54 protein-coding genes and 1 pseudogene (2 of these 55 running past the window's edge) are annotated in these 56,456 nt (G+C 62.4%); 16 read left to right on the top strand and 39 right to left on the bottom strand.

The features are described 5' to 3' along the window. On the top strand, positions 1-329 hold the end of the coding sequence (locus tag CO676_RS23510) for an Ldh family oxidoreductase (protein WP_097522844.1). Its footprint begins 676 nt before the window's first position; only the last 329 of its 1,005 coding nucleotides appear in the window; its start codon lies off the left edge, out of view; it ends in the stop codon at positions 327-329. A gap of 106 nt (positions 330-435) precedes the next feature. On the opposite strand, the gene CO676_RS23505 is transcribed toward CO676_RS23510, so the two are convergent. The 3 genes and pseudogenes from CO676_RS23505 to pqqA form a co-directional block, all read right to left on the bottom strand. Further along, positions 436-1,467 (bottom strand): helix-turn-helix domain-containing protein, encoded by a 1,032-nt coding sequence (locus tag CO676_RS23505; protein ID WP_097522843.1) that lies wholly within the window; start codon positions 1,465-1,467, stop codon positions 436-438. Positions 1,468-1,839: 372 nt separating this feature from the next. Next, positions 1,840-2,272, bottom strand: a pseudogene (locus tag CO676_RS36225) (SPASM domain-containing protein); the annotation flags it as partial. A gap of 140 nt (positions 2,273-2,412) precedes the next feature. Further along, on the bottom strand, positions 2,413-2,508 hold the full coding sequence (pqqA, locus tag CO676_RS23495) for a pyrroloquinoline quinone precursor peptide PqqA (protein WP_037399381.1): 96 nt from the start codon (positions 2,506-2,508) through the stop codon (positions 2,413-2,415). Positions 2,509-2,947: 439 nt separating this feature from the next. On the opposite strand from pqqA, the gene CO676_RS23490 reads away from it, so the two are divergent. The 5 genes from CO676_RS23490 to CO676_RS23470 all read left to right on the top strand — a co-directional run bounded on the left by CO676_RS23490 (position 2,948) and on the right by CO676_RS23470 (position 9,553). Beyond that, positions 2,948-4,714, top strand: coding sequence for a PQQ-dependent methanol/ethanol family dehydrogenase (locus CO676_RS23490; RefSeq protein ID WP_097522842.1), 1,767 nt, complete (start codon positions 2,948-2,950; stop codon positions 4,712-4,714). 74 nt (positions 4,715-4,788) lie between these two features. Beyond that, positions 4,789-5,511, top strand: coding sequence for a response regulator transcription factor (locus tag CO676_RS23485; protein ID WP_097522841.1), 723 nt, complete (start codon positions 4,789-4,791; stop codon positions 5,509-5,511). A 62-nt stretch (positions 5,512-5,573) separates the two neighbouring features. Then, a complete protein-coding gene (locus tag CO676_RS23480) occupies positions 5,574-6,755 on the top strand; it encodes an FIST N-terminal domain-containing protein (protein WP_097522840.1) in 1,182 nt (393 codons plus the stop codon). Then, entirely contained in the window at positions 6,752-8,956 is a 2,205-nt protein-coding gene (locus CO676_RS23475; RefSeq protein WP_097522839.1) for a PAS-domain containing protein, read from the top strand. Before CO676_RS23480 ends, CO676_RS23475 begins: the two co-directional genes overlap by 4 nt. A 162-nt stretch (positions 8,957-9,118) precedes the next feature. Continuing rightward, positions 9,119-9,553: a pseudoazurin gene (locus tag CO676_RS23470; protein ID WP_097522838.1), complete on the top strand. Its 435-nt coding sequence runs from the start codon at positions 9,119-9,121 to the stop codon at positions 9,551-9,553. A gap of 122 nt (positions 9,554-9,675) precedes the next feature. Here CO676_RS23470 and CO676_RS23465 read toward each other — a convergent pair whose 3' ends face one another. The 3 genes from CO676_RS23465 to CO676_RS23455 all read right to left on the bottom strand — a co-directional run bounded on the left by CO676_RS23465 (position 9,676) and on the right by CO676_RS23455 (position 12,644). Next, positions 9,676-10,179, bottom strand: a complete 504-nt coding sequence (locus tag CO676_RS23465; RefSeq protein ID WP_097522837.1) for a BA14K family protein — start codon at positions 10,177-10,179, stop codon at positions 9,676-9,678. A 298-nt stretch (positions 10,180-10,477) separates the two neighbouring features. After that, positions 10,478-11,446, bottom strand: a complete 969-nt coding sequence (locus CO676_RS23460) for a YVTN family beta-propeller repeat protein (RefSeq protein ID WP_097522836.1) — start codon at positions 11,444-11,446, stop codon at positions 10,478-10,480. Between the two features lies 1 nt (position 11,447). Next, positions 11,448-12,644: an ABC transporter substrate-binding protein gene (locus tag CO676_RS23455; protein ID WP_097522835.1), complete on the bottom strand. Its 1,197-nt coding sequence runs from the start codon at positions 12,642-12,644 to the stop codon at positions 11,448-11,450. Between the two features lie 158 nt (positions 12,645-12,802). Between CO676_RS23455 and pedF the strand changes: the two genes are divergently transcribed. Together pedF and CO676_RS23445 are read left to right on the top strand one after the other, a co-directional pair. Further along, entirely contained in the window at positions 12,803-13,489 is a 687-nt protein-coding gene (pedF, locus tag CO676_RS23450) for a cytochrome c-550 PedF (protein WP_097522834.1), read from the top strand. Positions 13,490-13,492: 3 nt separating this feature from the next. Beyond that, the gene (locus CO676_RS23445; protein WP_097522833.1) at positions 13,493-14,395 is read left to right on the top strand and encodes a transporter substrate-binding domain-containing protein; all 903 of its coding nucleotides are present in this window, start codon (positions 13,493-13,495) and stop codon (positions 14,393-14,395) included. A gap of 2 nt (positions 14,396-14,397) precedes the next feature. Here CO676_RS23445 and CO676_RS23440 read toward each other — a convergent pair whose 3' ends face one another. The 11 genes from CO676_RS23440 to CO676_RS23390 form a co-directional block, all read right to left on the bottom strand. Further along, entirely contained in the window at positions 14,398-15,153 is a 756-nt protein-coding gene (locus CO676_RS23440) for an SDR family NAD(P)-dependent oxidoreductase (protein WP_097522832.1), read from the bottom strand. Between the two features lie 15 nt (positions 15,154-15,168). Then, positions 15,169-15,930 (bottom strand): SDR family oxidoreductase, encoded by a 762-nt coding sequence (locus tag CO676_RS23435; protein WP_097522831.1) that lies wholly within the window; start codon positions 15,928-15,930, stop codon positions 15,169-15,171. Between the two features lie 12 nt (positions 15,931-15,942). Then, on the bottom strand, positions 15,943-16,977 hold the full coding sequence (locus CO676_RS23430) for a proline racemase family protein (RefSeq protein WP_179875614.1): 1,035 nt from the start codon (positions 16,975-16,977) through the stop codon (positions 15,943-15,945). An 11-nt stretch (positions 16,978-16,988) separates the two neighbouring features. Next, positions 16,989-18,464, bottom strand: a complete 1,476-nt coding sequence (locus tag CO676_RS23425) for an aldehyde dehydrogenase family protein (protein ID WP_179875613.1) — start codon at positions 18,462-18,464, stop codon at positions 16,989-16,991. A gap of 40 nt (positions 18,465-18,504) precedes the next feature. After that, complete coding sequence (locus CO676_RS23420; protein WP_179875612.1) at positions 18,505-19,752, bottom strand: FAD-binding oxidoreductase; 1,248 nt, start codon at positions 19,750-19,752, stop codon at positions 18,505-18,507. 36 nt (positions 19,753-19,788) lie between these two features. Continuing rightward, entirely contained in the window at positions 19,789-20,823 is a 1,035-nt protein-coding gene (locus tag CO676_RS23415) for a proline racemase family protein (protein ID WP_097522827.1), read from the bottom strand. A gap of 84 nt (positions 20,824-20,907) precedes the next feature. Then, positions 20,908-21,786, bottom strand: a complete 879-nt coding sequence (locus CO676_RS23410; protein ID WP_097522826.1) for a dihydrodipicolinate synthase family protein — start codon at positions 21,784-21,786, stop codon at positions 20,908-20,910. 30 nt (positions 21,787-21,816) lie between these two features. Continuing rightward, a complete protein-coding gene (locus tag CO676_RS23405; protein ID WP_097522855.1) occupies positions 21,817-22,482 on the bottom strand; it encodes an amino acid ABC transporter permease in 666 nt (221 codons plus the stop codon). Between the two features lie 10 nt (positions 22,483-22,492). Beyond that, positions 22,493-23,155, bottom strand: coding sequence for an amino acid ABC transporter permease (locus tag CO676_RS23400; protein WP_097522825.1), 663 nt, complete (start codon positions 23,153-23,155; stop codon positions 22,493-22,495). A gap of 9 nt (positions 23,156-23,164) precedes the next feature. Then, entirely contained in the window at positions 23,165-23,944 is a 780-nt protein-coding gene (locus tag CO676_RS23395; protein ID WP_097522824.1) for an amino acid ABC transporter ATP-binding protein, read from the bottom strand. Between the two features lie 74 nt (positions 23,945-24,018). Then, a complete protein-coding gene (locus CO676_RS23390; RefSeq protein WP_097522823.1) occupies positions 24,019-24,852 on the bottom strand; it encodes a transporter substrate-binding domain-containing protein in 834 nt (277 codons plus the stop codon). A 200-nt stretch (positions 24,853-25,052) separates the two neighbouring features. Between CO676_RS23390 and CO676_RS23385 the strand changes: the two genes are divergently transcribed. Continuing rightward, positions 25,053-25,772, top strand: coding sequence for a GntR family transcriptional regulator (locus CO676_RS23385; RefSeq protein WP_179875611.1), 720 nt, complete (start codon positions 25,053-25,055; stop codon positions 25,770-25,772). Beyond that, positions 25,772-26,539 (top strand): pyrroline-5-carboxylate reductase, encoded by a 768-nt coding sequence (locus CO676_RS23380; protein WP_097522821.1) that lies wholly within the window; start codon positions 25,772-25,774, stop codon positions 26,537-26,539. Before CO676_RS23385 ends, CO676_RS23380 begins: the two co-directional genes overlap by 1 nt. A 353-nt stretch (positions 26,540-26,892) precedes the next feature. Here the strand turns inward: CO676_RS23380 and CO676_RS23370 are convergent, their stop codons facing one another. The 8 genes from CO676_RS23370 to CO676_RS23335 all read right to left on the bottom strand — a co-directional run bounded on the left by CO676_RS23370 (position 26,893) and on the right by CO676_RS23335 (position 35,122). After that, on the bottom strand, positions 26,893-27,834 hold the full coding sequence (locus CO676_RS23370) for a sugar phosphate isomerase/epimerase (RefSeq protein ID WP_014763311.1): 942 nt from the start codon (positions 27,832-27,834) through the stop codon (positions 26,893-26,895). A gap of 57 nt (positions 27,835-27,891) precedes the next feature. Further along, complete coding sequence (locus CO676_RS23365) at positions 27,892-29,064, bottom strand: Gfo/Idh/MocA family oxidoreductase (protein ID WP_097522820.1); 1,173 nt, start codon at positions 29,062-29,064, stop codon at positions 27,892-27,894. Continuing rightward, positions 29,064-30,137 carry a Gfo/Idh/MocA family oxidoreductase gene (locus CO676_RS23360; protein ID WP_245424400.1) on the bottom strand — a complete coding sequence of 358 codons (1,074 nt, stop codon included), beginning with the start codon at positions 30,135-30,137 and terminating at the stop codon, positions 29,064-29,066. The genes CO676_RS23365 and CO676_RS23360 overlap by 1 nt, the downstream gene beginning before the upstream one ends. Continuing rightward, positions 30,134-31,039: a sugar phosphate isomerase/epimerase gene (locus CO676_RS23355; RefSeq protein ID WP_097522819.1), complete on the bottom strand. Its 906-nt coding sequence runs from the start codon at positions 31,037-31,039 to the stop codon at positions 30,134-30,136. The genes CO676_RS23360 and CO676_RS23355 overlap by 4 nt, the downstream gene beginning before the upstream one ends. Before the next feature lie 107 nt (positions 31,040-31,146). Beyond that, positions 31,147-31,971 (bottom strand): ATP-binding cassette domain-containing protein, encoded by an 825-nt coding sequence (locus tag CO676_RS23350; RefSeq protein WP_014763307.1) that lies wholly within the window; start codon positions 31,969-31,971, stop codon positions 31,147-31,149. Positions 31,972-31,980: 9 nt separating this feature from the next. Beyond that, a complete protein-coding gene (locus CO676_RS23345) occupies positions 31,981-32,979 on the bottom strand; it encodes an ABC transporter permease (protein ID WP_014763306.1) in 999 nt (332 codons plus the stop codon). Positions 32,980-32,989: 10 nt separating this feature from the next. Then, a complete protein-coding gene (locus CO676_RS23340; RefSeq protein WP_097522818.1) occupies positions 32,990-34,036 on the bottom strand; it encodes an ABC transporter permease in 1,047 nt (348 codons plus the stop codon). A gap of 105 nt (positions 34,037-34,141) precedes the next feature. Then, complete coding sequence (locus CO676_RS23335) at positions 34,142-35,122, bottom strand: sugar ABC transporter substrate-binding protein (protein WP_014763304.1); 981 nt, start codon at positions 35,120-35,122, stop codon at positions 34,142-34,144. Positions 35,123-35,283: 161 nt separating this feature from the next. Here CO676_RS23335 and CO676_RS23330 point away from each other — a divergent pair, with 161 nt between their 5' ends. Further along, complete coding sequence (locus tag CO676_RS23330; RefSeq protein WP_097522817.1) at positions 35,284-36,321, top strand: LacI family DNA-binding transcriptional regulator; 1,038 nt, start codon at positions 35,284-35,286, stop codon at positions 36,319-36,321. Between the two features lie 334 nt (positions 36,322-36,655). Here CO676_RS23330 and CO676_RS23325 read toward each other — a convergent pair whose 3' ends face one another. From CO676_RS23325 to CO676_RS23295, 7 genes are all read right to left on the bottom strand, one after another. Beyond that, a complete protein-coding gene (locus CO676_RS23325) occupies positions 36,656-37,456 on the bottom strand; it encodes an aldose 1-epimerase (RefSeq protein ID WP_179875610.1) in 801 nt (266 codons plus the stop codon). A 61-nt stretch (positions 37,457-37,517) separates the two neighbouring features. Further along, complete coding sequence (locus tag CO676_RS23320; RefSeq protein WP_014763301.1) at positions 37,518-38,705, bottom strand: galactarate dehydratase; 1,188 nt, start codon at positions 38,703-38,705, stop codon at positions 37,518-37,520. 9 nt (positions 38,706-38,714) lie between these two features. Next, positions 38,715-39,932, bottom strand: coding sequence for a mandelate racemase/muconate lactonizing enzyme family protein (locus CO676_RS23315; protein ID WP_097522815.1), 1,218 nt, complete (start codon positions 39,930-39,932; stop codon positions 38,715-38,717). Further along, the gene (locus tag CO676_RS23310) at positions 39,929-41,650 is read right to left on the bottom strand and encodes an ABC transporter ATP-binding protein (RefSeq protein WP_179875609.1); all 1,722 of its coding nucleotides are present in this window, start codon (positions 41,648-41,650) and stop codon (positions 39,929-39,931) included. Before CO676_RS23310 ends, CO676_RS23315 begins: the two co-directional genes overlap by 4 nt. An 8-nt stretch (positions 41,651-41,658) precedes the next feature. After that, positions 41,659-42,780, bottom strand: a complete 1,122-nt coding sequence (locus CO676_RS23305; protein WP_097522814.1) for an ABC transporter permease — start codon at positions 42,778-42,780, stop codon at positions 41,659-41,661. A gap of 9 nt (positions 42,781-42,789) precedes the next feature. Next, positions 42,790-43,776 (bottom strand): ABC transporter permease, encoded by a 987-nt coding sequence (locus CO676_RS23300; RefSeq protein WP_097522813.1) that lies wholly within the window; start codon positions 43,774-43,776, stop codon positions 42,790-42,792. A 101-nt stretch (positions 43,777-43,877) separates the two neighbouring features. Beyond that, a complete protein-coding gene (locus CO676_RS23295) occupies positions 43,878-45,827 on the bottom strand; it encodes an ABC transporter substrate-binding protein (protein WP_097522812.1) in 1,950 nt (649 codons plus the stop codon). A 186-nt stretch (positions 45,828-46,013) separates the two neighbouring features. Here CO676_RS23295 and CO676_RS23290 point away from each other — a divergent pair, with 186 nt between their 5' ends. The 5 genes from CO676_RS23290 to CO676_RS23270 all read left to right on the top strand — a co-directional run bounded on the left by CO676_RS23290 (position 46,014) and on the right by CO676_RS23270 (position 50,234). Then, positions 46,014-46,727, top strand: coding sequence for a ribonuclease activity regulator RraA (locus CO676_RS23290; protein WP_097522811.1), 714 nt, complete (start codon positions 46,014-46,016; stop codon positions 46,725-46,727). Next, on the top strand, positions 46,727-47,476 hold the full coding sequence (locus tag CO676_RS23285; RefSeq protein WP_097522810.1) for a FadR/GntR family transcriptional regulator: 750 nt from the start codon (positions 46,727-46,729) through the stop codon (positions 47,474-47,476). Before CO676_RS23290 ends, CO676_RS23285 begins: the two co-directional genes overlap by 1 nt. A 72-nt stretch (positions 47,477-47,548) precedes the next feature. Next, positions 47,549-48,379, top strand: a complete 831-nt coding sequence (locus tag CO676_RS23280) for an NAD(P)-dependent oxidoreductase (protein WP_097522809.1) — start codon at positions 47,549-47,551, stop codon at positions 48,377-48,379. Further along, entirely contained in the window at positions 48,376-49,254 is an 879-nt protein-coding gene (locus CO676_RS23275) for an SMP-30/gluconolactonase/LRE family protein (RefSeq protein ID WP_097522808.1), read from the top strand. The genes CO676_RS23280 and CO676_RS23275 overlap by 4 nt, the downstream gene beginning before the upstream one ends. Positions 49,255-49,286: 32 nt before the next feature. Then, positions 49,287-50,234 carry a dihydrodipicolinate synthase family protein gene (locus CO676_RS23270; protein ID WP_097522807.1) on the top strand — a complete coding sequence of 316 codons (948 nt, stop codon included), beginning with the start codon at positions 49,287-49,289 and terminating at the stop codon, positions 50,232-50,234. A 73-nt stretch (positions 50,235-50,307) separates the two neighbouring features. Here CO676_RS23270 and CO676_RS23265 read toward each other — a convergent pair whose 3' ends face one another. From CO676_RS23265 to CO676_RS23235, 7 genes are all read right to left on the bottom strand, one after another. Continuing rightward, entirely contained in the window at positions 50,308-51,348 is a 1,041-nt protein-coding gene (locus tag CO676_RS23265) for a helix-turn-helix domain-containing protein (RefSeq protein WP_097522806.1), read from the bottom strand. Between the two features lie 113 nt (positions 51,349-51,461). Further along, entirely contained in the window at positions 51,462-52,460 is a 999-nt protein-coding gene (locus tag CO676_RS23260; protein WP_097522805.1) for a 4-hydroxyproline epimerase, read from the bottom strand. Positions 52,461-52,472: 12 nt separating this feature from the next. Then, on the bottom strand, positions 52,473-53,324 hold the full coding sequence (locus tag CO676_RS23255) for an ABC transporter permease subunit (protein ID WP_097522804.1): 852 nt from the start codon (positions 53,322-53,324) through the stop codon (positions 52,473-52,475). Continuing rightward, complete coding sequence (locus tag CO676_RS23250; protein ID WP_097522803.1) at positions 53,321-54,169, bottom strand: ABC transporter permease subunit; 849 nt, start codon at positions 54,167-54,169, stop codon at positions 53,321-53,323. The genes CO676_RS23255 and CO676_RS23250 overlap by 4 nt, the downstream gene beginning before the upstream one ends. Before the next feature lie 14 nt (positions 54,170-54,183). Then, complete coding sequence (locus CO676_RS23245) at positions 54,184-55,272, bottom strand: glycine betaine/L-proline ABC transporter ATP-binding protein (protein WP_097522802.1); 1,089 nt, start codon at positions 55,270-55,272, stop codon at positions 54,184-54,186. 108 nt (positions 55,273-55,380) lie between these two features. Next, positions 55,381-56,232: a glycine betaine ABC transporter substrate-binding protein gene (locus tag CO676_RS23240; protein WP_097522801.1), complete on the bottom strand. Its 852-nt coding sequence runs from the start codon at positions 56,230-56,232 to the stop codon at positions 55,381-55,383. 75 nt (positions 56,233-56,307) lie between these two features. Further along, positions 56,308-56,456, bottom strand: partial view of an FAD-binding oxidoreductase gene (locus CO676_RS23235; protein WP_097522800.1) — the 3' portion only. 1,198 nt of this gene lie beyond the right edge of the window; 149 of the gene's 1,347 nt are visible here — the last part of the coding sequence; the start codon falls outside the window, past its right edge; it ends in the stop codon at positions 56,308-56,310.

The raw sequence follows: 56,456 nt of genomic DNA, 5'->3' as shown, positions 1-56,456 counted from the left end.
TGCCGTTTGGAGGTTACAAGGGCGCCAATATCGCGCTGCTTGTCGAAGTCCTGTCAGCCGGACTTTCCGGAGCAGCATGGTCCCTCGATGCGGGAAACTTTCGCTCCGGCAATGAGCCTCCGAATGTGGGCTTGACGGTCATCGCGATCGCCCCCGCCGCCATCGATCCATCCTTTGCGCTTCGCAGCGCTGACCATTTCGGCCGTCTGCAGGAACTCGGGGTTCACATTCCCGGCAGCGGATGGGCTGTGGAGGCGCCCAATGACGCGGATGAGATCGAGATCGATGCCCGTCTTCTCGAAGAAATTCGGGGCTTTCGTTCCGGCTAAGCAGGCGGGTTTGTAACGGCTGTCGCGCCCACGGTCGAGAAGGGATTGATAGCCGCCAGGTGAATCCAAGCCATCTCGCTCGGGTACATCCGAAGCGCTGCTCTTCTCAAAGTTGCTTCACAACCTCGGAGCGCACCCAACTGGAGCTGCCCACGCGCCGTCTTGTGTCGGAAGGGTTTTCGCCATACGTCGCCTTGTAAACAGCGGAGAACCGCCCGAAATGAAAGAAGCCCCATTTCAGACAGATCTCCCTCATCGCCTGATTGTTCTCGGGGTCGAGCAGGTCCTGTCGTGCGGCGCGCAGACGAAGCCTGAGGAGATAGGCGGCAGGCGTGGTGTCCCTGAACGCACGAAAGCCGGTTTCGAGGGCCCGGACGGATACGCCCGCCGCTTCGGCGACCCTTGGCATCGTGATCGGCTGATTGATATTGGCCTGCATGAACTCGATCGCCCGGCGGACGTGGCGAGGGGCGATCAGGCACGGCTTCTTCTCCAGCAAATGCGACAGCCGGTGGGGGACCAGACGCACCACCACGTCTGCCAACGCCTGCGTGACATGCGCCATGGCGATCGGCGACTGCAGCAGGGGGCCATTGTTGCGTATGCCGCCCATTATCGTTTCCGTGAGATTGCCGATCAACTGGCCGGCCGGCGTAGACAAGCTCACCTCGGGCAACAGGTCGAGAGAGCCGTCGAAAGGCGCCTCGAAAGTCTGACCCAATGTCTGCAGGACGACAGACCAATTGATCAGCAGCTCGTCTACAACGTTTTCTTCGCCGCGCATGATAACGCTGTTCGGTTCGAAATTGTTGTAGAGAAGCAATCCTCCTTGTCCCGTCTCGGCCGTACGGGGTCCATAGGTCACTCCCATGCCGCCGCTTCGAGGCACGACAATCGACAAATACTCTGCCGTATCGGCGGTTGGCTCAATATGGAACTGGAAATCGGTCTGGTGATAACCGGTGATCAACACGGCGCTGTCAGACACCGAAAGATCAATCCCCCAACGGAAATCCCGGGCCTGGCTGATAGGCTCGGCATCAAATGTGCCAAAGGCGCCGCCAAGCGTTTCAATCATGCTGTCGAACGACGAACCGCGAAACTGAAACGAGGTTGGTGCAGTGCTGCTATCCGACATGCGACTCCCGGTTTTCACCCTCCAAGCGGCCACAACACACGAGAACGGATGGTGTCAGCGACTTCCTCGCAGGCGTTCCTTGCACGAGTTCCTGCGCGCTAATCCGTCTGGAGTTGCACGGCCCCCTCACGTTTTCGCACCAAAGCGCCGCGATGGACACATGAACCTTACAGGCCGCGGGCGCGGGTCGGGCATATGCCTCTGCTTCCGCGATGCCGACAATGTAGGCGAAGTCTTTTTCGATGAGCCCGATCGGAAACTGTGGCGCAGAATGGGAGCATAGAGGCGGCAAGATCGTTGCGCAATCGCGCTCCACGCCGACACCGTCGGTCGCCCGTGCCGCCTGCATGGCCAAATCTGGCCCACGCTCCCTCAGCGGCGGCGGAAAACCAAATCGGCCCACGACGGCGACAGCAGTCGATCCGTATCCCCTGACAAGCTTTCTTGCAGCGGCGATCGGACATAGACCGGATTCAATGGCGCTGGCGCCACCGGCCAGCGCCATCGCCTGGCAGCGGCAGACGCCGAAATCGACATTCTTGCGCTGGCAGCTCCGGCAGAGCTCTGTCATCCATTTCTCGCCGCGATAGGCATTGAAGGCGTAGCTCTCGTACCAGATCCGAGCGAGCGAACGATCGCGCACATTCTCAAAGGAGAGGCTCGGGATGGTCTCCGCCGCATGACAGGGGCAGCACCCGGCCCGATGGCGTGACGTTCATGCCGATACGGCCCCAACCGCCCATGCAGGCCTTGGATAGCTGGAGTGATAGTCGGCCGGCACATAGTCGATCTCAACTATGCCTTCATTTGCGGCGGGGCCGCAACCGTAATTCTATTATGGAAGCCGCCGCCAGCGGCGGCCTCCAGGACGACGACACGAAGATCGGACGTTTTCTTCACTGGCTGACCTAACGAATTGCCCGCCGACCAACGCTTGGCGGAGCGTCAAAAAAGGACCGGCTCGCTCCCGTCCGCGGGGGCGTAGCGGGTGATTTCCATAGCGCAGCTGACGTCGATGAATTTTGGTGCGTGCCAGGACATGTTTTCTCCATTCGCTTCAGGCAGTTGGTGTGCTCGCTCCGGCATGCAGGCGCCGTTACGGCCGGGTCGAACACGTAGCCAAGCGCCGTTCGTCGGAGCGACGCTTGGGTGAAAATCCGGAACGGCTTTCTGCCGCACCGGCAAGGCCCGGCAATGGCGCCGCCGCCGGGCTTTTCGGGATCGGCTGCCGCAGCTTAGATCGAATGGATCAGCGTGACAGAACCTCCCTTTCCGTGCCGAGGGTAGCAACCAGGCGGGGCCTCGCAATACGACCTAGGGACAATCGATATCGGGTTTGATCTCGGGGTAAGCCCACTATTGGCCGGCCCCTCCTGCCATTACGACCAAGGTGCAATATCCCCGACTTTGTCGCGGGAGGATGATCGGTGCTGCCAGGCGGTTGCGGCTCACGCAACGATTGCGAGGGAAGGAGAAGGATATGAACAGATTGATGCTGACTGCCGTGACTGTGCTGTCACTGGCGGGACTGGCCAAGGCAGAGGTGACGGAGGAAGACCTCGCCAAGGACGCCACTACGGTCGGCGACGTGCTCACCAACGGTATGGGCAGGGGGCTGCAGCGCTACTCCCCGCTCGAAACACTGAACAAGACCAACGTCAAGAACCTGCTACCTACCTGGGGTTTCAGCCTCGGCGGCGAGAAGCAGCGCGGACAGGAAAGCCAGCCGATCGTCCATGACGGCGTGATGTATATCACCGCCTCCTACAGCCGGCTTTTCGCCATCGATATCAAGTCCGGCAAGGAGCTTTGGCAGTTCGACGCGCGCTTGCCCGAGGGCATCCTGCCCTGTTGCGACGTGATCAACCGCGGTGCCGCCATCTATGGCGACAATCTCTATTTCGGCACGCTCGATGCCCGTCTCGTCGCGCTCAACCGCAAGACGGGCGATGTGGTCTGGAACAAGAAGATCGCCAATTACAAGGAAGGCTACAGCTATACGGCCGCGCCCTTGATCGTGAATGGTCTGGTCATCACCGGCAATTCCGGCGGCGAGTTCGGCATCGTCGGCGAGGTGCAGGCCCGCGACGCCAAGACCGGCGAACTGGTATGGACCCGTCCGGTCATCGAAGGGCATATCGGGACCTACAAGGGCAAGGAAAGCTCCATGACGGGGACGCTGAACGCGACTTGGCCGGGGGATCTTTGGAAGACCGGCGGCGGCGCCACCTGGCTCGGCGGCTCCTACGACGCCGATACGGGTACGCTGGTCTTCGGCACCGGCAACCCCGCTCCGTGGAACAGCCATCTGCGCAACGCCGGCAAGCCGGTCGAGGGCAACAAGGGCGACAACCTCTACGCGGCGAGCCGCCTTGGCATCAACCCGGAAAACGGCGAGATCAAATGGCACTTCCAGACGACGCCGAGGGAAGGCTGGGACTTCGACGGCGTCAATGAAGTCGTCCCCTTCCTCTCCAAGGACGGCACGAAACGTTTCGCGACCGCCGACCGGAACGGCTTCTTCTATGTCCTCAACCGCGAGGACGGAAAATTCGTTGCCGCCTATCCTTTCGTCAAGAACATCACCTGGGCGAAGGGCATCGATGAGAACGGCCGCCCGATCTATGCCGAGGAGAACCGCCCCGGCGATCCGACGTCCGCCGCCGATGGCGGCAAGGGGCAGCAGGTCTTTTCGGTTCCCTCCTTCCTCGGCGGCAAGAACTGGATGCCGATGGCCTACAGCCAGAAGACCGAGCTCTTCTATGTGCCCTCGAACGAATGGGGCATGGACATCTGGAATGAGCCGATCTCCTATAAGAAGGGCGCCGCTTATCTCGGGGCCGGTTTCACCATCAAGCCGCTGTTCGACGATCACATCGGCTCGCTCAAGGCGATCGACCCCAACAGCGGAGAGATCAAGTGGGAATACAAGAACGCGGCGCCCCTATGGGGCGGTGTCATGGCCACTGCCGGCGGCCTGGTTTTCGTCGGAACGCCCGAGGGCGAATTCAAGGCGCTAGATGACGAGACGGGCAAAGAGCTCTGGTCCTTCCAGACCGGCTCGGGCGTGGTCGGCCAGCCCATCACCTGGGAGCAGGACGGCGAGCAGTATGTATCGGTGATCTCCGGTTGGGGCGGTGCGGTTCCGCTCTGGGGCGGCGAGGTAGCCAAGAAGGTCAATTACCTCAACCAAGGTGGCATGGTTTGGACCTTCCGCTTGCCGAAACAGCTGGCTTTGGCAAAATAGGGAAAAAGGGCCGGGTTTGGTCGCCCGGCCCTTGACCGTTGCGACAATGGCAGAACGGTGCGGGGCGCTCTCAGATGATCATCATCCGCAATACATTCCAGGCACCGCGACCGAGTTCGCCGGTGCTGCCCATATTCAAACCTGTCGAATTGCGATCGGCACTGATCGTCGACGATCATCCCCTGTTCTGCGATGCGCTTGCGATGACTTTGAACGGGCTCGTCGGGATTGAAACGATCGAGTCCGTCGGCACGCTGGAAGCCGCTCTCACCCGTCTGGATCAGGATACGCGGCCGGATGTCGTTGTGCTCGACCTCAATCTGCCTGACGTCAACGGGCTGGATGGCGTCGTGCGGCTCCGGCAGGCGGTCCCCGATGTACCGATAGTCGTCGTCTCGTCACTGGACGAGTTGCGGGTAATCCGCGCCTTACTGAAAGCGGGCATCAACGGCTTCGTACCGAAGCATGCCGCACGAGACGAATTTCGTGCCGCCTTCGCGGCGATCGCGCGAGGCGAAATCCATGCCCCGCAAATGGCCTTGGAGTCGGGCAGCTCGTCGCTATCGGACGAGGCCGTCGCCCGGTTGGGGCTGCTGACGCGGCAACAGGCGAAGATCCTGCAACTCGTCTGCGCCGGTCTTATGAACAAGCAAATTGCCTACGAACTTTCCATCGCCGAGACCACGGTGAAGGCGCACGTTACCGCGATCATGCGCAAACTTGGCGTCCAGACGCGCATGCAGGCCGTCTTGTTCGCGCAGGAAGCACGATTTACGGCACTGACGCCGGAGGATTGACGCTCCGGCCCCTGCCCTCGAGAGTTGCCTTGGCGCTGAATGCAGTTGGGGAGGAGGAGGGAATGCGGATATCCGGTGGAAGCGGCGCGGTGCGCGACGCGATCGTCCGACGTGCCAGTACGACGGCAGGTGATCCGAATGCCGTCGAGACCCTGTCGCGTCAATTGGGATCGGGACCGTTCTCGCTGATCATGCTTTTCATGTCGCCGGCAGCCGACCTGGTGCGCCTGCCGATCGAAGCAGCGCGGGTCTTCGATGGCGTCCCGATCGTTGGCTGCACCACCGCGGGCGAGATTTCCGACGCCGGCTATGACGAGGGCACCATCGTCGCGCTCGCCCTGCCCACGGAATATTTCCGCGTCGACACCGTCACGATCCCCGACCTGATGCGGCTCGATCCGCCCGCGCTTGCCGCCGCCCTCGTTCGCACGCGCACGGCCATGGCCCAGCAGTATCCCGAGCTGGCGCATGAATTCGCCATGTTGCTCGTCGACGGGCTGTCGCAGAAGGAGGACGAACTGACCTCGGCGCTTGCCGCCGGCCTCGGAGCGACACCCATGCTCGGAGGCTCGGCCGGCGATGGAACGCGTTTCGAACGGACCTTCGTGCTCGATGGTCATCGACTGTCGCGCAACGCGGCCGTTCTAGCGCTGGTGCGTACGGAATGCTCGGTCCGCGTCTTCAATTTCGACCACCTTATCCCCACCGAAAAACGCATGGTGGTCACCGAGGCCGATCCGCACCGCCGCATCGTCCGCCAGATCAATGCCGAACCCGCTGCGCGTGAATATGCCCGCCTCGTCGGCAAGGACCCGCAGCAGCTCACCCCCTTCACCTTCGCGGCCAATCCCGTCGCGGTCCGCATGGGAACGCGCCACCACGTGCGGGCCATCCGTCAGGTGATGGAAAACGGCGATCTTGTCTTCTTCTCGGCCATCGACGAGGGCGTGGTGCTGACGATCACCGAGCCGGCGGACATGCACGGCCAGCTCAAACGCGAACTCGCCGGCCTGTGCATGCCGGAGCGGCCAACGGCGATCCTTGCCTTCGACTGCATCCTGCGCCGGCTGGAGGCTGAAGAGAAGCAGGTCATCGGTCGGGTTTCCGGGCTCTTGCGCCGCTATGGCGTCATCGGCTTTTCCACCTATGGCGAACAGTTCGGCCCGATGCATGTCAACCAGACGATGACCGGCCTCGCCATTTACCCGCCGGGCACCGCCCTACCCGAGAAGGTCTCGGAATGACCCGCATCTCCGACTGGCTCATCGATCCTGCCGACAACCCCGAACGCAATACCGCCAAGCTTCTGACCATCGCCGAGGTGCTGATGCGCCAGGTCGAGCAGGCATCCGGCGAACGCGGGATCGCCTACGAGCAGTTCCAGCGCGCCGCCCAGTTGGAAGAGCGGGTGCGGCAGCGCACGTCCGACCTTGAATCGACGCTGCGGATCCTGAACGAGACGAATGCGCGCCTCGCCGAGGCCAACCGCGCGACCGAGCGGGCGCGCCGCGACCTTGCCGATGCCATCGAGGCAGTGGAAGAGGGATTTGCCCTCTTCGACGCCAGCGAAACCCTGGTGATGTACAATTCGCGCTTTTGCTGTGATCTCCAGGACGTCCGCGCCATCCTTCATCCGGGCCTGTCCTTTGCGGACTATATCGGGGCCTGTAGCCGTTCGCGCTCCCTCGCCTTGCCAAAGGACGAGGGGCCTGCTGAATGGATGGCAACACGAATAGAGCGCCACCGCACGCGCAGCGTCTTTCAGGTAGCGCTTGCCGGCGACCGCTGGCTGCAGGTGAGCGAACAGCCGACTTCCGACGGCGGCACGGTCGTTCTCCAGACGGACGTTACGGAAATCATCCGTATGGAGCGAACCGAACGGGGCAGGATGCTGGATGATCAAGCCCGCCTGATCCACGCGACGTTGGAACATATCAACCAGGGCATATGCATCTTCGACGCGGCCGGTCGACTGGTCGGCTGGAACGAACGGCTTCGCCTGTTGCTCGACATCCCGGTGACCGTGCTGCGTACGGGGACAGGCTTCGACACGCTGCAACGCTGGATTCACCGCGACGGCGAACTGGTCAGTTCCATCGCACCCTCGGAGCTTTTCTCCTGGGCCGTTCAACAGACGCAACGGCCGCCGCTTTTCCTGGAGATCCGCCGCGCATCGGGCGTGATGCTCGTGGTCTTTGCCGAGGAGACGCCGGATCGAGGCTTCGTCATGTCATTCAGCGACGTGACGCGCGAACGCCAGGCGATCCAGGCAATGCAGCGCGCCAACGCCTCGCTCGAGGCGCGGGTGGCTGCCCGTACCGAAGATCTGCGCACCGCTCTCGCCGATGCAGAGCGCGCCAATTCCACCCGCGCGCGGTTTGTCGCGGCCGCCAGCCACGACCTCCTGCAACCGCTTTCCGCCGCCAAGCTTTTTGTTGCCTCGGCCCGTGACGAAGCGGAAAACGAGCACGCCGGCGGCACTCTCGACAAGGCGCATAAGGCGCTGGCGAGCGTCGAGGCGATCCTCGGCGCCCTGCTTGACATTTCGCGCCTGGACGAGGCGGTTGTCGAGATATCACCCGTCCGTCTTGCGCCGCTGTTTGCGCAGCTCACCGACGAATTCGCACCCGTGGCGGAACGCAAGGGGTTGAGGCTTGCCATCCTGCCCTGCGCGCAGACGGTCTTCAGTGATCCGAGCTATCTCAGGCGCATCCTGCAAAACCTCATCAGCAATGCGATCCGATATACACGCACCGGCCGCGTGCTCGTCGGTCCGCGGCGCGTGCCGGGTGGCGTGCGGATCGAGGTGCACGACACTGGCCCCGGCATCGCTCTCGAGGACCAGGTGGCGATCTTTCGCGAGTTCCACCGTCTGAACGCCTCTGCATCCGCCTCCGAGGGTCTGGGACTCGGCCTGGCCATCGTCGAGCGCGCCTGCGCACTGCTCAATCATCGACTGACGCTCAAATCGACGCCAGGACGCGGCACCTGCTTTGGCGTCGAACTGGAGCAGGCACCTGCACGCGCCGCTGCGAGCTACCCTTGCGGCGATGCTAGCGAGGATGGCACGACGGCCGACGTTGGCGACCGCATCGCCCTTCTCGTCGAGAACGACGAGGAACTGCGCCATGCGATCAGCCTCGTTCTGGAGCGACGCGGAATTACCGTTCTGGAGGTGGCAAGCGGCGAGGAAGCACTGGAACTGGTCGACGAGATGGGCATCGTTCCCGATCTTTACCTGGTCGACCAGCAGCTCGGGGACGGACTGACGGGCATCGAGACCTTGACGGCTCTCAAGACACGTCACGGCGACCGACCGGCAAGGATCATCACCGCCGACCGCACACCGGGTGTGCGCGAGGCCTGCGCCAAAGCCGACGTCGAGATCATCTACAAGCCCCTTGACTCGGAGGTGCTCGAAGCGTTCGTCACCAGAGGGGGGTGAGGAAAGTGTGACGACCTTTTGTTCCTCGTCGCTCGCCTCAACCTATTGCAACAATTAGCTTTTACTATCCTGCAGACGCCGACCGGCACCAAGGTCGCATTGCCTGCCCGCGGTCTTTCGATGTTTCCTTGCGGACAGTCGAAAACCCCTAGGGAGAAGCAAATGCTGAGAATAATGGGAATTGTTGCCGCGTTCGTGCTGATGGCAGGCGGGGCTCATGCCGCGGAGCACGAAGTGAAGATGCTGAACAAGGGAGAGAGCGGGGCCATGGTCTTCGAGCCGGCCTTCGTGAAGGCCGCTCCCGGCGACACGATCCGCTTCGTGCCCGTGGATAAGGGTCACAATGTCGAGTCGATCAAGGGCATGCTGCCCGACGGCGTCGACAAATTCAAAAGCAAGGTCAACGAGGAATATGTGATGACGCTGACCGTGCCAGGACTCTACGGGGTTAAGTGCTCGCCGCATTTTGCGATGGGCATGGTGGCGCTGATCCAGGTGGGTGACGTACCGGCCAATGTGGAGGCCGTGAATGCCGTGAAACTGCCGAAGAAGGCTGACGAAAGGCTGAAGGCGGCGCTTCCCGCCCCTTCCAATTGATCTCAAGGGAAGCTTGCGGCGCCGCGGGATTGATCGGCCCGCGGCGCTGGTGCTTTGTCGATCGGTGCTACAGCGCCGTGTTGCGCCCAAAATCGGACAAGACGGCTATCGCCGGTCCGCCATCAATAGTAGGGCGAGACGCACGCCTGGCGCGGACCGTAATAGGGCTGGAACGTGTTGTCGTAAGCCCTGTAGGACCGATAGCGCGCGTAGCACCAGCGCGTATGCGCATTGCCGCCATTATAATAGGTCTGGCGGTAATAGCGTGGCGCGTAGTAGCGCGGGCGGTAATAGGTCGGGCCGTAGTAGCCTTGATCGTAGTAGCCCTGATCGTAGTAACCCTGATCGTAGTAGCTGGGGCCATAATACCTCGGCTGCGCCAGCAGGCCACCGAGGATCGCGCCGGTCGCGAGCCCGCCGAGCGCCCAAGCCCAATCATCATCGCCACCGTTGTGGTGATGCCCGCGGTATCCGCCACGATAGCCACCACGGTAGCGCCTGTACTGGACTGTCTGCGCCTCCGCTACCTCGATCTTTGGCGCGACAACGGTGGGAAACGCCATGGCCGGCGGAACGCTCGTCAGCGCCGTCGCCAGCGACAGGGCAACGATTGCTAACCTCGTCATTGGCTTCACCTTTCCTCTACAGCGCCGCACTTGGAACATGACGCACAAAGGACGCTGCAGCATTTGGACTTGCTGGATTATTTTGTGCTCAAACCGGCGTCGGTTCAACGAATTTCCAGTAGCAGCATAGCATTCCCTTCAAATAATGCCCTCGCACGGCACCGCACCCCTCGATTTGGACCTCAGCGTGGCGTGCAATGTCCAAATGCGGCCAAACGGGATTTCCCTTCCTTTCCCCGGCGACCGCCAGGACCGAAACCCGGTATACCGGCTCCACTCCCCATATTCTCCCGGTCTCTCACGGGCGGCTCGCGGCTCCCCAGGGATATCGGCCGACCTTGATCGATTTGACGGCCTCGCGCGAGGCCACATCGATCACCGTCACGTCGCCCGAGATGCCGTTCGTGGTGAAGAGCTGGGTGTGATCCGGCGAAAAAGCCATGTGCCAGACGCGCCGGCCGACCAGGGTGTACTCATCGACCTCGAATGTCTTCATGTCGATCGCGGCGACGTGGTTTGCCGGACCGAGCGCGACGAAAGCTGTCTTGCCGTCGGGCGTGAATTCGAAGCCGACGGGCTGGATCAGGTCGTCCTTGACGCCGGTGATGGCGAAGCGGATCTTGGCCTTCTCCGACCGGGTCGCGACATCGAACACTGTCACGCTGCCTCCGACTTCGGAGGACACCCAGAGCTCCTTGCCGTCCCCGGTGAACTCCGCATGGCGAGGACGACTGTCGACGAGTGTGTTGGCGAAGATCTTCATCGTCGCCGTGTCGATCCAGTGCGCCATATTGGTCGTCTCTGAGGTCGTCACGACGATCTTGCCGTCGGAGGAAACGGCCATGCCTTCCGGCTCTATGCCGACATTGATCTGCGCCACGACCTCCCGCGCGTCGACGTCGACCACCGTCGTCACCGCATCGTCCTCGTTGGCGATCCACAGATGCTTGTCGTCGGGGGCGAGCACGAACTGCTCCGGATCTTCTCCGGAGGGCAGCTCGTAGAGGATTTCGCCGGTCGCCGGATCCATCACTTCCACGGCGTCGCTGTCGGACGCGCAGACATAGGCGCGCGAATGGTCGGAGTTGAAGGTGATCCCGCGGGGCCGCTCGCCGGTCGGAATAGTGCGGATGACTTCGAGAGTCGCGGTGTCGATTACCGTGATATCATCGTCCTTCTCGTTGGTTACCCAGATTTCGCCGGCTGCAGCAGTAAAGGGAAACGCTGCGACAGGGAGCGCAAGGAGGAAAAGGCAAATCCGTCTCATTTCAGCCTCCGAATGCCTTGCACGTGCTTTCCGCGCGGTCGAGACCAAGCGTGTCCATTTCGTTTTCCTGATGCAGGTAGCCGTCGAGGGGCGTGAGCTCCACGAGTGCACGGCCGTTGACGACCGGCATTGGCTGGCGCAACTGGCCATTCCAGCGCCGATAGGTGAGCGAGCGGCCCTTAAAACCGTCGAGTGCAAAGCCATCCGACAAGATATAAGCCCTGAGCTTCGTCGGGTCGGCGGAATTGATGCGCGTTACCGCCTCACCGACGCTGCGCAGAGCCGCCCAGGCGGCGTAATCGCGCGGCCGCATTTCGCGCTTCGCCGCGCTCTCGAAGCGGTTCTGCAACTGGACGGCTCCCCATTGTTCCAAAACGGGCGCCCAGCCCTCGCCGCGCAAGCCCTCGGAGCCGGCGACCGGACGCGCCAGCCAGGTGTTGTCGGCCACATAGCGGGCAAAATCGTCTGCCTCGTCGGCGACCAGCAGCACATCGTGATCCGGCAGGTCCTGGGTGAACAGAGGCACCTCTTTCGCTGCCGTCCGCCGCAAGTCGGTGTCAAAGGTCCACAGTTTGTCGGCAAGGATCTCGACACCGAATTTCGCCGCCGCCGCGCGCAATGTGGCGGCATAGGCTTTGTCCTGTGGTCTCGGCCCGACAATCATGGCCGTGCGTGTCCAGCGCCGCGCCCTTAACATCTGCATCAGCGCATCGGCACGCATCGCGTCCTCGGGGATGGTGTGAAAGAGGTTGGCGCGACAGTCGGCGTCACGCAAGCGGCGCTCGCCGGATGCAACGTTGAAAAGCAGCGCGCCGCCGGCCTCAGGCAGATCGGCGACGTTTAACAGGCCTTCGGCGGGAGCATCGATAAAGAGCACGGACGAGGTGGCGAGCGCCGCTTTCGCGCTCGCAGCAAGATCCTCTCCCGGGGCAACGGAAATCACCTTCAGCGTGTAGTAGTGCCCGAGGAATCCTCCGGTCGTCTCGATATCGGCAAGGGCGACCTTCGCCCCGGCGATGCCGAGGTCCTCGGGAATCGGGTCGAGGTTCGACAGCACCGGCGGCGCCTGCACCTCCTGTCGCAGATAGGTCATGGCGATGGTTGTCTCCGCCCGTGCCGGACCGAAAACGCCGACAAGCGCGATCAGAAGGCCCGCGGAGATTTTCCGTCTGATGCGCACTTTCGAGACTGTCGGCATTGGGAACTCCTCCTGCTGCAGACCTTAGGATGCGAGCGGAGAAGAGAGGAATACGACCAAGGTGCCATGCCCGGCTGCGACATAGGTCGTATACCGCGGCGGCGGCCATGAGCGGTAAGAAAATGCGGATCGGAACGAAGTCTTGCCAGGGAGGAAAGATGTCCACGAACCGTATCCGCGCCGGACTTGCGGCGCTTGCACTGCTCGGAACCGCGACGATCGTCGTTGCGCATGGCGACGTCGCGCCCCAGCCCGTCAACACCGACTCGCTACCGGCGGTCGGTGAGGAATGGCTTACGGAGAACCCGTATCGCGAGGAGACGGTCGGGCGCGACGTCTGGCTAAAGGCGGTCGAGATCGGCGCTTCCGGATACAACCAGAACTGCGCCCGCTGTCACGGGCTGGGCGCCGTATCCGGCGGGCTTGCCCCCGACCTCCGGCTCCTGGAGGCGGCGGAATATGGCGACGAGTGGTTCGTCGAGCGCTTCCGTCTCGGCTACACGCAGGATGGCACGACCAAAATGCCGGCCTTCGGCGACATTCTCGGCCAAAAGGCTGCCTGGGCGATCCGCACCTACATCGAGACTCGCCCGGAAGACGGGGCGCTCGACGCTCACGCGGACCGGCTGCACGAGCTGCGGAACGATCTTGCCGCCGCCAAGATTTCCGATCCGAAGGCGCTAAAAGCCGAACTCGAAAAGATCGCCGCCGAAGTCAAAACCGCCTCCGGTGCGCCGGTTGCCGACAGTGTCGCCTATGAGGCGGCCCGGGTGCTGAGCGATGCGCCGGAGAGTTGGAAGAAGGCAAGCGACATCTTGACTGTCGGGCTCTCTGCATCGGAGTGAGCCATGCACGCTCCTCGAGCCACAATGCTCTCGGCACTGGCTTGCCTTATGCTGCCGGCAGTGGCCTTCGCGCGCTGCGAGGGCCACATGCCGCAGCCGAAACCGCAAAACACCTTTTCCCAGGATATCGGACGCTCCTTCGACAGAATCCTCGAAGAGGGCTGGATCGAGTTCGCCGTCTACGAGGATTTCCCGCCATGGTCCTATGCGGAGAAGGGCGAGGTGCGCGGGATCGACGTGGAGATCGGTCGGCTTATCGCCGCCGCGCTCGGTGTCGAGCCCCGCTTCCGTCCCGTGCAGGCGGGCGAGACGCTCGACGCCGACCTACTCAACTATGTCTGGAAAGGAGCGGTTGTCGGCGGCCATGTCAGCGACATCATGCTGCATGTGCCCTATGACAGCGACTATGCCTGCCGGATCGAGCAAGTCACCTTCACCGGGCAATATGCGCGGGAGGCGATCGCGATTGCCTATGACAAGGCCGACTATCCCGAAAAGGGACCGACGCCGCCCTTCTTCCGTTACGATACGGTGGCGGTGGAAAACGACTCGATTTCCGATTTCCATCTGACTTCGCTGCTCGGTCCCGTGGACAAGATCCGTCGCTACCGCAACACCGTGCGCGCCGTGGAAGCGCTCGCGGACGGCGAGGCCATGGCCGCGATGGGCCCGCGGGCAGAGCTTCAGGCGGGCATTACCGCGCATCCGGTTGCCGCTCTGGTGGTGCACGAGCCGCCGCTCGTCGGTTTGGCGCGCGGCAAATGGACTCTGGGCGTCGGCGTGAACTTCCAGCACAAGGATCTCGCTTATGCCGTCGACGACGCGATCGCCGGGGCACTTGCCGATGGACGGATCGCGGCGCTCTTCAAAGCCCAAGGTCTGACCTTCGAGCCTCCGATGAGATAGCTTCAGGCAACTGCCTGGGCGCCGGTTATCTCGACGAGCGAACCGCACATGAAGGCGGCCTCTTCGGACGCGAGGAAGGCGACGAGGGCGGCGACCTCCTCCGGTTTTCCAATCCGGCCGAAGGGAACGAGCCTGTCGAGATCGGCGATCGTTCGCCCCGACCGCCTCACCCCCGCTTCGAGCATCGGCGTGTGGATTTCGCCGGGGCAGACGGCGTTTACGCGGATCTTGTCCGGCGCATAGTCGCGCGCCAGATTCTGCGTGAAGGCTGCCACCGCCGCCTTGGTGGTGTTGTAGGCGATATGGTTCGGCGCCGGGTAGAGACCCCATTGGGAGGCGGTGTTGACGATCGCACCACCGCCAGCCTCGATCATGTGCGGAATTGCTGCACGGCAGAGGTGGAACATCGAATCCACATTGACTGCAAAGCTCGCATGCCAGTCGTCGTCGGTCAGCGACAAGAGGTTGCCGCGCCGGTTGATGCCGGCATTGTTGACGAGAATGTCGATGCGCTTCTTCCGGTCGAAGGCCTCGGCAATCAGGCCGAAGCAGGGTTCCTTCTGAGAGATATCGGCGGCAATGGCGATGGCGGAATTGCCTGCTGCAACGATTTCGTCCGCCACGGCGCCCGCTGCTTCCCCGTTCACGTCGGAGACGACGACCAACGCTCCCTCGCCCGCCAGCCGACGCGCGATGGCCGAACCGATACCGCCGCCTCCGCCAGTGACAACGGCAACTTTATCTTCAAATCTTTTCATGTTCCGCTCCTCGAATTATCGAATATAGCTGCCGCCGTTGACGTCGAGCGTCGCACCGTTCAGCGAACGCTGCGAAGGCCTGAGCGCGAAGGCGACGAGTTCGGCAATTTCGGAGACCTCGGCCATCTCGCCGATCGGTATGTCAGCAACAGCCGCCTGCTTGCCGAATCTTTCCACGAACTCCTCGGCCATCTCCGTCTGGACCCAGCCGGGGGCGATCGCCACCGCCACGACGCCGTCTGCCCCAAAGCTGCGGGCGATCGATTTGGTCAGATTGATCAGCGCCGCCTTCGTTGCACCATATGGCAGCGCATCGGCCGCATAGCCGCGCTGTCCGGCACGGCTCGCCATGTTGACGATCCGCCCACCGCCACGCGCCTTGAAGTGCTGCAATGCCTCCTTGCAGAGATCGGCCGCGGCAAAGAAGTTCACCTGGAACTCCCTCTGCCAGGCTTCCCTCCAAATGTCGGCATCGGCGTCGATCGAAATCTCGGTTCGGATGCCGGCATTGTTGACGAGGGCATGGATGCGACCGACCGCGGCTTCTGTCTCCTTCCAGAGGCTGAAGGCGCCTCTCGCTTGGGAGAGGTCCGCCTGGACGATCGATCCTTCCCCCGAAATGCATTCGAGCAGCGCTTCGGCCGCGGCTACGTCGCGCCCATAGTGGATTATTGGATGAGCACCCTCCTCTGCCAGACGCTCGACGATAGCAGCGCCGATGCCACCGGAGGCGCCGGTGACGAGGATATTCTGGCCCCGAAGAGGTCTCATGGTCATCGCTCTTCTCCTTCAGCCCAGTACATCGACCTGCGGTCCCCAGCTGTCGGCGAGCGCAAAGCCGCTTTTGAACGGATCGTCGTCGGAGAGGCGAAGCTGCTCGCGGCCATAGATCCAGCCGCGCCCGGTGATCCGCGGCAGCACGGCGGGGCGTCCGCCCACCTCCGTGACGCCGATCGCCTCCGCCGTGAACTCGCCGCCGATGATCGACCGCGAGGTTCGCCTGTCCCCGATCCCTATCTCGCCGCGTGCGTAAAGGGTCGCGAGATTTGCGCAGCTGCCGGTGCCGCAGGGAGACCGGTCGACCCGGCCCGGCTTCAACGTCGTGCAGGTGCGCACCGCGCCGTCCGGCTCCTGCCCGCGGAACATCACGTAGGCGATCTCATCGACGCCGGTGAGTTCCGGATGCTTCACCGTCACCTGATCGGCCAGCAGCGACTTCAGCTCGATTCCGGCTTCCGCCAGATAACGCGCATTGGCCGGGGCGATCTCGCTGCCGACCTGATCGACATCGACGATCGCATAGTAGACGCCGCCAAAAGCGATATCGGCCTTGATGCGCCGCCAGCGCGGCGTCTCGATATCCCGATCCAGCGCCTCGGCGAAACTCGGCACATTGTCGAGACTGACCGACAGGCAGCGTCCCTCTCGGCACGTGGCGCGGGCAACGATCCGTCCGGCCGGCGTGTCGAGGCGGACGATCGTTTCCGGCTCCTGCATCGCCACCCGTCCGCTCTCGAGCAGGGCGGTAACGACGCAGATGCAATTGCTGCCGGACATCGGGTGGGCACGATCGGCCTGCAGCACGATGAAGCCGGCGTCGGCATCGGGCCGCGTCGGCGCGACGAGCAGGTTGACCGACATGGCGACGCTGGCCCGCGGCTCGAAGGTCACGAACCGGCGGAGACTGTCATCGACCTGGTTGATGTGGTTCATCTTGTCGAGCATGGTGGCGCCGGGGATTTCCGGCGCGCCGCCGATGATCACCTTGCCGATCTCACCCTGGCAATGGACCAGAAGCAGGTCGAGCGTCCGGTCCCAGTTCATCTGGCTTCCATTCATTTGATGTACCAGCCCCATTTCTCGCCGGAGGCAAGGCGGGTGATCTGCTTCGTCTCGAGATAGTTCTCGAGGCCCCAGCGGCCGAGCTCGCGACCGATGCCCGATTCCTTGTAGCCGCCCCAAGGCGCCTCGGTGAAGGTCGGCTGCGAGCAGTTGATCCAGACGATGCCGGCGCGGAAGGCGCTCGCGACCCGTTCGGCACGGACATCGTCCTTCGACATCACCGCGGCGGCAAGACCGAAGCGCGAATCGTTGGCAAGCGCGATCGCTTCCTCTTCGGTCGAGAACGGCCGGATGCAGACGACCGGGCCGAAGATTTCCTCCCGCCAGGCGTCGCTCTCCAACGGCACCTCGGTCAGGACCGTCGGCTCGAGATAGTAGCCTGTCTCGAAACCCTCAGGCCGCTTTCCGCCGCAGGCGAGGGTTGCACCGGCGGCTGTCGCCGCCTCGATCGCCGCGACGACCTGCTCGTGCTGGCGCCTGGAGACCAGCGGCCCGAGCAGTACGCCGTCCTCGAGGCCGTCGCCGATCTTGATCTTCTTTGTCTCGTCGACAAGCCGCGTCAGCAAGCGGCCGTAAATTCCTTTCTGGACGAGGACCCGCGATGTCGCCGAGCAGACCTGGCCCTGGTTCCAGAAGATGCCGAACATGATCCATTCGACCGCCTCGTCGATGTCGGCGTCGTCGAAGACGACGAAGGGTGACTTGCCGCCGAGTTCGAGGCTGACGCGCTTGATGTCGCGGGCCGCCGCCGCCATGATCTTCGAGCCGACCGGGCCGGAGCCGGTAAATGCCAGCTTGTCGACGCCCTTGTGGTCGATGATCGCCTGCCCGGCGATCGAGCCGGAACCGGTCACGATGTTGAGGACGCCCGGCGGCAGGCCCGCCTCATCGGCGACCGCCGCGAGTTCCAGCGCCGTCAGCGAGGTGACTTCGGCCGGCTTCAGCACGACGGTGCAGCCGGCGGCAAGCGCCGGCGCCACCGTCCAGGCCGCCATCAGCAGCGGATAGTTCCAGGGGATGATTGCACCGGCGACGCCGATCGGCTCCTTGACTGCCTTGGACGTAAAGCGAGCGTCGGGAAGCGCGATCGGTTCTTCCGGATTACTATCGAGTTGCTCGGCAAGCCCTGCATAGAAATCGAAGCAGCCGGCGGCGTCGGCGATATCCCAATCCGCTTCCGGAAACGGCTTGCCGTTGTCGATCACCTCCAGGCGGGCGATTTCCGCCTGTCGGGCGCGGATGCCGTCAGCGATGGCGCGGAGGTATTTTGCTCTTTGTGCACCCGACAGCTTCGGCCAACCATCCTCGTCGAAGGCACGGCGTGCCGCCTTTACCGCGACGTCGACATCTTGCGCCGTTGCAGCGGCGATCTTGTGGATGACTTCTTCTGTCGCCGGATTGACCACGTCGAACGTCCCGCCGTTTGCGGCCGCCGTCCATTTTCCATCGATATAGAGTTCGCTGCGCATGGTTCTCTCCAATCGTTGCTGTCGGTGATCGGCTCTGCTGTCAGAACCGATCCACGCGGTATGGTTTGAGATCGATCGGCGGATTGACGCCGGTCACAAGGTCACCAATCAGCCGCGCGGTCGTCGCCGCATAGGTGAGGCCCAGATGTCCGTGGCCAGTGGCGTAGAAGACACCGCGGTGTTTCGCGGAAGGGCCGATGATCGGCACCGTGTCGGGAAGCGCCGGCCGATGGCCCATCCATTCCGTGGCCCTCTCCGCCCGAAGATCCGGCAGGGCCTCCTGCGCCCGCTTGACGAGTACTTTCGCCCGCCGGTAGTCCGGCGCGGCGTCGAGCCCCGCCATTTCCACCGTGCCGCCAACGCGGATGCCGCCGGCCGTCGGCGTGACCATGAAGGCGCGCGCCGGCCAGATGATCGAATGGCGCATGCGGATACCCGGCGCCATGATCTGGGTGTGATAACCGCGCTCGGTTTCGAGCGGGATCGGCTCGCCGAGAATGCGCGACAATTTGCCGGTGTAGGCACCGGCTGAAAGCACGATTTGAGACGCTGCGCTCGACCGACCATCCTTCAGGCGGACGGCCTTGACGCGATCGCCCTCGTCGAAGCCGACCACCTCGCCTTGCTCGATCCTGCCGCCGAGCGCCATGAATTTCTCGCGCAGTTTCAGGAGCAACCGGTAGGGGTCGCTAATCGAGCGGTTTTCGGGAAACAGCACCGCTTTGGCGATCTTCGAGGTCAGGGCGGGTTCAAGATCGCGAATGGCGTTGCCGCCGAGGACTTCGTGGCGGAAACCGAAACGCTCAAGAACCTCGATATGCTCCCGGTCGGCGCTGAACTCGGCCTCATCCGCATAGAGGCTGAGGCATCCCTCCTCGGTCAGCATGTCCGTTAGATTCGCCTCCTGCAGCAGAGGCATCAGGTCTTCGTAGACGCGGCGACACAGCACGGCACCAGCCGCCTCCAATTCCTTGACCCGGGACGGGCGGCTCGCTTCCAGAAACCGGAGGAACCAAGACACGAGCCTCGGCATATAGGAGGGCCGGATACGCACCGGTCCTTCCGGGTCGATCAGCCATTTCGGCATTTGCGCCCAGACCGACGGCCGAGAAGCGGGCATGAACTCGGTGACCGCGATCGACGCCATATTGCCGTAGGAGGCGCCCTTGCCACAGGGATCCCGCTCGACGAGAACCGCGGCTTTCCCGCGACGCTGCAGCTCGTAGGCGATGGTCGTGCCGATGATGCCGGCGCCTACAACCACGACATGGCCCTCATTATCGCTCATCATTTCTCTGCTCTCGGACGGCGCTTGCTGCGGCGTTCAAACTGTGGTCATCCAGGTGTCGGCCACCGTGAAGCCCTCGGGATAGGGATCCGTCGGGTCCATGCCCATCTGATAGAGACCGGTGATCCAGGCCTGACCGGCGATCGCCGGGATGACAGCGTCGTACGTCCCGACGCTCGTCACGCCGTCGATGTTGCAGATGAAGCGGCTGCCGGTGATCGACTCGTGGATGAGCGTTTCGTCAAGCCGGATCAGACCCTGGGCATGAAGCAGCGCCAGCCTCGCCGATGAGCCGGTCCCACAGGGCGAGCGGTCGCAACGCCCCGGCGAGACGACCACGCAGTTTTTCGAAATGAGCTGGCCATGCTCGCGCCGAAGCGGCCCCATGAATTCGGTGTTGGTGATTCCGGGTATGACCGGGTTCTCGGGATGCTCGACAGCCAGCTGCTCGGCGGCCGCGAGCTTGAGCTTCTGTCCAACCTCGCAGAGATCGCGGGCTTCCGAGGGGTCGATCGAGAAGCCGAGATCGGCGGCGTTGACCATCGCATAGGTCATGCCGCCATAGACGATGTCGACCCGAACGGTGCCGAGACCCGCGACTTCGATGTTGGCATCCAGGTGATAGCAAAAAGCCGGCTGGTTCACGAGCCGAACGCTCGTCACCTTGCCGTTTGAACATTCGCAACGCACCTTGATCAAGCCCGCCGGCGACTCGAGCGTCAATTCAGTGATGGGCTCCCGCATCGGCAAAATTCCGGTCTCGAGCAGCACCGTCGCCACGCACATCGTGTTCGAACCCGACATAGCCGGGTATTCGGTCGTCTCGAGGATGACGTATCCCATTTCGGCTTCGGGATGATTGGAGGGAAGCACGATATTTGCATTGTGCCAGACTGCGCCGCGCGGCTCGAACAGAACCATCTTGCGGATGTCGTCCATGTGGGTTTCGACATGAACCCGCTTGTCGAACATGGTTTCGCCGGGGACCTGACCGACGCCGCCGACGATGACCTTGCCGCTTTCTCCTTCGGCGTGGCAATCGACGACGGACAGGACCTTGCTGAAGCGCATCTTTCTAGCTCCATAGCCGCGGATAAGTCGTAGACGGGCCGCTGCCCTATTGCCGCACGGCCGGGAAATGGCGCTTTCACAAGATCACCAGTTCAGGATCGGCTCCATAGCAGCGCGGAACTCGGCCTTTTCATCGTCGGTCAGCGGGCCTAGTGGCGCGCGGCATTCACCCATGGGCAAGCCTTGAAGCTCGCAGCCATACTTGATCTTCTGTACGAACTTGCCGCTTTCGAGGATGTTCATCGCCCGGTAGAGCGTTTTCATCTGCGCACGCGCCTTGTCCAGATCGCCGGACTTGAACGTTCGGTCGAGATCGCAGCACGCCTTGGCCATGCAGTTCGACGGCCCGCAGATCCAGCTTTCCGCGCCCCAGAACATGAAGTCGAGTGCGATGTCATCCGAGCCGGAAACCAGTTGAATGCGGCCTTCATAGCGGCTGGCGATGTCGATCGCGCGCTGCAAGACCCCCGAGCTTTCCTTGATCCCGATTACACGCGGATTATCGGCGAAATGGTCCAACAGCTCGAAGCTGATGTCCGAACCATCCTTGGCCGGATAGGAATAGAGAACCAAATTCACATCCACGGCACCGAGCACGGTTTCATAATGCCGGATCAGTTCGGCTTGCGTGGGCCGGGTGTAGAAGGGCGGCGCCAGCAGGACAGTGTCGTAGCCGATTTCCTTGGCGATCGCCGTCTGCTCGATAACCTCACGGGTGGCGGGGGCATTGGTGCCGGCGATCAGGATTTCGCCCGGTTTGGCGAAGTCCTTGACGAATTGCAGCACGTCGCGGCGCTCTTCCTTTGACTGGCTGAAATACTCTCCGGTCGAGCCGTTTGGAACCCAGCCGGTGACACCGGCCTCACGCAGATGTGCCAGGAGCTTTTCAAACGCCTTGAAGTCGATCCGGTTGTTCTGATCGAAGGGGGTGATGAGGGCGGGCATGACGCCAGAGAGTTTCATGGGAAGTCTCCTATTCAAATTCGGCTGCGATCAGATCGCGAGTTTGGCAAGCACGCGCCGCTCGACGAGCGTCACGGCACGGGTGAGCGGAAAGGCGATGAGGAAATAGATGAGGGCGACGACGGTCAGCACTTCGATCGGGCGCGCCGTGTTGTTGGAAATGTTCTGACCGACGAACATTAGGTCGGCCATGCCGACGGCGGAGACGAGCGCGCTTTCCTTGAACAGGCTGACGCAGTTCGACAGCAGCGTCGGAACGGCGCGCAACACCGCCTGCGGCAGGATGACGTTCGTCACCTGGACGCGGCGCGGCAGGCCTAGTGCAACGCAGGCGTCGAGCTGTTCCGGATCGATGGACTTGAGCGACGCCCGGAAGGTCTCGCTGGTGATCGCGCCCATATAGAGCGTCAGTGCGATCACCCCGGAGGTGAGATTGGAGAGCTCGACGCCGAGAACCAGCGGTAGGCAGAAGAAGATCCAGAAGAGCTGGACGAGCACCGGCGTGCCGCGGAAAAACTCGACATAGACGCTGGAGACCGCACGCAACAGGGCACTTCGCGATGTCCGGGCGAGGCCTATGAGAAAGCCGAGGCTGCAGCCGAGCACGACGCAGATCAGCGTCAGCTTGATGGTCGTCCAGAGACCGAGCGCGAGCGCCTCCTGGAACCGAAAGATGATGGAGAAATCGAGAGCCATGGTCATCTCCTCAGCTCATCATCAGTTGACGGCGGCGTTCCAGGAAGCCGACGATCTGGCTGATGGGGAAGGAGACGGCAAAATAGACGAGCGCGACGATGGTGAAGGTCTCGATCGGCCTATAGGTCTCCGTCGCAAGCGTCTTGGCCTGGTACATGAGGTTCTGTACGGCGACGATGGCAACCAGCGCGGTCTGCTGGAAGATGCCGATGCCGTTGGTGAGCAGGACGGGGGTCGAAGCCCGAACCGCTGTCGGCAGCACGATATAGAGGGTGCGCTGCAGCGGATTAAGACCAAGTGCGATGCCGGCATCGAGCTGCTCGCGCGGCACCGCCTGGATCGCCGAACGATAGGCTTCGGCGTTGAAGGCCATCAGATTGAGGCCGAGCGCCAGGATGCCCATCGTCATCGAGCCGAGGAAGACATTGAACAACATCGGCACGCAGTAGAAGAACCAGACGATCTGCACGATCGCCGGCGTGCAACGGAAGAATTCGACGAAGAGCATGGCCGGCAATCGGATCGACGCAAAGCGGCTCATGATCAGGAGCGCCAGCGGAAAGCCGAGTACGACGCCGATGAGATTGGCGGCGACCGTCAGCTCAAGCGTGACGAGGAGTCCTTCAAGCAGCGGCCCGAAGGAGATGGACTGGAAGTCGAAGGAATATCCCATCTCCCCCTCCTAGTGCCGGATATGGAAGACGCGGTCGATGAAGTCGCGGGTGCGCTCTTCCTTGGGAGAGCCTAGCACCTGCTCGGGCGGCCCGTCCTCGACGACCACGCCGCCGGCGCAAAAGATCACGCGCGAGGCGATGTTCTTCGCAAACCACATGTCATGGGTGACGATCATCATCGGCATGTTCTGGGCGGCAAGCTGCAGGATAACCTGCTCGACCTCGGCGACGAGTTCGGGATCAAGCGCCGAGGTCACCTCGTCGAACAGCATCAGCTTCGGATCGAGCATGAGGGCGCGGGCGATCGCCACCCGCTGTTTCTGGCCGCCGGAGAGTTGCGCCGGATAGGCATTCGCCTTGGCGCCAAGGCCGAAGCGTTCGAGGAGCGACTGGGCGCGTTTGGTGGCGCTCGCCTTGTTTTCACCGCGCACCTTGCACGGCGCGAGGATCAGGTTCTGGGTGACGGTGAGATGCGGGAACAGCGTATAGTGCTGAAACACCATGCCGATCGAGCGCCGCACCTCGGTGTCGATCTCGGTTTTCTCGTCGGCGCCATCCGACGAGATATAGGGCTTGCCGCCGAAGCTGATCGAGCCGCTGTCGATCTTCTCCAACCCCATCACGACGCGCAGCAGCGTGCTCTTGCCGCCGCCGCTCGGGCCGATGACCACGACTCTTTCGCCGGGCTTCATTTCGATATCGAGCCCTTTGAGAACCTGGATATGCGGCCCATAGCTCTTGTGAAGGGACTGGATTTTGACAAGGGGAGCACTGAAGGACATGGTCATCGCCGATCTCGCTGTTCAAAAGAGGGGATGAGGGTGGCCGGGCGATCGTTATCCGGCGCCCGGCCCGGCTGTCGTCACTGCGCGCCCTTGAGCACCTCTTCGACCGCCTTGCGGATCAGTTCTTCCACGTGGCCCGTCGCAACCTTTTCCTCCAGGAAGATGTTCACCACCTCCACGTCGGCTGCCGACAACTGATGCGGCAGGCCGAAGGCGACGCCCTGCTTCGCCAGCGCCGGCGTCGGATTGAGCGCGACCGCCCAGTCAGGATTGGACTGGGTGAAAAGCTGGTTGGTGTTGGACGCGTCGACAAGGATGTCGGCCCGTCTGGAGACCACCGCCAGGCGCGTCTCGTCATTGCCCGGCAGCCGCAGGATCGTGGCGTTTTTCACCGCAGCGGAGATCGCCTTGTCCTGGGCAGTGCCCGACATGACCGCCAGCGTCACATCCTTTTTGTCGATGTCGGCGACCGAGGCCGCTCCGGCGGGGATTTTCGGGTTTTCCTTATTATAGGCGAGCGAGATCTGGTACTCCATCGCCGGAACGGAGAACTGAACGGCCATGGCACGCGCCGGCGTCCTGTTCAGCGCTAGCGACAGGTCCCATTTTCCTGACTGCAGCCCGGCGACGATGTTGTCCCAGGTGGTATCGACGAATTCCGGCTTGACCCTCAGCGCATCGGCAAATTCACGGCAGAGATCGGCGAAGAATCCGGAATATTCGCCGCTCGCGGGATCGCGCATGACATAGGGCGGAGCCACAGCCGCGCCGCAGCGAAGGACACCCGCCTTCTGCACGCCCTGCCAGTAGCCTTCGGCGGTCTGGGCGGATGCAGCGGTGGTTGAAAGGCCAGTGATCAGGGCAAGTGCAGGCAGCGCCCGCAGGACGGGCGAAAGCATCTTCGAAAGCATCGTCATTTCCTCTGTTTGACGGGCGCGTTGCGCGCGGTTCCTCTCGTCGGCTTCGAGCCGATCTTCGCTATTTTTGTCGTCTACGTGTCGACACTAGTGCTTATGTCGTCTACGTGTCGACAACGTCAAGAGGAAAAATTACATTGTCGAGGCCGCAATTTTCTGGCCCTATGGGTTCAGCATCGGAGAAAGCGAGCCAAGTGTCTGACGAAATTGAAATGAAACGGGCCAGGGGCACTGGCTGGAAAAACGTCTACGAGACGTTGCGCAATGAAATCCTCGCGCTGACGCTGGCTCCCGGCCAGCTCCTGGACGAGAGCACGCTCGCCGAACGTTTCGACATGTCTCGCTCGCCCGTTCGCGAGGCCTTGATCAGGCTCGCGGGCGAGGATCTTGTCGTTACCCTATCCAACCGCAGCACGATCGTCGCGCCGATCGAGGTAGCGATCTTCCCGAAATATGTCGAGGCGCTGGACATCGCGCAGCGCATGAACACCCGCCTTGCCGCGGAGCTGCGCACCGAGGCGGACTTGAAGGCGATCGCCAAGCGGCAGAAGGAATTCGAGGCGGCGGTGAAGACCAGCGATCACCTCAAGATGTCGGAAGCCAACAAGCAGTTCCATATGGCGATCGCCCAGGCGGGCCGGAATCCCTATCTGGCGTCCTTTTACGAGCGCTTGCTCAATCAGGGCCAACGGATGCTGCACCTGCATTTCGAATATCTGGAACGCACGCACGAAGGATATCTTCTGACCGACGAACACAACCTGATGCTGGAAGCGATTCGGGCGAAGAATGTCGATCTCGCCGACGAGCTGGCGCATGCCCACACGCGGCAGTTCCAGCAGAACTTCATCAACTTCATGCGCGAGAACTACACGACGGACGTCTCGCTCGCGCGGCGGAAGGCAGCGGAATAATGCGCATCGGTTTTGTCGGCACAGGGACCATTACCGAGGCGATGGTGACCGGGATCGTCACCTCCGGGTTCGACATCACCGAGATTGTTGTCTCGCCGCGCAATCGGGAGATCGCCGCCCGGCTCGCAAACCGGTTTCCCTCCGTGCGGATCGCCAAGGATAACCAGGAAGTGGTCGGTTCCGCACACGTCCTGTTCCTGGCGGTCCGTCCGCAGATTGCGGAGGAGGTAATCAGCGGACTTACATTCCGAGCGGGCCAGGCGGTCGTCAGCGTCATAGCGGCGACGGACCGCCCCACGCTTCTAGGTTGGATCAAAGAAGAGGTGGAACTCACCCAGGCGGTTCCCCTGCCCTTTGTCGCTGAGCATCAAGGCGTCACCGCGATCTATCCGCCCAATCCAGCAATTGCCGTTATCTTCGCGGCGCTTGGCACCGCCGTCGAATGCGACACGAAGGAGGAATATGACCTTCTCGCAGCCGCCAGCGCGCTGATGGGCACCTATTTCGGCATCCTCGACCGGGCAACCGGATGGCTGGCCGAGAAGGGCATGGCGCGCGAGAAAGCACGCGCCTATCTCGCGCCACTCTTTGCCAGCGTGGCGCAGACGGCGGTCCAGGCCCAACAGACGCCCCTCGATGACCTGAGGCGCGAGTTTTCGACGGTTGGCGGCTTGAATGAGCAGGTATTCGACGAGTTCGAGCGCGGCGGCGGAAGCCGGGCGCTGACCGATGCTCTTGAAGCGGTGCTACGCCGCGTAAAAGGATAGCGCATCAGGCGACCACCCGCTCCGCGAACGATAGTTTCCTGGACTTCACAGCGCATGTCGCCCTCCCAGTGATGCTGAGCGGCCGCGACGCCAACGCTATGGCTTCACATTTCTTTACGTTCACCCGGAAGGCTCGAAACGTTACCCGGTTAGGCTCTCCTCCATTGCAGCAGGTGCTGCGGAGTGAAAGGAGACTGACTATGGAAAACGAGGACAAGAACCTGTCGAGCCCGACCACCGGCCAACCCGCTTCGAAAGGATGGGGACGGCGCGCCGCGATCGGCGGCCTCGCAGCAGTCGGTGCCGGACCGAAGCGGCGGGCGCGGGCAGCCGCCTGCCCGCGCGAAAGGCTCTCAGCGGCTGATCGTTGCCTGGAGGGCGTCGATGGAGGACTGGATGCCGGCCTCTGTAGACATGGTGAAATCTTCCATCTCGAGGCTGACCCAGCCGTTGTAGCCGCACATGCGGACGACGGAGAAGAACTCCTTCCACCATTGCAGATCACGGCCCGCCCCGACAGCAACGTAGTTCCAGCTGCGGTTGGCGACGTCGGTCACATCCTTCAGTTCGAGAAGGCCGTTCACATCTGCAAGTCCCCGCTCGATGCGGGTGTCCTTGCCGTGGCAATGGTGGATCGCATCGCCCAGCGCGCGGGCGGAGGCGATCGGATCGGCGCCCATCCACATCAGATGCGAGGGATCGAGGTTCATGCCGACCGTTGGGCCGACTTCATTGCGCAGGCGGAAAAGGGTCTCGGGGTTCCACACGAGCATGGCCGAGAAGTTTTCGAGCGCGTATTTTTCGACGCCGGCCTCCTTGGCGAGCTTCACCAGATCGTGCCACAGCGGGAAAGCACGGTCTTCCCATTGGTAGCGATCGCGCTCTGGCATCTCGTCGGGCCAGCTCTTGGTGTAAACGAGCCAGTTGGGGACCATGTCGCCCGGTGTCGCTTCCGGCAGGCCGGACATCGTCACGATGGTCTTCACGCCGATCTCGCCGGCGAGACGGATGGTCTGCTCCATCTCTTTGCGGTGACGCTTGCCCATATCGCCCGGATCAAGCGGGTTGGCCGAGCAGTTAAGCGCGGCGATCTCCAAGCCGCGCGCTTCGATTTCCGTGAGCTTGGACCTCAGGAGCCCCTTATCAGCCAGGAGCTCGTCGGCGCGGAAATGCGGTGCGCGCGACCAACCGCCGCCGGTCATCTCGATGCCCTCGACGCCGAGTTTGACGCATTTGTCGAGCATATCGGTGAAGGAGAGATCTCCCATCACATCGGTGCAGATTGAAAGTTTCATGTTTGTCTCTGTCCAAAAAAGGGGGGCGCCGGAAAGCGCCCCCAGGCGGGGAGGAACTTATTCGAAATCAACCCAGGCGGAGCCGGCGTCAGCCGAGCGGACGCAGTTCTCCAGCCAGCGGACACCTTCCGTGCCGGCCTTGATGCCCGGATAGTGGTGGGTCTTCAGGAAGGCTTCGTTGGCGCGATTCTTCGCGTCGATCGCTTGCGCGATCCACAGATAGATATTGGCCCAGCTGTCGCCGAGGCCTTCGGTATGCAGCGCGCCCATGCGATCGACGGCGAGGCTCTCTTCCTCGAGATAGGGCATGCCGTGATGCAGAGTGCGGTTCGGCTCGCCCTGCACTTCGTAGATCAACTGATCGGGATGGCTGTCGGACCATTCGATCGAAGCCTTCGAGCCGACGAAGCGGTAGCGCTGCGAACCCATGTTGCCGGCGTTTACGGAAGACACCCAGAGACGGCCGCGGGCGCCATTGTCGTAATGCATGAGAACGGTTGCATGGTCTTCAAGCGGCGCCCGCGTCGGGATGAAGGCCTTGCGGTCGCAAAGCAGCTTCTCGATCTTCAGATGCGGCAGGACGATCTCGGAAAGATAATAGAGATGCGTGCCGATATCGCCGAGCACGAAGGTCGGGCCGGCGGTCTTGGGGTTGGTGCGCCATTTCACAGCCTCGCCGGCACCGACGTCGTCGCCCGAGTTGAAGCCATGGGTATACTGCATGTCGACGATACGGATGTCGCCGAGCATGCCCTTCTTGACCATGGCGGCCATCTGGTGAACCAGCGGATGACCGGTGAAGCCGTAGGTCACGCCGACGATCAGGCCCTTTTCTTCGGCGAGCTTCGCCACCTCTTCGCATTCGGAAACTGTGAAGAACAGCGGCTTCTCGCAGATCACATGCAGACCCGCTTCCAGGCATGCCTTGGTGATTTCGTAATGGGTGAAATTTGGCGTGGCGATCGAGACGACCTCGACGCCGTCCTCGCGCGCCGTCTCCTTGGCGATCAGTTCCTTGTAATCGGCATAGCAGCGGTCCGCCTCGACCCCGAGATTCACGCCGAAATCGCGGCCTCGCTCGGAGTCGAGATCGAACGCGCCGCACACCAGCCGATAGGTACCGTCACGCAGCGCCCCGGTCCGGTGCTTGTAGCCCACCTGCCCGGTACGGCCGCCGCCGACCATGCCCCAGCGGAGCGGCCGTTCGATCAGTCTTTCTCCATTCAACATTATTTGAACCCTTCAGGACGTTGTCTTTTTGATTGTCGGGGCGCGCCGGAGACATTGGTTACCGTGCGGCCTCCAGCGTAGAGTGACGGTCGTTCGCACATGCGAACGGGCTCGAGTGCGCCCGTTTCCACGGCACGGAGCGCAGCATCGGCGACGAGCGTGGCGGCATAGCCGTCCCAGGTGGAGGGGCCGGTCGCCGTCCCCTGCCCTGCCGCGGCTGTCCACTCGCGGAACTCCTGGTCATAGGCCTCGATGAAGCGCTCGCGCCAATCCGCGGGTACCATGTGGCGGACGCCATGGATGTCGCGGATGACGGTCGCCGGACGAAGCGGCAGGCTCGCCGTGCCTTCCTCGCAGCTCACCTCGCCGCGTATGTCGTAGCCGTAGGTGATGTTTACCGAGATCTCGACATCGACCAGCGCACCGGAGCCCATGTGCAGAAGCACCATGACCGGATCGCGCAGGTCATTGCCACGGCGCGAGCGGCGAGGCACGCGGACCTCGACCCCCGTCACCTCGTCCTTCAGAAGCCAGCGCGAAATGTCGGCGTCATGGACGAGCGTGTCGTTGAGCGGCATCTCCGAGGTATAGAGCCCCTCGGGAACTGCCGCGTTGCGGTGGGTCGAATGGAACATCAGCGGCGCGCCGAGGATGCCAGCGTCCAGCGTCGCCTTGAGGCGGCGGTAGTCGGCATCGAAGCGGCGCATGAAGCCCACCTGTACCAGGCGCCGGCCAAAGGCCACCTCGGCCTCCATAACCCTGAGTGCTGCGGCCGCGGTGGTGACCAGCGGCTTTTCGCAGAAGACAGGTTTGCCGGCGGCGATGCAGTCGAGAAGCTGCTCTTCATGGGCGGGCCCCCAGGAGCAGATGACCACCGCCTCGACTGTCTCGGACCGGATCAGATCACCCGCCGTAGCGAAGATCTCGGCTCCTTCAGGCGCGACCGCGGCGGCGCGTGCCCCGTCGATATCGCTCACCGCGACGACTTCGACAGCCGAGAGCACTTGGGTCAGGCGACGGATGTGGTCCTGACCGATCATGCCCGTGCCGATGACACCAACTCTCAGGGTCATTTCGCGCCCCAGTACTTGTCGATGTAGCGCTGCATCTCGGTGCGCATGAATGTGCCGGAATGATCCGCCTTGTCTTCCCAGGCGAAGACGCAGGCCGTCATGATGCCGTCGAAGCCCACCTCGGCCAGGGTGGCGAAGAAGTCGTCCCAGGGCACCTCCCCCTGCCCGATATTCAGATGCTGGTGCACCCGCGCCTGCGTGCCGGGAGGATTGAGAATGTAGCGCAGGCCTGAAGACGCTTTGTGGTTGAAGGTGTCGCCCACGTGAACGTGCGCGAGCACATCCGCTGCCTCGCGCAGCATCGCCTTGGTGTCGTCGCCGAAGTAGAACGTATGCGGCGCGCAGTAGAGGAACTTGACGTTCTTCGAATTCACCGTGCGGATAATGTCGAGGGCTGGCTGCAGCGTCTCGCACCAATCTTCGGGATGGGGCTCGACATGAAGCGCGATGCCCTCGCGCTCGAAGACCGGCACCAGCTCTTCCATCGATCGCCACCAGGCGTCCTCGCAGGCCTCGATCATGGAGCCGGTGTGGCAGCAGTAGCACGAGCCTTTGTCGGGATGCGGACCGCGACCGAACTCCGAGTTCATCGTGTCGACGCCCAGTTCGACGGCGATCTCGATGGCGCGCTTCCAGTGTTTTACCGCAGCCTGTCGCTCGGTCTCGTCGTTAGAGGCCCAGCGGTACATCGGCAGCAGCGAGGCGATGCCGACATTGGCATCAGAAAGTGCCTTCTTGAACGACTTGATGCGGTTGGGGAAAACGCGCGGCGCCTTGAACCATTCGAGGAAATCGCCGCGAGGCGAAAGCTCGATCCAATCGTAGCCGAGTTTCTTGACCTTGCTGGGCAACTCCTCAAGCGAGAGATGCCGATGCATGAACGGGTCGAGTGCAATCTTCATTTTGACCTCCAGATTCCGGACGCAATTCTCCCTCCTCCAACGGCGGTCTTTTCAGGCGCTGTCGAAGCTGGCGCATTGCGCAATTTCGTTTGTGGTGGCGTCAGCGATTACTGGGCTGGCGGCGGCGGATGCCCCTCGTGGCTTGCCATGTAGGTTTCGATTTGAGCCGAGAGGTCCGCCATGGTTTCCCCGCCCGCCATCAAGTCGGTAATCTCCTCACGGGTCTTTTCACCCCTGCGGAAATCAGCGGCGATCGCCCCGCGGATGAGCACGGCGAAGTGGTCACCAACCGCCATCGCATGCATGACCTGATGGGTGATAAAAATCACCGCCAGGCCACGTCGCTTCGCCTCATTCACGATCCGCAGCACATGCGCCGCCTGTTTCACGCCGAGAGCGGCGGTCGGTTCGTCAAGGATCAGCACACGGGCCCCGAAATGCACGGCACGGGCGATGGCCAATGACTGGCGTTCGCCCCCCGAGAGCCCCCCGACAAGACGATCGCCATCCTCTATACGGGTGATTCCGAAGTCCTGAACGGCCTTGACGGCAATCTCGTTGGCCGTCTTGCGGTCATAGATCTTGAACGGGCCCCAGCCCTTGGTCGGTTCGACTCCTACAAAGAAGGAGCGGCCAATCGACATCAGCGGAAAGGTGCCCCCGAACTGGTGCACCGTCGAGATGCCCTTTTCCTGCGCATCGCGCGGTCCGCTGAATTCGACGGGCTTGCCGTCCATCAGGATGGTGCCGCGCGTCGGTTTGTGTACCCCCGCAAGCGTCTTGATGAGCGTCGACTTACCAGCGCCATTGTCGCCGAGCAGGCAGAGCACCTCGCCCGCACGGACCTTGAGCGAGATGTCGTGCAGTACGTCGATCGGACCAAAGCTCTTGTCGACATTTTGAAGTTCAAGGATCGGAGTGTTGTCAGACATGGTGGACGCTCACTTCCTTTTCTTCGGCACGAAGCTCAGTGCCATCTGCCGGAACGTGTTGTTCATCAGAACGGCGGCCATGAGCATCACGCCGATGATGAGGTTTGACCAGTTGCGGTCGATGTCGGTGAAATAAATGCCCTGGTTGACGACGGCGAAGGTCAGCGCGCCGAGGAATATCCCGACGACCGAACCGAAGCCGCCGGTGAGCAGCACCCCGCCCACCACAATCGAAACGATCGTGTTGAAGATGTAGTTCATGCCGCCTGAGACCTGCGCGGAGTTGAACAGGATCGCCCCGCACATGCCTACGAAGGAGGCTGCCGTGCTCGATAGTACAAAGAGAGCAATCTTGAGCCGTTTTGTCGGAATCCCGGCATTGCGCGCGCTGACCTCGTCTCCTCCCATCGCAAAGATCCAGTTGCCATAGCGCGTCGCGTGAAGCACGAAGCCGAAAACCACCGTCAGGCCGAACCACCACAGGATGATCACCTGGAAGTTGCCGCGGATGAGTTGGCCGAAGACCATCTTGGCCCAGGCCGGCGCTTCGAGCGGAACCGAGGCAGCCCCGGTCAGAATGACGGATCCTGCCAGCACGAGACCCTGCACCGCAACCAACGTGCCCAGTGTGATGATCAGCGAGGGCACGCTCGTGCGCACCGCCAGGAAACCATTGACCAGCCCCACCAGAACGCCGAAGGCGAGCGCGCCAAGCATGCCGATCACGATCGGCAACTCGTAGTAGCCCGACAGGACGGCGATCGACATCGAGCCCGCCGGGATCATTGCACCGATTGAGATGTCGAGCTCGCCCGCGATCATCAGCAGCCCGACGGGCAGCGCGACGATACCCAGATTGGCCGCGAAGTTGATCCAGCTTGCCGCTCCGAAGAGCGCACCCAGGCTGACTCCACCGACGGCTACATAGAAGGCGATCACCGCGACGAAGCTCAACACTGCCCCGAACTCCGGGCGGCGTACAAATTGTCCAATGGAAAAGTCGCTCATCTCCCAGCCCTCATTTCTTCTTCGTCGCGTAGGACATCGCCATCAGCCGGAACTTGTCATTCATCATCACGGCGAGCAGCAGGAGCGCCCCGATGATGACGCTACCAAGGTTCGGGTCGATACCAGTGAAATAGATGCCCTGGTTCACGATCGCGAATGTGAGCGTACCGAGGACAATGCCCACCACCGACCCGGCACCTCCGGTCAGAAGCACACCGCCAATGACCACGCACATGATCGAATTGAAGATGAACGATTGCCCCGCGAGCACCTGCGCACTTTGATAGACGAACACCTGGCTTACGCCGACGAAGGCAGCTGAGAAGCCCGATAGCATATAGAGCGCGATGGTGAGTCTGGCCGTCGGGATGCCTGCGTTGCGGGCCGAGACCTTGTCGCCACCCAAAGCGTGGATCCAGTTGCCCACGGGCGAGAGGTGCAGCAGATAGAAGAACGCCGCCACGAACAGGACCCACCAGAAGATCGTCACTTGAAACATGCCGCCGATGAACTCGCCGAGGATCGCCTTGGCGGTTGGGCTTGGCACGAGCGACACGCCGGTGCTGCCGGCGATAAGCACGGTGAGGCCCAGTGTCAGGCCCATGACGCCGAACATGGAGCCGATGGTGACAATCAGGGAGGGCACCCCGGTCCGGTTGACCATGTAGCCGTTGAGAAATCCTACGATGAGCCCGACGCCCAGACCGGCGAAAATCCCCACAATCTCGGGAAGGCCGTAGACACCGGAAACGATGGCGACCGTCAGAGATGCCGCCGGGATCATCGCGCCGATCGAGAGGTCCATCTCCCCTGCGATCATCAAAAGCCCAACTGGAAGTGCCACGATGCCGATCTCAGCGGCGACGTTGAGCCAGCTCGCATAGCCCGCCGAGGAGACAAAGACCTTGCCGCCCACCATGGCGAAGAAGACGAACACCGCGATCAACCCCAGGAGAGACCCTGCTTCGGGCCGACGGGAGAGCTGACCGATGGTCGCTTTGATATTTTGGCCACCTGCAGGAATGGAGGAGGCAAGGAGACTATTTCTCGTGTTCATTTGATACCACCAATGAAGCCGAATGACCGGTAACGGTCGGCACTATTGGAAGACTGGAAGCGGCCTGCCCGAGCGGCAGGCAGCTTCACGACGCATAGCCGAAGCTTAGCGGGCGCCCGCCTGCACACCGGCCAAGGTGGCGTCGACGTTCGCTTTGTCGATCACGCCGGGACCGGTCAGGATTTCCCGCGTCGGCACGGTGAGGCCGTAATTGACGTTGGCGTTCAGGATCGAGACCGCGAGGTACCCCTGTAGGTAACCCTGTTGGTCGACCGCGCAGAGCTGGGTGCCGTTTTTGATGTTGTTCAGGATTGTTTCATCCATGTTCATGCCACAGACCTGCACCTGACCCTGCTTGCCGGCCTGCGTCACCCCGTTCACCGCCGAGTTCGTGTCGACGTTGCCAATGGCGAACACGGCATTGATGTCCGGGTTCTGCAGCAGGTGCGCTTTCAGGGCTTGGGCTACCGCCGTCGCCGAACCGAAGGAGGTTGCCGGCAGCGGCAGTGACGAGCCGACGCCGCCACCTTCGGTGACCCCATCAATCATGCCCTTGCAGAAGGCTTCGATGTTCGCTGCACCAGGCAGCGTGTTAAGGCAGACTGCGTTCTTCAGGTCATGCTTAGCGAAGTATGTGCCTGCAGCCTTGCCGGACAGGTAGTCGTTGGAGCCGACATAGTTCATCGCCCCGAGGCGATCGGCGGCTTCGATACCCCCAGCATTATAGATGACCAGCGGAATGCCGGCGTCGACAACCGCCTTGAATGCGGGGTCCATTGCCTCCGGCACCCAGTCGGGTCCAACGATCGCATCGGCACCCTGGTCGATCGCCTGACGGATCAGCTCAGCTGCATCGACCCCAAGGTTGTCGTAGTTCTGGGGCCCGAGCCAGGTTACCTTGCCGCCCTGGGCCTCCGCGACCTTGCCGGCATCCTCGGCGCCGCGCTTGACGATCGACCAGAACGGATCGTCCGGCTTGCCGCCCACAACGAAGATGTTGGCTCCGTCAGCCATGGCCGAATATGCGCTGGTGACCAGAACGACACCGGTCAACAGCCCGCGCAGGGCACGTTTCGTAAAACTCATCTGTATTCCTCCCTAGAGTTGCGGTCGAGAAAACATCTCCTCAAAAAGGCTCTCGGCCCGCTGGAATGTTTGTACCAAATGGCTCCCATAGATAGAATACTTGCAATACAAAGAAATTTTTGTATCATTTAGTTTCATTCGATTTTGGTGTGAAATATATCATGAAAAGCCGACCGACAATTGCCGACCTTGCCGAAGCAGCCGGCGTCAGCATCTCGACGGTAAACCGCATTCTCGGCGGCTCCGGCTCAGTCCGGGCGCATACGATCGAGAGGGTTCAGGAGGCTGCGGAGGCGATCGGCTTCTACGGCCTCGGCGCGATAGAGGACCGCAAGAGGCGGACGCTTCCGAGCTACCGTTTCGGCTTTCTCCTCCAGCAGTCGACGCGCGAGCTGTATCGGCTGTTTGGCGCGAAGATCGTCGAGGCGGCCGCGCGAAGGTACCGTGAAACGATCGAGCCGCTGGTCGATTTCGTCGATCTTCTTGAACCGCAAAATATTGCAGACCGTCTCGAAGTGCTCGGCAGGCGGTGCGACGCGCTGGCTGTGGTTGCTGGCGACCACCCTCTGATCGGCCAGACGATCCAGTCCCTCAGGACGCGCGGCAAACCGGTGATTGCCTATATCACCGACCAATCCGCGCCAGGTCGGGCGGGCTACGTCGGCACCGACAACTGGAAGCTCGGCCGGACCGCGGCGTGGTTTCTTGCGCAGACGACCTCTACCGCCGGGCGGGTCGCAGTTTTCATCGGCAATCACCGCTACCAGTGTCAGGACATTTCAGACGCAAGCTTCCGGTCCTATATGCGAGAGCATGCGCCTCATCTTCGGGTGGATGACAGCCGACCGACCCACGAGGAGCCGCAGGAAGCCCACCGGATCGTGACCGAGTTGCTTTCCGGGCTCGACGATCTCAGGGGCATCTATATTGCGGGGGGCGGCATTTCCGGGGTTCTGAGAGCCCTTCGCGAAGCTCCGGAAGAAAAGCGAAAAAAGGTCAGGATCGTCTGTCGTGACATTGGGCCCGAAACCCGCAAAGGACTGACCGAAGGGCTGATCACGGCGGCTCTCTGCCATCCCCTCGACCAGATCTCCGACGAATTGATCGCGACGATGGTTGACTCGTTGGAACATCGCAACAGCACGACCATCCTGCAACGCGTTGTTCCTTTCGAGATCATCACGCCAGAGAGTATCTAGCCGTAAGCTGATGCGGACGGAGCTTCACTGTCCGCTCTTTGCTGCTGGTTGGTGCTTTGCCAGAACGGAAGTTGGCACCTTTCGTCACCCACACGATGGTCGAAGAAATCCACTCAGCGTTCGATCTGATGCACGCGGGCCAGTCTGTTCGATCTGTAATCCACTATTGATCGGCAGCATTTTCACAGTGTGAGCGCCGGTACCGATGCGACGCAGGACGCGAGAAGGAGAAAACCGCTCAGAACGTCCCGGTTACCAGACTGCAGCCAATCTCCACGGGCTGAGGTTGGAAGAAGAGAGGTGGCTCCCGACCACCTCTCTTCTTGCCATCGTTTTAGGTCTTTGCCGTCATGCGAAGGGAAATGCGTGCCGATCGCTCTTCGCCCGGTGCCTGTATGCGAAGTCCAGTCTCGGCGCGGGAATGCGGCGGAAAGCCGAAGGCGCCGGCGACGTGCGAAACGGGTTCCAGGCAGATGTACGAGGGCATGCGGTGGGCGACGAGATGCGGCAGCGCCCAGTCCCCGGCGAGCGTGATCTGCGCACCACCGTCCAGGACGGCCGCCGCCCTGCTCCATTCGGAAAGATGTTCGGTAAAAGCCTCGTCCGGGAAAGGCTCGTTGCCGGCGCGTGCCTCCGGCGGCACGCCGCTCGGAATGCCGACGGCATCGAGCGGCCAGCGTTTCGCTGCATCACAAAAGACCTGTTTTCCGAGTCCGGCAGCGAAATAGGGATGCCAGCCGAAGCCGGACGGCATGTCTTCACGACCAGTATTGCCGAGGGTGAGCACGACCTCCAGCCCGTCCGGGTGCAGGCGAAAGGCTTGTGTGGCACGGAAATCGAAGGGCCAGTCTTCGTCCGCCTGATAGTCCAACGCCAGCACCAGACGATCGTCGCCGCGAGATATGACGTGCCAGGGTCGCCGGTGCGCAGGGCCATGTACGGCGTCGGTGCCGAGCGCAGGATGCGCCTTCACCAGATACCGCCGCCCCTCATGCACGAATGCGGCTCCGATGAGACGATTGTGATACGGAAAGAGCGGATAGGCTCCGGCTTTCGGCCAGTAAAGCGGATCGAAGCTTGCATCCGGCGTCGGAACGAGAATGTCGCCCATAGCGGCGTGACGGAGATGCGTCATGCGGCCGCCATTCTGGGGCGCGAAGCGGGCCACAAACGGCCCGCGACGGATCTCGAGCGGTTCAGGCGAAGGCATAGGAACCGTCGGGCCTTTTCGGCACGCGCCGCTGCCAGTGAACGTAGCCGTCCTCCTGCATGGCCTTCTCATCCATGTCGACCCCCCAGCCCGGCCGGTCCGGCCGGAGCTCCAGATAACCGTCCTTCGGGAGATAGGGATCGACAACGTAGCGCGTCTCGTCTTCACGCCGTTCGAGATCGGTGCCGCCATAGACATAGCATTGGCCCTTCGGCAGCCGGTATTCGAGAATACGGAAATTCTGCTGTGCAGCCGAGAAGTGGACATTGACCGCCGTTGCCAGCGGCCCCATCGGGTTATGCGGAGCGACGCCAACGAAGAACGCCTCGGCAAGCGTGGCAATGCGGCGCATTTCCGAAATGCCGCCGACGGCGCAAATGTCGGGCTGAATGAGGTCTGCGCCCTTCACCTGCAACAGCCGCAGGAATTCATTGCGATGATAGAGCGACTCGCCGGTTGCCAGGATGCAGTCGAGACCCTGCTTAAGATCGCCCCACATCTCGATGTTTTCGGGGCGAAGCGGTTCCTCGAAAAACAGCGGATCATAGGGTGCCAGGGCATTGCCGAGCTGCCGCGCCGCGGCCGGCTCGAAGATCTTGGCATGCGCATCGAAGGCGATCTCGTATTCCGGGCGCACGGTTTCCCTGAGCGAGCGGAAATACTCCGCCGAGCTTTTTACCACCTCGCCCCAGCGATTGGCATGGATGTCGATCCGCCAGGGGCTGAGCTTGAAAGCCTTGAAGCCCCATTCCTCGTTCAGGCGGTCGAATTCCTCCTTGGCCGCCGGCGCGTCCGGCGCCGTATAGACGCCGGCATAGACTTTCACGCGGTCGCGCACCTCGCCGCCGAGAAGCTTGTAGACCGGCACGCCCGCCGCCTTGGCCGCCAGATCCCACAGGCAATGGTCCAGCGCCGATATGGCCGAAAGGCCGAGCGCGCCGGGCGGGAAGCGGCTCTGCTGGATCAGCAGATTGTACAGGTACTCGATGCGCGTCGGATCCTGGCCGGCAAGGAAGCCGTAGAGATAGTCGAGCAGCGGAGGCAGGGCCTTATCGGGCCCGTGATTGTAGCACTCGCCCCAGCCAGTCAGCCCGTCGTCGGTGTCGAGCGCCACGATGACGCGCGGCCTGTCCTTGTCGCGGGTGACGAAGACCCGCATGCGATCGATCTTCATGCCTGTTCCTCAAGGATTGAAATAGCTGCGGCGCGACAGCCGCGTCTGCACGTAAAGGCGTTCGCCATAGGTGCCTGGATTGTACGAGTTGGCGCTTTCCTGCACCGGCACGGAGACATTGCCTTCGCTGGGAAAACGCGCCACGAAGTCCTCGTCGATGTCGCAGCCGAGGCCCGGCGCGTCCGGAACGGCGATCGAGCCGCCTTCTTGCACCGGGTGCGGCACGATGGTGTGGCGTCGTCCTTCCCAATCGTCGTCGATGCGCTCGAGGATCAGCGCATTGGGGATCGACGCCAAAACATGCAGGGCTGCGTATTCCGCCACAGGTCCGAGCGAGCCGGAATGCGGCGCCATCTGGATGTGATGCGCCTCGGCCATGGCGGCGATCTTCTTCATCTGGGTGATGCCGCCGGCTCGGCCCGTATCGGGCTGGATGACGTCGACCAATTCCTCCTCGATCAACTGGCGTTCGCCGAAGATCGTCGCGGTGCGCTCGCCCGAGGCAAGCGGGATGTGGGCGGCATCGCGGATGCGGCGGTATCCTTCGAGATTGTCCGGCGCGATCGGATCCTCGACCCACAGCAGTTCATAGGGTTCCAGCGCCCGCACCAGCCGGCAGGCGTCGGCCGGCGTCATCCACGGCGGACCATGCAGGTCGATGGCGATATCCATCTCGTCGCCGACCGTTTCGCGCAGCATTGCGACCTTGCGCACCGGATCGGAAACGCCGCCGCATTTGATCGTGTTGATGCCGCGTGATTTTACCGCAAGCGCCCGCTCGGCGGTGTTGGCATGCGAATAGATCGGAATCCGGTCGCGCAGCTTGCCGCCGAGCAGCATCCAGACCGGCACGCCGAGTGCCTTGCCCTTGATGTCCCAGAGCGCCATGTCGATGCCGGTCATCGCACCGGCGCCCACCGTGCCGAGCATGCCATGGCCCATCATGGCGATCTGCATCTTCTGCCAGAGCTTTTCAATATGCGCCGGGTCCTCGCCGATCAGCAGCGGCGCGATGTCCTTGATCGCCGTCTCGATGACGCGCGGCCAGCCCGAGCATTCGCCGATGCCGGTAATCCCCTCATCCGTCTCGATCTTCAGGAACAACCAGTTGCGCGTGCCTTCGAGCTTGTGCTGCGTGACGTGGCTGGCGTGCCCGTCGGAGGCCCATTTCGACGGGTCCGGTTGGCCCGCATGCATCAGAAAAGTACGAATGCCTGTGATCTTCATCTGACGACGCTTTCATTCTTGATGGTGGGTTCGATGTAGCGGAATCGCCTGGAGCGATCGCGGTCGCGCGGATCGGGGCGCGGGATCGCGGAGAGAAGCGCCTGCGTATAGGGATGGTCCGGCTGGTTGCAGACCTTCTCCGCAGCGCCGACTTCAACCAGCCGCCCGCGATACATGACCCCGACGCGATCGCACATGTAGCGGATCACGCCGATGTCGTGGCTGATGAAGATGTAGGCGAGGCCGAGCTCGTCCTGCAGCCGCATCAGAAGGTCGAGCACCTGGAAGCGCACGGAAACGTCGAGCGCCGAGGTCGCCTCGTCGGCGACGATGATGCGGGGATTGAGCGTGATTGCCCGGGCAATCCCGATGCGCTGACGTTGACCGCCTGAGAAAGCATGCGGATAGCGTTCCCGCCCGGCCGGATCGAGGCCCACCTGCTCCATCAGATGGCAGACCCGCTCCTCCAGTTGCTTGCCCTTGGCGATACCATTGACGAGCAGGGGCTCGCCGATCACCTGCGCTACGGTCATGCGCGGGTTGAGCGATCCGAACGGATCCTGAAAAACCATGCGCAATTCGCGTCTTGCGGATTTGAGATCCCGGCCGTGGATCTTGGCAAGGTCCACCACCGTCCCATTGGCCCTGCGATAAAGCATCTCGCCCGCCGTCGGGTCGTAGAGGCGCATGACGGACCGTCCCATGGTCGTCTTGCCCGAGCCGCTTTCCCCGACGATGCCGAGCGTCTCGCCGGGAAGCAGTGAGATCGACACCTGGTCGAGCGCCTTCAGCTCGCCGAACTGCATCGAAAGATCGCGTATCTCGAGGATCGGCGCGGCCTTGGTGTCCAACGGCGGCCGCTTCAATCGGATTTCCGCCTTCTGTTCGAGCTTCAGCACCGACCCTATCAGCATCCGGGTATAGGGGTCCTTCGGCGCGTGGAAGATCTCCTCGACGGGCCCGTATTCCTTGGCGACGCCGTTATGCATGACAAGCACGTCGTCGGCGATCTGCGCCACTACCCCCATGTCGTGGGTGATGAAGAGCACCGCCATGCCGGTGGCCGTCTGCAGCCGGGCGATGAGATCGAGGATTTCCGCCTGGGTCGTCACATCGAGCGCTGTCGTCGGCTCGTCGGCGATCAGGAGCTTCGGCTTACAGGCGAGCGCCATGGCGATCATGGCGCGCTGGCGCATCCCGCCCGAATACTGGAAGGCGTAGCGGTCGATTGCCTTTTCGGGATCGGGAATCTCCACCTGCTTCAGCAGGTTGATCGCTTCGGCGCGCGCCTCCGCCTTCGACATCCTCATGTGCAGCCTGAGCGCCTCGGTGATCTGGTCACCGACGGTGTGGACCGGAGAGAGCGAGGACATCGGCTCCTGGAAGATCATCGCGATGTCGCGGCCGCGCACGGCGCGGATCGACCTGCCACGCGGATCGAGCTTGGCCAGGTCGAGGGAGGAGCCGTCGGGCTTGTTGAGCAGGATCGAGCCGCCGGCGATACGGCCGGGCGCATCGACGATCTGCAGGATCGAGCGGGCCGTCACCGACTTGCCGGAGCCGCTCTCGCCCACCACGCAGAGCGTCTTGCCGGGTTCGATCGAGAAAGAGAGGTCCTTGACGGCCTGGAACACACCCGTGCGCAACGGGAATTCGGTCGTCAGATTGCGCACTTCGAGCAGAGGCTTGCGGCCGGCGATCGGCACTATGTCGGTCATCGGCGGCCTCATTTGTTGTAGGGATCGGCGGCATCGCGCAGGCCGTCGCCGAGCAGGTTCAGCGCCATCACCGCGACGACCACGGCGGCACCAGGCAAGAACAGCCAGGGAGCCGTCGCAATGGAGCGGATGTTCTGTGCCTCTCGCAGAAGGACGCCCCACGAGATTGTCGGCGGCTGCAGGCCGAGCCCCAGGAAGGAGAGCGAGGTTTCGGCGAGGATCATTGCCGGAACGGCGAGCGTCACGGAGGCGATGATATGGCTGGAGAAGCTCGGCAGCATGTGTCGGAAGATGATGCGACCCTCGGAAGCGCCGTCGAGGCGGGCCGCCGCGACGAATTCCTCAGTCCTTAATGACAGGAAGCGGCCGCGCACGACGCGGGCAAGCTGCGCCCAGCCGGTGAAGGAGAGAATGATGGTAATCATCATGTATTGCAGCGTCGCCGGCCAGCCCTGCGGCAGTGCCGCCGCAAGCGCCAGCCAGATTGGAATCGTCGGCAGCGACAGCACGAAATCGATGACACGCTGCATCACGAAGTCGATGCGCCCGCCGTAATAGCCGGAGATGCCGCCTAGCACGACCCCGAGCAGCAGCGAAATGAACACGCCGACGAGGCCGATCGACAGCGAAATCTGCCCGCCCTGAACGACGCGGCTATAGACATCGCGGCCGAGGCGGTCTGCGCCGAAGAGGAAGAGCGGGCGCGATTTATCGGCCGACGCGAGCAGATGGATGTTGGTCCTGAACAGACCGAGGAACGAATACTCGTAACCGCGTCCGAAAAGGACGACCGGTATCTTCTGGCTGGTGTCTTCCTTGTAGATCGCCGCCAGGGTGTCCGGGTCGCGCGTAAGCTTAAGCGGGTAATAATGGAGGCCGATCGAGAAACCGTCTGTCGTGTCGATCAGGTGCAGCCCCTGCGGCGGATGAAATGTCGCGCGGGCATTCTGCAGCGTCGGGTCGTTGATTGCGAAAAAGCCCGGAACGAGCGCGACCACATACATGACTACGGTGACGACCAGGGCGACGATGGCCAGGCGATGGCGGCGGAAGGCCCACCATATGAGCTGCCATTGCGAGGCGACGGCGGCGCGATCCGGCTGGACATTGATGACGGCGATATCGGACATGGACGACCTCTATTCGAGCCGGATTCGGGGATCTACCAGCGCCAGGAGGATGTCGCTGATGAGAGAACCGACTAGCGTCAGAGCGCAGATCAGAAGCACGAAGGCGCCGGCAAGATACATGTCCTGCGCCATCAGCGACTGCAGCAGCAAGGGCGCAGCCGTCGGCAGGTTCAGAACGATGGCGACCACGACGGAGCCCGATATCAAATTGGGCAGCAGCCAGGCGATCGTGGAGATAAAGGGGTTCAGCGCGATGCGCATCGGATATTTCGTCAGTAGGCGAAACTCCGACAGGCCCTTGGCGCGCGCCGTCGTGACATAGGGTTTCGGCAGTTCGTCGAGCATGTTGGCGCGCATCACCCGGATGAGGCTTGCGGTGGACGAGACCGCCAGAATGGCAACCGGCAACCACAGATGCGACAGCAAGTCCAGCATCTTGGCGATGCTCCAGGAGGCGGTTTCGAATTCGGGCGAGAACAGTCCGCCGACGTCCTGGCCGAATTCGACGGCGGCGACGTACATCAGCACCAGCGCCAGCAGGAATGACGGCACCGAGAGCCCGAAAAAGCTGAAGGCGGTGAAGAAATAGTCGCCGATCGAATACTTCCGCACAGCCGAAAAGACGCCGATCGGCAGCGCGATCGCCCAGGTGGCAAGGAGACTGGCGACTGCCAGCACCAAGGTCAGCGCCATGCGCTCCCAGATGAGCCCGGAAACCGGTTGCTGCCATTCGAAGGAGATGCCGAAATCGCCGCGGCTGAGAATGCCCCACATCCATTTGAAATATTGCACAAGCACCGGATCACCGAGCCCGAAGCGCTCGCGCAGCTGGGCGGCCATATTCTGGTCGACGATCTCGTTCGAGGCGGCGAGCGTGGCGATATAGGTGGTGACGAAGTCGCCCGGCGGCAGCTGGATGAGAACGAAGGCAAGGAAGCTGACGGCAAACAGCGACGGAACCATCCAGAACAGGCGTTTCACGATGAATTTCAGCATTGGGAATGTCTCGCAGCTTTCCGGGGACGGGTCTCGGCTCCCCCTCCCCGCAAACCGGCCTGAGGTGGGACGCCGCCGCAAGCGGCGGCGTCGCGAAATCGCTAGCTGGTGAAGGTGAACTGCTGCGGCAAAGCAGGTCCTGGATTCGGCCAGGTCCAACTGTCCGGCTGCTTTTCCGGTACGTTGCGCAGGTTGTTGCGGATGACGCCGAAGCCGCCGACCGCGAGGCACACGCCAATGGTTTCGAACTCTTCGGCGGTGATGTCGAAGAGTTGTTTCATGATCTCGCCGCGCTTGGCGAGATCGGCGGTCGAACGGGCCTCGTCGAAGAGCTTGAAGCGCTTCTTCTGGCTTTCGGGCGGCTCCTCGCCTTTCTCGCCGTTCGAGGTGTACCAGAGCGTCCACGGAATGGCATAGCGCGATCCCTGCGGGTGAAACGCGAAGAAGTCGCGCGGATCGAGCATCGGGTCCAGCCCGCCCGGCCCCGGCCATACCGCGGCATCATGGGCATTGTCGTCGCCGCGGCTGTAATAAAGCGCGCGCTCGATGGTGTTGACCTTGATATCGATGCCGATCTGCGCCCAATGCGCCTTGACGAGTTCGAGCGTGTCGACAAGGTCCGGATAGAGTGTCGGGATGACGTCGATGGCGAAGAAGATGCGCTGGCCGTCCGGACGCTTGCGGATACCGTCGGCATCCTTCTTGTCATAGCCCGCCTTGTCCAGGATGGCATTCGCCTTGTCCGGATCGAACTCGGTGAGCTGCCTGGCGAGCTTTTCGTGGTACCATGGATGTGTCGGGCGCGGCCCAGCCTGGAAGAACTCGCTCTGGCCGAAATAGACGATGTCGATGATTTCCTGGCGGTTGAGCCCGAGCGACAGCGCCTGGCGGAAGGACTTGTCGGCGAACATCTTCCGCATCGCCGGGTCCTTGTGGGTCATGTTCAGATAGATCTGGCACTGCTGGGCCGACGAGGGCACCAGCGTCAGTAGCCGGTAGTCGCCCTTTTCCATGTTCTGCGACAGCGTCGGCTTGTTGGCGAGAACGCTGATATGCCGCTCCTGAATGTCGATCTTGCCGGAAATGACGTTCAGCATCAGCGACTCGACGTCCTGCGAAATGCCGAAATTGACCTCATCGATATAGGGAAGCTGGTTGCCTTCCGTATCCACCTGCCAGAAATAGGGGTTGCGGGTCATGACGACGCGGGTCGCACCGCCGGAATAGGGCTCCTTGACGACCCACGGATCGAGCGTCGGTTTATCGACATTGCCCCAACGGGAAGGGATTTCGATGTCGCCGCACTTGGCACGGAAAAGTTCCGTCCAGCCGGCAACGCCGGCCGCCTTGGCCTCTGCCTCGAGGTTCGGATTGTATTTCGGAAGGAACTGGCTGCAGTAGTGTTTGGCAAACAATGTCGGATGCTGTCCGAGCGGAGTCGCGAGGTTTTCCAAGTAGAGCGCGTTCGGTGCCGCGAAAGTGAACTTCACCGTGTGGTCGTCGATCTTCTCGGCCACCACCGGCTTGCCGGCGACGGTCAATTGCGCCGGCGTGGCGCTATAGAGTTCGCTGTTCTTGACGCAATCCTCGATCGCGAAGACGACGTCGTCCGCCGTAAACGGATGCCCATCCGACCAACGGACGCCGGCAATGAGGTGGAAGGTGAACTGCGTGGCGTCGGCGCTGACCTCCCAACTCTCGGCGAGATTGGGAAGGACTTCGGTGAAATCCATGTTCCAGCGCACGAGGCCCTGATTGCCGACCATGCGCAAGATGCCGTTGTGATCGGATGAGCCGCGCAGGCCGCGGCGCAGGGCGCCGCCATAGGTGCCGATCTTTTCGAAGGGTTTGACGACCATCGGCTTTGCGGGAATGCGATCGGCCAGGGGCGGCAGCTTGCCGTCCTTCACCAGCGCTGCAAGCTGCGGCGCCTCCTTTTCGGTCGCTGCTGCCGCATGGCGCCCGACTGCGGAAATTGCCACCGCGGCCCCGAGTCCTGCCAGTACGGTACGGCGCGTCACGCCACGCGACGGTTTATGCCCTTCGTGCATCGGATGTCTCCTCCCTAGGATCAGTCGCACCGGCACCTAGCCCCTCCAGGCCGGGATCCGGAAACCAGCCCCTCCACAGGCCAGTCGCGAGACGATAGCGTGTTTTCAGATAATTACAAGAATTGACAGATTTTTACATCTTCAGTAAGCCTGACCGCGAATGGAACTACAGGCCGGGAGGGACAGATGCAGTTTTCCGAGGCAACCCGCGAGAAGCTCAAGGCAGTGTCGACCGCGACGCTCACGACGGTCCTGTTGAAACGCGGCCTGCGGAATGTCTTCATCCGCGGCATTCACAAGATCAATCCATCGGCACCCCGCATGGTCGGCCCGGCCTTCACGCTGCGCTACATTCCGGCGCGCGAGGACCTCGACCATGTCGGCGCCTTCAACGATCGCGGCCATCCGCAGCGCCGGGCCGTCGAGGAATGCCCCGAAGGCCATGTGCTGGTGATGGACAGCCGCAAGGATGCGAGCGCGGCGTCTGCCGGCGGAATCCTGGTGACGCGTCTGTGGATGCGGGGTATCGCGGGCGTGGTGACCGACGGCGGGTTTCGCGACACGCCCGACATTGCCAACCTGCCCTTCCCTGCCTATCACTCGGCGCCCTCGGCACCGACGAACCTGATCCGCCACCACGCGCTCGACATCAACCAGCCGATCGGTTGCGGCGACGTGCCAGTCTATCCGGGCGACGTGATCGTCGGCGACGACGAGGGCGTGGTCGTGATCCCCGCGGCAATTGCCGAAGAGGTCGCGGACGAAGCATTCGAACAGACCGTTTTCGAGGATTTTGTCGAAGAGCGCGTCAGGGAGGGCCGCGGCATATTCGGGCTCTATCCTCCCGGCCCCGAGGCGCAGGCGGAATTCCTTAGATGGAGAGAAGAAAAGAGGCGCTGATGACCGGCGGACACGCCCTGGTGGCCGCAAGAACCGAGACGCGTTTCAGCGATATCATCTACGAGAAGATTGTCGGCATGATCGCCGACGGACGCTTCCCGGTGAATGAAAGGCTGCCGTCGGAGCAGAATCTCGCCGCCCTGTTCGGGGCATCCCGTCCGGTCGTGCGCGAGGCACTGGAACGGCTGCGCACGGATGGCCTGATCGTGTCGCGCAAGGGGTCTGGCTCCTATGTGCGCCAGAAGCCGGATTCCTCAGTGCTGAGGCAGGTTCCAGTGGGCTCGCTCGCCGACGTGCAGCGCTTCTTCGAGTTTCGATCCGGGCTCGAAGCCGAGGCGGCCGAGCTTGCCGCCCGCAACTGGCAGCCCGTCGACAAGGCGCGCATCACCGCCGCTCTGGGCGCCCTCGAGAGATGCCTCGAACTCGGAGACCTCGGCGCCGACGAGGACCAGGCGCTGCACGATGCGATCGCCATGGCGACGGGAAACCAGTTCCACCTGATCGTCCGGGAATGGTTCCGGCCGCATTTTTCGATCGGCATGTCGGTCACCCGCAGCCTCAGCCTCAAACGCACCCCGGCCCATGTCCGAATGGTGCAGGACGAGCACGCGGCGATCGTCGAAGCGATATTCGCGCGGCGGGAGGCCGAGGCGCATGACGCGATGAAACGGCACATCCTGAATGCGCGCGCGCGCATGTTCCAGGGTGTCGGGGCGGAGACGCCGCGAGCCGAGGAACGCGACAAATAGGACGGAGGAATACCGCACTTGAGCGCGCGTCGGGAATTGCACGCCGCCACGATCGCGAGGAGGAGGACTGTTTTGAAACGTATAGCGATGACGGGCGGCGCAGGCCATATCGCCACGCAGCTCAGGGGTTTGCTTTGCCCGGATGTCGAGCATCTGCGGCTGATCGACATCAGTCCCGTCGAGGATCTCGCCGACAACGAAAGCTTCGTCAAAGCCGATCTCGCCGACGCGGACTTGATGAAGAGGGCTCTGGCGGACATGGACGGCGTGATCCATCTTGGCGGCATCGCCCAGGAGAGCGATATCGCATCGATCCTGCGCGTCAATGCGCTCGGCACGTACAATGTCTACGAGGCCGCCCGGGCCAACGGCGTCGAGCGCGTCGTCTTCGCCTCCAGCAATCATGCCACCGGCTTTTATGCGCGCAGCGAAACCATAACGCCGCCCGATCCATGCCGCCCGGACAGCCGCTACGGCCTCTCGAAATGCTTCGGCGAGTTGGTGGCGGGCTTCTATTACGACACGGCAGGCATTCGCACCCTGTCGATCCGCATCGGCAACGCCGAGACTTATCCGAACAGCGAGCGCTCGGCGGCGATCTGGATCAGCGCCCGCGATCTGGCCCAGCTTATCCAGATCGGCCTCAACCATCCCGACATCGCCGCGGCGATCGTTTATGGCGTATCCCGGACGGACGCGACCTGGTGGAAGGACGATCTCGCCTGGCGGCTCGGCTACCGGCCTGAGGATAACCCACGCGACCATCTGCGGATCGAAAAGCCGGCCGAGGGCACTATCGCCGCCTATTTCCAGGGCGGTGGCTTCTGCGAAGGCGAACACGACGGCAAGCTTCGCCTGCGCGATCGCGATGGCCTGGTGGTCAAATCGGAGGCGGCGTCATGAGCGGTCCGAGGATCATCACCCCAGAAACGCGCCGGCTCATCGATTTTCCGATGCAGGTCGGCGAGTCGCCGAGCTGGGACGAAAGGACCGGCGACCTCTGGTTCGTCGATATTCTCGCTCCGGCGGCAATCTGCCTGCATGCCGATGGCCGCGTCGATCGTTACGATATGCCGGCCGCCATCGGTTGCCTTGCCCTTTGCGAGAGCGATCGAGTGGCCGTGGCGCTGCAGACCGGCGCGCACATTCTCGACCCGAAGACCGGGTCGCTGAAACTGCTGTGCGATCCGGACGGCGGACGGCCGGACAGCCGGCTCAACGACGGCAAGGTCGGGCCGGACGGGCATTTCTGGGTGGGCACGCGCGACGAAGCCGTGCCGCAAACCGGCAACGCCCGGCTCTATCGCGTCGCACCCGACGGCACATTCTCCTGCGTCGCCGAGAGCCTCAAGACCTCCAATGGATTGGCGTGGAGCCGCGACGGCCGCCGCATGTATCATTCCGATAGCAGTCTGCAGTTCCTGCAGGCCTTCGAGTTCGATGCGGCGACCGGCGCAATCGGCAGGCCGCAGAGGCTGCGCGACTTCACCGCCGAGGAAGGCAGGCCGGACGGGGGCGCAACCGACGCCGAGGGCTTTTACTGGAGCGCCGGCGTGTCCGCCGGCGTCCTCAACCGTCTTTCGCCGGAAGGAGAGATCGTCGAGGTCTATCAAATGCCGGTAGCCGCGCCGACCATGCCCTGCTTCGGCGGCGCGGGTCTCAGGACGATGTATGTCACCAGTCTCGCGAGTGACCGCTCCGGCCATTTCCAGGCCGGAACTTTGCTCGCCTTCGAAGCGCCGGTCGCAGGCACGCCCGTCCACCGTTTCGCGCTTTGACCTGGCCCACGCAGATCAGGGAGGGAAGAACAATGCACATTCAGGATTTGCGCAAGGTATTGCATGGTGTATCTGGCGTACCGGTGACGGCCTACGACGACGATGGTGAGGTCGATCCGCGGATCACGGCGAAGGTCTACGCCCGCGTGGCGAGGGCCGGCATCCACAACATCGTTGCGGCCGGCAATACCGGCGAGTTCTACGCGCTCACGCCTGACGAAATCAGGACCGTGCACGATGCCGCGGTTACCGGCGTCGACGGCAGGGCGCCCGTCACCGCCGCGATCGGCCGCTCGCAGCGCGAGGCCGTCGCCATGGCGAAAGCCGCAAGGGCCATGGGGGCCTCGGCGGTCATGTCGCACCAGCCGGTCGATCCCTTCGCGGCCCCGCAGGCGCAGATCGGTTACTTCCGGGCTCTTGCCGATGAATCGCCGCTGCCGCTCATTGCCTATGTCCGCGCCGAGGGCTTCAGCCTCGACGACATGGTCACGCTTGCAGGGCATCCCAATATCGCCGGAATCAAGTTTGCGACGACTGACATCATGCTTCTGTCGCGGGCGATCGCGGCGAGCGATCCCAATGGCGCGCTCTACGTCTGCGGCCTTGCGGAAAGCTGGGCGCCGGCCTTCACCGCCGCAGGGGCGCGGGGGTTCACCTCCGGCCTGGTCAACGTCGCCCCCGAACTTTCGCTCCGCGTTCATTCGGCGCTGGAGAGCGGAGACTTCGCGGCGGCGCGGCAGATCCTCGCCCTGATCGAACCCTTCGAACGGATGCGAACGAAATATCGCAACGGCGCCAACGTCACGGTCGTCAAGGAAGCCGTGAGCATGACGGGCCTTGCCGTCGGTTCCGTGCGCCTTCCCGGCCTGCCGCGGCTCGAGCCCGAAGACCGCGCCAGCCTCGCGCAACTCCTCGAAACGTGGAAGCTCGATGCGTCACAGCCATTATTCCCGAACGATGCGGGCGAGCGCGGCTTATAGCCTGCATGGGTGTCGTGGGCGAACAGGCGCAGGCGTTGAACGGAAAAGAGGTCAGACGACCGGCAGCACGAACTCACCTTTGACGAGCAGTGTCTCGCGGCGCTTCCCGGATGCGTGCGGCGGAATCCCTGATCTCTGCGGGCGTTTGGCCGTAGGTGCGCCGAAACTCCTTGGTAAAGTGCGACGTGTTGACAAAACCGACGTCGAGCGCGACTTCGATAATCGGTTTCTTGCTCGTCTGCAGGATCTGCTTCGCTCGGTCCAATCGGAGGCGACGGAAAGCAAGTGCCGGAGACATCCTGGTCTTTTCGGTGAACAGGCGCTCGAGTTGGCGTCTCGAGAGCCGGACCGAGGCCGCAAGCTGCTCGATGGTGATCCCGCCTTCGAGATGCTGCTCCATGGTGATGAGGGCGGACATGACACGGGAGTCGTTGAAGTATTCGCAGAGCGGCTGTCGCGTCTGGATATCGAACTGCGAACGGGCCTTCTCGATCTGCAACACTTCCAGCGCATTCCGCTCGGCATCCCTGCTGATGTGTCGCCTGACCAGGGCAGCGGCCAGATCGGCGGCACTGCTTCCGCCCGCACACGAGCCGCGCTTGCGCTCCAGATTGAACAGCCGGTCCGGGCGAACTGCATGATCCGGAAAACGCTCGCGGAACTGGTGGTAGTGAAGCCAGCTCACACAGGTCTCGTGTTCCTTCATCAGGCCCGCTTCCGCGAGAATGAAGGAACCGGTGCATAGGCCGAGCAAGGGCACCCCTTTGGAAGCAGCCCGCTTTAAAAAACGCACGGTTTCATGATCGACCGGCTGTTCGACAGTCAGGAGGCCGCCGACGACGGCAATGTAATCGAATTGACAAGGATCGATAAAGTCCGAGGTGGGAGCGACTTGAACACCGCAGCTCGACGTGATCAGCAGCCTGGTACTGCCGAGGACCTGCCAATCCGCGAGGACTCGGCCCGACCGGTCTAGCTGGTCGCTCGCCAGCCGCAGGGTATCGACGAACAGCGCAAAGGCTGACAGCGTGAAGGATCGCGCAAGGACGAAGCCGATTTTCAGTTGCGCCTGCGGCGCGGGCTCAGACGCCGATGATTGAGCGGAATGTCCCATTTCACTCTGGCTCCTTCCAGGCAGGCAGTATGATGTAACCGGGCGGCTTCGCTGTGCGCGTGACACTCAGCATTAACCGAAATTAACTGGCGCCCCTACCTCGGTCCCTGAGGTCACCTGATCTGAAATCCGTGCGCCAAAGGATCGCGGTCCTCGACGAAGATCGTATTGTGCCCGATGATCCGCGCCCATGCGCCGATACTCGGCATGATGCCCTCGTGGGGCCCGACCCGGACGCCGGCTTCGACCCGTCCTTCGAATATCGTGCCGATCAAGCTTTCGCTTCGGTAGGTATCACCGATCTTCAACCGTCCTTTTGCGTGCAATTGCGCCATGCGGGCGGACGTTCCGGTTCCGCCCGGGGAACGGTCGATCGCCTTGTCGCCATAGAAGACCGCGCCGCGGCCGTCGGCGTTTTCGCTGCTCGGGCGATCGCACCAGATTGCGTGGTGGACGCCGCGAATCCTCTCATCGTCGGGGTGCACGGGGTCGCAAACCTCTGCAAGCGCTGTGCGGAGCTTCTGGCTGAGGCTGACGAGCTCGGATGCCGTCATACCGTCCAGACCAGCCCAATTCCGCTGCGGCTCGACCACAGCATAGAAATTGCCCCCGTAGGCGACATCGACGACAAGCTGTCCAACGCTTGGCACATCAACTTCGATGTCACCGCTATGCAGATAGCTTGCGACGTTGAACAGACGCACGCTTTTGACGAGGTCACCGTCCATCGCGTAGGTGACGTCCACCTTTCCAGCCGGCGTCTCGATCGACAGGACCCCCGGCGTTTTTGGCGTCACGAGGCCTTCCTCGATAACGACCGTCGCGAGGCCGATAGTCCCTGCCCCGCACATCGGCAAGCAACCGCTGACTTCGATGAAAAGCGATGCGAAATCGCAGTCCTCCCGGAAGGCCGGATAGATGATTGCGCCGGACATCACGTCGTGGCCGCGCGGCTCAAACATCAAGGCCGTGCGAATCCAGTCGTACTCCCGAACGAAGATCTCGCGCCGCTCGAAGATCGGCAGATGCGGCAGGAGTGGACCACCGCCGGCGACGACGCGAACCGGATTACCGCAGGTGTGTGAATCGATGCAGAAGAAACTACGCCGCATGATCAGCTCCGATCAGCGCGCTGTCCGCGTTCGATCACGCTGAAGCGCGCCACGCGAAAGTCTGTCGAGAAGAAGTGCGACCGCGACGATGGCCAGGCCGGCGCGCAGGCCGAGGCCCATTTCCATCCGCGTCAATCCGCGCGTCACCTCGGCGCCGAGCCCCCCTGCACCCACCAATCCTGCCAGTACCACCATGGCAAGCGACAGCAAGATGCATTGATTGAGGCCGACGAGCAGGGTCGGCGTTGCCGCAGGGATTTCGATTTTGAAGAGGATGGATCGTGGCGGGGCGCCGATCGCCTGGCCGAGTTCGAGCAGGTCCTTCGGAACCTGGTTGAACGCCAGCGTGGTCAGCCGGAGCATCGGCGGTATGCCGTAGACGATCGTCGCGATTATGGCGGGAACCCGTCCCAGGCTGAAGATCATGACGGCTGGAATGAGGTACACCCATGGCGGCACGGTCTGCATGATATCGAGGACCGGGCGGATCGCCGCTTCGACGCCCTTGATGCGCGAGGCGAGGATTCCGAGCGGAAAGGCGATCAGGACGGAAATCGCTACGGCGACCGTGACGAGGGCAATCGTCTGCATCGAAGCAGTCCAGAGACCCATGAGAAGGCAAAAGCCGAGTGCCAATCCGGCGAGTATGCCCACCCGTATGTTGACGAGAACGATAGCGAGAAGCACCACGATTGCGATCAGGAGATAGGGGGGCAGCGAGAGTAGAGCCGCCTCGATCCCCGAAAGCACGGCCTCGACTACAGTGCTGATGAAGGCGAACACCGGATGGAAGTTGGTGTTGAGCCAGTCGACCGCCGGCGCAAGGTACGTCCCCGGCGATAGCTGAAACGAAAACGGATTCATGGTTTTCCTCCCTCGCCGAGGCGGGCGGCGCTCTGCGTGATCCGGTCAAGCACCATGGTCAGCACAACGATCGCGATGGCGGCATCGATCGACTTGGCGATATCGAGGGTCCGGATCGCTCCATAGATCGTTTCGCCAAGGCCGCCTGAACCGACAATGCCGGCGATGACGACCATGCCGAAGGCCATCATCAGGCTCTGATTGATGCCGGCCATGATGCTCGGCCTTGCAAAGGGCAGACGTATCTTGAAGAACATCTGCCACTTCGTGATGCCGATCGCGTGACCCAGCTCGATGAACTCGTGCGGTGTCATCCGGATGCCGAGCGACGTCAGTCGGACGGCCGGAGGCATGGCGACCACGAAAGTCGCAATCAGCGCGGTCGCCGGTCCGTAGCCCAGCAGAGCAATCGCCGGTAGAAGGTAGATGTAAGGCGGCAGGGTCTGGATGAGATCCAGAGCTGGCTCCAGCAATCGGTCGAGCGCCGGCAGAAAGCCGGCGACCACGCCGATCGGCAGGCCGACGAGAAGCGCCAGCGAGGTCGCGGTGATGACCAGTGCCAAGGTGCTCATGGTCTCCGGCCACAGTCCCATAAGCGCGCAGCAGACGAGGGCTATTGCGGCCAGTGCGCCGAACCATGCATTGACGAGCCGCCACCCGGCAACGGCGAGAACAGCCGCCACCACGAAGAAGGGCGGAAGCTCGAGCAGCCACAGGATGCCGCCGTAAATTCCCTCAAGCATCGTGCGCACGAGATCGAAGAGGAATTCACCGTTGTCGCTCAGCCACTCGAGCGCCGAGTCGGTCCAGGCGTCGAATGTGTCCGCGAAAGCCGAACTTTCCATTTTGAAACGCTCCTCTAGGCGGCCGCGGCCTGCTCGCGCGCCGGCGCTCCCTTGACGCCGGCAAGCAAGCTCCGCGCGGTCACGACGCCGATGACTGTCCCGTTGTCGGCAACCGCGATGCCGTCGCGATCCGACTGCATGGCAAGCCCGATCAACTCGTCGATGTCGGCCTCGGGCATCGTCTTGACGAGGGCACCGATATCGCCGTGTGGGTGAAGTCGCTGATAGTCGGCAACCGGGACCATGACGGAGTGGGCCTTGATCAGGTGGAGGCGGGAAATGCCGGCCACGAAGTCGGCGACATACTGATCGGCCGGGTTGAGGACAATGTCCTCGGCGGTCCCCACCTGGATGATGACGCCGTCCTTCATGATCGCGATGCGATCGCCGATGCGAATGGCCTCATCGAGATCATGGGTGATGAACACCGCCGACTTGCCGAGTTCTTTGGTGAGCTGTCGGAATTCGTCCTGCAATTGGCGGCGAATGAGCGGGTCGAGCGCGCTGAACGGCTCGTCCATGAGGATGATTTCAGGATCGGATGCGATGGCGCGCGCCAAGCCGACGCGTTGCTGCATGCCGCCGGATAGCTCTGCGGGAAAGCGACTGAGCCAGTCGCCGAGACCGACCTTCTCAAGCGCTGCCGTGGCAGTCCGGTTGCGCTCTGCTTTTGGAATACCCTGTACCTCAAGACCGAAGGCCGCATTCTCGAGCACCGTGCGATGCGGAAGCAGCGCCACGCTCTGAAAGACCATGCCGATGTTCTGGGCGCGCATCTGCCGGAGTTCAGCCGCATTAAGTGCGGCCAGATCCTTGCCCTTGACCAGGACCTTGCCGAGGCTTGGGGTGATCAGCCGATTCAGAAGCCTGATCAAGGTAGACTTGCCGCTACCCGACAGTCCCATGATGCAGAAGATCTCGCCGCGCCGTACCTGTAGGCTGGCGTCGGATACGCCGACCACGCAATTGTACTCCTGCAGAATCTGCTTTTTCGACAAACCCCGCTTCGCAACTGCCTCCATCGCGGCGGGTGCCTTCTCGCCAAAGATCTTCCAGACCGATTGGCAGTCGATCAGCAGTTCGTTTGAATCGATACTTGCCATTTCCTCACTCCCTTGGAGCCAATCTTGTGCTGGCAGTTCTCCCGGTCTTCACAAGCCTTGGCAGTGGCCGCCCGGACAAATCTCCAGGCGGCCGATTGCGGTTGAAACTCAATATTTCTTGATGTTTTCCCAGCGCTTCAGGAGGTCGGCATGGCTATCCGTCCATTCCTTAACGGCCTCATCCATCTTCTTGCCGTCGCTGACCGCGCCATTGATCGCGGTGATGTCCGCCAACGGGACATAGACGCTCGCCAGAAGCTCGCGCGCCTCAGGGTTTTCTTCAGAGAAGCCCTTCTGGCCGATCCAGTAATAGCTCTGCGGCGGCGGGAAGACGCCCTTGGGGTCCTTGAGGAACTTCACGTCATATTTCTGCATCATCCACGACGGTTCCCAAATGGTGACCGCGATCCATTCCTGGCGGTCGATTGCCGATTTCAGCGCCGCGGTCATGGCCGCGGTGCTGCCCTCGACGAGCTGGAGCTTGAGGCCGTATTGCTTGACCGCCTCCGCGGTGTCGCGCATCAGGCCCGAACCCGGCTCGATGCCGATGATCTTGCCGCCGAACTTGTCGGCATTGTCGTTGAGCTGATCAATGGAATCGATGGTCACGTACTTGGGCACGGCAATTGACTGGTAGAGGCCGTGGGATACCGGCGAGATCTTCTCAAGACGGTTCTTGTTCTTGTCCCAGTAGTCCTGGGCGACATAATCGGTCTGCGACGCCAGGATCTGGATGTCGCCCTTGCTCAGTGCGGCGTAAGCGATGCCCCATTCCGAAAACTCGGTCACCTTCACCGTATAGCCGGCGTCTTCCAGAACTTTCTTTGTAATGCCTGTGATGGGGGTCAGGTCCTCCCACGAAAGGGTTCCCATCTCGATGGTCTTCTCTTGAGCGCGAGCGGGCACCATGGTCAAACCGACCATTGCCGCGGCGCAGAGTGCTTTCCAAAGTTTCTTCACGGGTTCTCTCCTGTTCTTGTTCCCGTTTTTCTTCGAAGACTGCGCATTCAGCCTTCGCCATTGCGCGGTCGCGGCTTAGCCCTCCCGACCAGCTCGCAATTCCTGAAAGCGGATGACCGAGTTGATGCCGAGCCAGGCCAAAGGCTCCGGCGGCAGTCTGCTCGGCATCGGCTGATCCTTGTATTTCTCGAGGGGCGGGCTCGAGGTGTTCGTGGCCAATTCAG

The organism is Sinorhizobium sp. BJ1, assembly GCF_002531555.1.
GTDB lineage: Bacteria > Pseudomonadota > Alphaproteobacteria > Rhizobiales > Rhizobiaceae > Sinorhizobium > Sinorhizobium fredii_B.
Note: the sequence above shows the minus strand (reverse complement) of the source record. Positions and strands in the feature narration are given on the sequence as shown.

Excerpts from the sequence above, each read along its gene's own strand:
- CO676_RS23505 (WP_097522843.1), bottom strand. The coding sequence starts at position 1,467 with ATGTCGGATAGCAGCACTGCACCAACCTCGTTTCAGTTTCGCGGTTCG.
- pqqA (WP_037399381.1), bottom strand. The coding sequence starts at position 2,508 with ATGTCCTGGCACGCACCAAAATTCATCGACGTCAGCTGCGCTATGGAA.
- CO676_RS23490 (WP_097522842.1), top strand. The coding sequence starts at position 2,948 with ATGAACAGATTGATGCTGACTGCCGTGACTGTGCTGTCACTGGCGGGA.
- CO676_RS23485 (WP_097522841.1), top strand. The coding sequence starts at position 4,789 with ATGATCATCATCCGCAATACATTCCAGGCACCGCGACCGAGTTCGCCG.
- CO676_RS23480 (WP_097522840.1), top strand. The coding sequence starts at position 5,574 with ATGCGGATATCCGGTGGAAGCGGCGCGGTGCGCGACGCGATCGTCCGA.
- CO676_RS23475 (WP_097522839.1), top strand. The coding sequence starts at position 6,752 with ATGACCCGCATCTCCGACTGGCTCATCGATCCTGCCGACAACCCCGAA.
- CO676_RS23470 (WP_097522838.1), top strand. The coding sequence starts at position 9,119 with ATGCTGAGAATAATGGGAATTGTTGCCGCGTTCGTGCTGATGGCAGGC.
- CO676_RS23465 (WP_097522837.1), bottom strand. The coding sequence starts at position 10,179 with ATGACGAGGTTAGCAATCGTTGCCCTGTCGCTGGCGACGGCGCTGACG.
- CO676_RS23460 (WP_097522836.1), bottom strand. The coding sequence starts at position 11,446 with ATGAGACGGATTTGCCTTTTCCTCCTTGCGCTCCCTGTCGCAGCGTTT.
- CO676_RS23455 (WP_097522835.1), bottom strand. The coding sequence starts at position 12,644 with ATGCCGACAGTCTCGAAAGTGCGCATCAGACGGAAAATCTCCGCGGGC.
- pedF (WP_097522834.1), top strand. The coding sequence starts at position 12,803 with ATGTCCACGAACCGTATCCGCGCCGGACTTGCGGCGCTTGCACTGCTC.
- CO676_RS23445 (WP_097522833.1), top strand. The coding sequence starts at position 13,493 with ATGCACGCTCCTCGAGCCACAATGCTCTCGGCACTGGCTTGCCTTATG.
- CO676_RS23440 (WP_097522832.1), bottom strand. The coding sequence starts at position 15,153 with ATGAAAAGATTTGAAGATAAAGTTGCCGTTGTCACTGGCGGAGGCGGC.
- CO676_RS23435 (WP_097522831.1), bottom strand. The coding sequence starts at position 15,930 with ATGACCATGAGACCTCTTCGGGGCCAGAATATCCTCGTCACCGGCGCC.
- CO676_RS23430 (WP_179875614.1), bottom strand. The coding sequence starts at position 16,977 with ATGAACTGGGACCGGACGCTCGACCTGCTTCTGGTCCATTGCCAGGGT.
- CO676_RS23425 (WP_179875613.1), bottom strand. The coding sequence starts at position 18,464 with ATGCGCAGCGAACTCTATATCGATGGAAAATGGACGGCGGCCGCAAAC.
- CO676_RS23420 (WP_179875612.1), bottom strand. The coding sequence starts at position 19,752 with ATGAGCGATAATGAGGGCCATGTCGTGGTTGTAGGCGCCGGCATCATC.
- CO676_RS23415 (WP_097522827.1), bottom strand. The coding sequence starts at position 20,823 with ATGCGCTTCAGCAAGGTCCTGTCCGTCGTCGATTGCCACGCCGAAGGA.
- CO676_RS23410 (WP_097522826.1), bottom strand. The coding sequence starts at position 21,786 with ATGAAACTCTCTGGCGTCATGCCCGCCCTCATCACCCCCTTCGATCAG.
- CO676_RS23405 (WP_097522855.1), bottom strand. The coding sequence starts at position 22,482 with ATGGCTCTCGATTTCTCCATCATCTTTCGGTTCCAGGAGGCGCTCGCG.
- CO676_RS23400 (WP_097522825.1), bottom strand. The coding sequence starts at position 23,155 with ATGGGATATTCCTTCGACTTCCAGTCCATCTCCTTCGGGCCGCTGCTT.
- CO676_RS23395 (WP_097522824.1), bottom strand. The coding sequence starts at position 23,944 with ATGACCATGTCCTTCAGTGCTCCCCTTGTCAAAATCCAGTCCCTTCAC.
- CO676_RS23390 (WP_097522823.1), bottom strand. The coding sequence starts at position 24,852 with ATGCTTTCGAAGATGCTTTCGCCCGTCCTGCGGGCGCTGCCTGCACTT.
- CO676_RS23380 (WP_097522821.1), top strand. The coding sequence starts at position 25,772 with ATGCGCATCGGTTTTGTCGGCACAGGGACCATTACCGAGGCGATGGTG.
- CO676_RS23370 (WP_014763311.1), bottom strand. The coding sequence starts at position 27,834 with ATGAAACTTTCAATCTGCACCGATGTGATGGGAGATCTCTCCTTCACC.
- CO676_RS23365 (WP_097522820.1), bottom strand. The coding sequence starts at position 29,064 with ATGTTGAATGGAGAAAGACTGATCGAACGGCCGCTCCGCTGGGGCATG.
- CO676_RS23360 (WP_245424400.1), bottom strand. The coding sequence starts at position 30,137 with ATGACCCTGAGAGTTGGTGTCATCGGCACGGGCATGATCGGTCAGGAC.
- CO676_RS23355 (WP_097522819.1), bottom strand. The coding sequence starts at position 31,039 with ATGAAGATTGCACTCGACCCGTTCATGCATCGGCATCTCTCGCTTGAG.
- CO676_RS23350 (WP_014763307.1), bottom strand. The coding sequence starts at position 31,971 with ATGTCTGACAACACTCCGATCCTTGAACTTCAAAATGTCGACAAGAGC.
- CO676_RS23345 (WP_014763306.1), bottom strand. The coding sequence starts at position 32,979 with ATGAGCGACTTTTCCATTGGACAATTTGTACGCCGCCCGGAGTTCGGG.
- CO676_RS23340 (WP_097522818.1), bottom strand. The coding sequence starts at position 34,036 with ATGAACACGAGAAATAGTCTCCTTGCCTCCTCCATTCCTGCAGGTGGC.
- CO676_RS23335 (WP_014763304.1), bottom strand. The coding sequence starts at position 35,122 with ATGAGTTTTACGAAACGTGCCCTGCGCGGGCTGTTGACCGGTGTCGTT.
- CO676_RS23330 (WP_097522817.1), top strand. The coding sequence starts at position 35,284 with ATGAAAAGCCGACCGACAATTGCCGACCTTGCCGAAGCAGCCGGCGTC.
- CO676_RS23325 (WP_179875610.1), bottom strand. The coding sequence starts at position 37,456 with ATGACGCATCTCCGTCACGCCGCTATGGGCGACATTCTCGTTCCGACG.
- CO676_RS23320 (WP_014763301.1), bottom strand. The coding sequence starts at position 38,705 with ATGAAGATCGATCGCATGCGGGTCTTCGTCACCCGCGACAAGGACAGG.
- CO676_RS23315 (WP_097522815.1), bottom strand. The coding sequence starts at position 39,932 with ATGAAGATCACAGGCATTCGTACTTTTCTGATGCATGCGGGCCAACCG.
- CO676_RS23310 (WP_179875609.1), bottom strand. The coding sequence starts at position 41,650 with ATGACCGACATAGTGCCGATCGCCGGCCGCAAGCCTCTGCTCGAAGTG.
- CO676_RS23305 (WP_097522814.1), bottom strand. The coding sequence starts at position 42,780 with ATGTCCGATATCGCCGTCATCAATGTCCAGCCGGATCGCGCCGCCGTC.
- CO676_RS23300 (WP_097522813.1), bottom strand. The coding sequence starts at position 43,776 with ATGCTGAAATTCATCGTGAAACGCCTGTTCTGGATGGTTCCGTCGCTG.
- CO676_RS23295 (WP_097522812.1), bottom strand. The coding sequence starts at position 45,827 with ATGCACGAAGGGCATAAACCGTCGCGTGGCGTGACGCGCCGTACCGTA.
- CO676_RS23290 (WP_097522811.1), top strand. The coding sequence starts at position 46,014 with ATGCAGTTTTCCGAGGCAACCCGCGAGAAGCTCAAGGCAGTGTCGACC.
- CO676_RS23285 (WP_097522810.1), top strand. The coding sequence starts at position 46,727 with ATGACCGGCGGACACGCCCTGGTGGCCGCAAGAACCGAGACGCGTTTC.
- CO676_RS23275 (WP_097522808.1), top strand. The coding sequence starts at position 48,376 with ATGAGCGGTCCGAGGATCATCACCCCAGAAACGCGCCGGCTCATCGAT.
- CO676_RS23270 (WP_097522807.1), top strand. The coding sequence starts at position 49,287 with ATGCACATTCAGGATTTGCGCAAGGTATTGCATGGTGTATCTGGCGTA.
- CO676_RS23265 (WP_097522806.1), bottom strand. The coding sequence starts at position 51,348 with ATGGGACATTCCGCTCAATCATCGGCGTCTGAGCCCGCGCCGCAGGCG.
- CO676_RS23260 (WP_097522805.1), bottom strand. The coding sequence starts at position 52,460 with ATGCGGCGTAGTTTCTTCTGCATCGATTCACACACCTGCGGTAATCCG.
- CO676_RS23255 (WP_097522804.1), bottom strand. The coding sequence starts at position 53,324 with ATGAATCCGTTTTCGTTTCAGCTATCGCCGGGGACGTACCTTGCGCCG.
- CO676_RS23250 (WP_097522803.1), bottom strand. The coding sequence starts at position 54,169 with ATGGAAAGTTCGGCTTTCGCGGACACATTCGACGCCTGGACCGACTCG.
- CO676_RS23245 (WP_097522802.1), bottom strand. The coding sequence starts at position 55,272 with ATGGCAAGTATCGATTCAAACGAACTGCTGATCGACTGCCAATCGGTC.